32 protein-coding genes and 3 pseudogenes are annotated in these 44,649 nt (G+C 70.3%); 18 read left to right on the top strand and 17 right to left on the bottom strand.

Translation table 11 applies throughout. From position 1 onward, the window contains the following. Positions 1 to 347: 347 nt before the first annotated feature. The 5 genes and pseudogenes from ACWDR4_RS42170 to ACWDR4_RS42150 all read left to right on the top strand — a co-directional run. Positions 348 to 2,591: a glycoside hydrolase family 9 protein gene (locus tag ACWDR4_RS42170; RefSeq protein WP_450416483.1), complete on the top strand. Its 2,244-nt coding sequence runs from the start codon at positions 348 to 350 to the stop codon at positions 2,589 to 2,591. Positions 2,592 to 2,692: 101 nt separating this feature from the next. Then, complete coding sequence (locus ACWDR4_RS42165) at positions 2,693 to 2,938, top strand: hypothetical protein (RefSeq protein WP_369037932.1); 246 nt, start codon at positions 2,693 to 2,695, stop codon at positions 2,936 to 2,938. Positions 2,939 to 2,941: 3 nt separating this feature from the next. Beyond that, positions 2,942 to 3,319 carry a toxin Doc gene (locus tag ACWDR4_RS42160; RefSeq protein ID WP_053745133.1) on the top strand — a complete coding sequence of 126 codons (378 nt, stop codon included), beginning with the start codon at positions 2,942 to 2,944 and terminating at the stop codon, positions 3,317 to 3,319. Between the two features lie 556 nt (positions 3,320 to 3,875). After that, positions 3,876 to 5,525, top strand: a complete 1,650-nt coding sequence (locus ACWDR4_RS42155; protein WP_450416481.1) for an RICIN domain-containing protein — start codon at positions 3,876 to 3,878, stop codon at positions 5,523 to 5,525. A gap of 36 nt (positions 5,526 to 5,561) precedes the next feature. Continuing rightward, a pseudogene (locus ACWDR4_RS42150) lies at positions 5,562 to 6,583 on the top strand (transposase); the annotation flags it as partial. A gap of 46 nt (positions 6,584 to 6,629) precedes the next feature. On the opposite strand, the gene ACWDR4_RS42145 reads toward ACWDR4_RS42150, so the two are convergent. Next, positions 6,630 to 7,388 carry an SDR family NAD(P)-dependent oxidoreductase gene (locus tag ACWDR4_RS42145; RefSeq protein WP_450416479.1) on the bottom strand — a complete coding sequence of 253 codons (759 nt, stop codon included), beginning with the start codon at positions 7,386 to 7,388 and terminating at the stop codon, positions 6,630 to 6,632. Positions 7,389 to 7,536: 148 nt separating this feature from the next. On the opposite strand from ACWDR4_RS42145, the gene ACWDR4_RS42140 reads away from it, so the two are divergent. Together ACWDR4_RS42140 and ACWDR4_RS42135 are read left to right on the top strand one after the other, a co-directional pair. Beyond that, positions 7,537 to 8,190 carry a TetR/AcrR family transcriptional regulator gene (locus ACWDR4_RS42140; RefSeq protein WP_450416478.1) on the top strand — a complete coding sequence of 218 codons (654 nt, stop codon included), beginning with the start codon at positions 7,537 to 7,539 and terminating at the stop codon, positions 8,188 to 8,190. Between the two features lie 206 nt (positions 8,191 to 8,396). Further along, positions 8,397 to 8,801 (top strand): annotated as a pseudogene (locus tag ACWDR4_RS42135) (recombinase family protein); the annotation flags it as partial. A 626-nt stretch (positions 8,802 to 9,427) separates the two neighbouring features. On the opposite strand, the gene ACWDR4_RS42130 reads toward ACWDR4_RS42135, so the two are convergent. Further along, the gene (locus ACWDR4_RS42130) at positions 9,428 to 11,035 is read right to left on the bottom strand and encodes a purine-cytosine permease family protein (protein WP_450416476.1); all 1,608 of its coding nucleotides are present in this window, start codon (positions 11,033 to 11,035) and stop codon (positions 9,428 to 9,430) included. A gap of 529 nt (positions 11,036 to 11,564) precedes the next feature. Here ACWDR4_RS42130 and ACWDR4_RS42125 point away from each other — a divergent pair. Further along, on the top strand, positions 11,565 to 11,999 hold the full coding sequence (locus ACWDR4_RS42125) for a protease inhibitor (protein ID WP_450416474.1): 435 nt from the start codon (positions 11,565 to 11,567) through the stop codon (positions 11,997 to 11,999). 164 nt (positions 12,000 to 12,163) lie between these two features. Here the strand turns inward: ACWDR4_RS42125 and ACWDR4_RS42120 are convergent, their stop codons facing one another. The 3 genes from ACWDR4_RS42120 to ACWDR4_RS42110 all read right to left on the bottom strand — a co-directional run bounded on the left by ACWDR4_RS42120 (position 12,164) and on the right by ACWDR4_RS42110 (position 14,821). Next, positions 12,164 to 12,568 carry an STAS domain-containing protein gene (locus ACWDR4_RS42120; protein WP_450416472.1) on the bottom strand — a complete coding sequence of 135 codons (405 nt, stop codon included), beginning with the start codon at positions 12,566 to 12,568 and terminating at the stop codon, positions 12,164 to 12,166. 149 nt (positions 12,569 to 12,717) lie between these two features. Beyond that, positions 12,718 to 13,212 carry a methyltransferase family protein gene (locus ACWDR4_RS42115; protein ID WP_450416470.1) on the bottom strand — a complete coding sequence of 165 codons (495 nt, stop codon included), beginning with the start codon at positions 13,210 to 13,212 and terminating at the stop codon, positions 12,718 to 12,720. 97 nt (positions 13,213 to 13,309) lie between these two features. After that, positions 13,310 to 14,821 carry an MFS transporter gene (locus ACWDR4_RS42110; protein WP_450416468.1) on the bottom strand — a complete coding sequence of 504 codons (1,512 nt, stop codon included), beginning with the start codon at positions 14,819 to 14,821 and terminating at the stop codon, positions 13,310 to 13,312. Positions 14,822 to 15,036: 215 nt separating this feature from the next. Here ACWDR4_RS42110 and ACWDR4_RS42105 point away from each other — a divergent pair, with 215 nt between their 5' ends. Beyond that, the gene (locus ACWDR4_RS42105; protein ID WP_450416466.1) at positions 15,037 to 15,885 is read left to right on the top strand and encodes an alpha/beta fold hydrolase; all 849 of its coding nucleotides are present in this window, start codon (positions 15,037 to 15,039) and stop codon (positions 15,883 to 15,885) included. A gap of 7 nt (positions 15,886 to 15,892) precedes the next feature. On the opposite strand, the gene ACWDR4_RS42100 is transcribed toward ACWDR4_RS42105, so the two are convergent. From ACWDR4_RS42100 to ACWDR4_RS42085, 4 genes are all read right to left on the bottom strand, one after another. Beyond that, positions 15,893 to 18,709 (bottom strand): NHLP bacteriocin export ABC transporter permease/ATPase subunit, encoded by a 2,817-nt coding sequence (locus tag ACWDR4_RS42100; protein WP_450416464.1) that lies wholly within the window; start codon positions 18,707 to 18,709, stop codon positions 15,893 to 15,895. 1 nt (position 18,710) lies between these two features. Continuing rightward, entirely contained in the window at positions 18,711 to 20,933 is a 2,223-nt protein-coding gene (locus ACWDR4_RS42095) for an NHLP family bacteriocin export ABC transporter peptidase/permease/ATPase subunit (RefSeq protein ID WP_450416462.1), read from the bottom strand. After that, positions 20,930 to 21,736, bottom strand: a complete 807-nt coding sequence (locus ACWDR4_RS42090) for an HlyD family efflux transporter periplasmic adaptor subunit (RefSeq protein WP_450416460.1) — start codon at positions 21,734 to 21,736, stop codon at positions 20,930 to 20,932. The genes ACWDR4_RS42095 and ACWDR4_RS42090 overlap by 4 nt, the downstream gene beginning before the upstream one ends. Positions 21,737 to 21,888: 152 nt before the next feature. Next, positions 21,889 to 22,107 (bottom strand): type A2 lantipeptide, encoded by a 219-nt coding sequence (locus tag ACWDR4_RS42085; protein WP_450416459.1) that lies wholly within the window; start codon positions 22,105 to 22,107, stop codon positions 21,889 to 21,891. A 1,040-nt stretch (positions 22,108 to 23,147) separates the two neighbouring features. Here ACWDR4_RS42085 and ACWDR4_RS42080 point away from each other — a divergent pair. Then, the gene (locus tag ACWDR4_RS42080; RefSeq protein ID WP_450416457.1) at positions 23,148 to 24,521 is read left to right on the top strand and encodes a S1 family peptidase; all 1,374 of its coding nucleotides are present in this window, start codon (positions 23,148 to 23,150) and stop codon (positions 24,519 to 24,521) included. A 92-nt stretch (positions 24,522 to 24,613) separates the two neighbouring features. Here ACWDR4_RS42080 and ACWDR4_RS42075 read toward each other — a convergent pair whose 3' ends face one another. After that, entirely contained in the window at positions 24,614 to 26,773 is a 2,160-nt protein-coding gene (locus ACWDR4_RS42075; RefSeq protein WP_450416455.1) for a SpoIIE family protein phosphatase, read from the bottom strand. Between the two features lie 715 nt (positions 26,774 to 27,488). Here ACWDR4_RS42075 and ACWDR4_RS42070 point away from each other — a divergent pair. The 5 genes from ACWDR4_RS42070 (at position 27,489) to ACWDR4_RS42050 (ending at position 33,768) form a co-directional block, all read left to right on the top strand. Continuing rightward, the gene (locus ACWDR4_RS42070) at positions 27,489 to 29,969 is read left to right on the top strand and encodes a SpoIIE family protein phosphatase (RefSeq protein WP_450416453.1); all 2,481 of its coding nucleotides are present in this window, start codon (positions 27,489 to 27,491) and stop codon (positions 29,967 to 29,969) included. 70 nt (positions 29,970 to 30,039) lie between these two features. Further along, positions 30,040 to 31,107 carry a glucose-1-phosphate thymidylyltransferase gene (locus ACWDR4_RS42065; protein ID WP_450416451.1) on the top strand — a complete coding sequence of 356 codons (1,068 nt, stop codon included), beginning with the start codon at positions 30,040 to 30,042 and terminating at the stop codon, positions 31,105 to 31,107. Continuing rightward, a complete protein-coding gene (gene rfbB / locus ACWDR4_RS42060; RefSeq protein ID WP_450416450.1) occupies positions 31,104 to 32,096 on the top strand; it encodes a dTDP-glucose 4,6-dehydratase in 993 nt (330 codons plus the stop codon). The genes ACWDR4_RS42065 and rfbB overlap by 4 nt, the downstream gene beginning before the upstream one ends. Continuing rightward, positions 32,093 to 32,965 carry a dTDP-4-dehydrorhamnose reductase gene (gene rfbD / locus ACWDR4_RS42055; RefSeq protein WP_450416448.1) on the top strand — a complete coding sequence of 291 codons (873 nt, stop codon included), beginning with the start codon at positions 32,093 to 32,095 and terminating at the stop codon, positions 32,963 to 32,965. Before rfbB ends, rfbD begins: the two co-directional genes overlap by 4 nt. Beyond that, positions 32,965 to 33,768: a class I SAM-dependent methyltransferase gene (locus tag ACWDR4_RS42050; protein ID WP_450416446.1), complete on the top strand. Its 804-nt coding sequence runs from the start codon at positions 32,965 to 32,967 to the stop codon at positions 33,766 to 33,768. The genes rfbD and ACWDR4_RS42050 overlap by 1 nt, the downstream gene beginning before the upstream one ends. Before the next feature lie 68 nt (positions 33,769 to 33,836). Here the strand turns inward: ACWDR4_RS42050 and rfbC are convergent, their stop codons facing one another. After that, complete coding sequence (gene rfbC / locus ACWDR4_RS42045) at positions 33,837 to 34,436, bottom strand: dTDP-4-dehydrorhamnose 3,5-epimerase (RefSeq protein WP_450416444.1); 600 nt, start codon at positions 34,434 to 34,436, stop codon at positions 33,837 to 33,839. A 4-nt stretch (positions 34,437 to 34,440) separates the two neighbouring features. Then, entirely contained in the window at positions 34,441 to 36,399 is a 1,959-nt protein-coding gene (locus tag ACWDR4_RS42040) for a glycosyltransferase family 2 protein (RefSeq protein WP_450416442.1), read from the bottom strand. A 218-nt stretch (positions 36,400 to 36,617) separates the two neighbouring features. On the opposite strand from ACWDR4_RS42040, the gene ACWDR4_RS42035 reads away from it, so the two are divergent. After that, positions 36,618 to 37,127, top strand: coding sequence for a metallophosphoesterase family protein (locus ACWDR4_RS42035; protein WP_450416440.1), 510 nt, complete (start codon positions 36,618 to 36,620; stop codon positions 37,125 to 37,127). On the opposite strand, the gene ACWDR4_RS42030 is transcribed toward ACWDR4_RS42035, so the two are convergent. Continuing rightward, positions 37,124 to 38,230: an XdhC family protein gene (locus ACWDR4_RS42030; protein WP_450416439.1), complete on the bottom strand. Its 1,107-nt coding sequence runs from the start codon at positions 38,228 to 38,230 to the stop codon at positions 37,124 to 37,126. The genes ACWDR4_RS42035 and ACWDR4_RS42030 overlap by 4 nt on opposite strands. 113 nt (positions 38,231 to 38,343) lie before the next feature. Here ACWDR4_RS42030 and ACWDR4_RS42025 point away from each other — a divergent pair, with 113 nt between their 5' ends. Beyond that, a complete protein-coding gene (locus tag ACWDR4_RS42025) occupies positions 38,344 to 40,206 on the top strand; it encodes a cellulase family glycosylhydrolase (protein WP_450416438.1) in 1,863 nt (620 codons plus the stop codon). A gap of 143 nt (positions 40,207 to 40,349) precedes the next feature. Here the strand turns inward: ACWDR4_RS42025 and ACWDR4_RS42020 are convergent, their stop codons facing one another. Further along, positions 40,350 to 41,618, bottom strand: a complete 1,269-nt coding sequence (locus ACWDR4_RS42020; protein WP_450416436.1) for a YncE family protein — start codon at positions 41,616 to 41,618, stop codon at positions 40,350 to 40,352. 179 nt (positions 41,619 to 41,797) lie between these two features. Between ACWDR4_RS42020 and ACWDR4_RS42015 the strand changes: the two genes are divergently transcribed. Continuing rightward, a complete protein-coding gene (locus tag ACWDR4_RS42015; RefSeq protein WP_450416486.1) occupies positions 41,798 to 42,505 on the top strand; it encodes a TetR/AcrR family transcriptional regulator in 708 nt (235 codons plus the stop codon). A 241-nt stretch (positions 42,506 to 42,746) separates the two neighbouring features. Here ACWDR4_RS42015 and ACWDR4_RS42010 read toward each other — a convergent pair whose 3' ends face one another. The 3 genes and pseudogenes from ACWDR4_RS42010 to ACWDR4_RS42000 all read right to left on the bottom strand — a co-directional run. Further along, on the bottom strand, positions 42,747 to 43,976 hold the full coding sequence (locus ACWDR4_RS42010) for a glycosyltransferase (protein WP_450416485.1): 1,230 nt from the start codon (positions 43,974 to 43,976) through the stop codon (positions 42,747 to 42,749). Between the two features lie 138 nt (positions 43,977 to 44,114). Then, entirely contained in the window at positions 44,115 to 44,474 is a 360-nt protein-coding gene (locus ACWDR4_RS42005; RefSeq protein WP_450416434.1) for a hypothetical protein, read from the bottom strand. Continuing rightward, positions 44,471 to 44,649, bottom strand: a pseudogene (locus tag ACWDR4_RS42000) (cytochrome ubiquinol oxidase subunit I); the annotation flags it as partial. The pseudogene ACWDR4_RS42000 and the gene ACWDR4_RS42005, both read right to left, overlap by 4 nt.

The raw sequence follows: 44,649 nt of genomic DNA, 5'->3' as shown, positions 1-44,649 counted from the left end.
CTTCCGATCTCTCGGGGGCTGCCGCCCCCGAACCCCCGCTGTCGGCCCTGAACGGGCCTTGTCCTCAATCGCCGGACGGGCTGGATGGTGCCGGCCAGGGGTTGATCTTTTAGCCCGTCCGGCGTTTGAGGACGAGCGCGTTTTAGCGCGAAAGGGGGGTCTGGGGGCGCAGCCCCCAGGGATGGGACGGGTAGGGGCGGCGGGGGCGAAAAACCCGTTCGGAGCGTTGACGTGCCGTGCAACCTCCCACAGCATGGGCCACGTCCGCCTCTGGGAGCGCTCCCACAGCAAGCGCCGCTCTTCTCGCCCTCCCTCCCGCGCCCCCACCCCACCCGAGGAGCCCAGACGTGAAACGACGCAGAACCACCCTGCTCCCCCTCACCGCTCTCCTCACCGCAGCCCTCACCACCCTCCCGACCACCCCTGCCGACGCCGACGAGATCGAGCAGGTCAAGAACGGCACCTTCGACACCACCACCGCCCCCTGGTGGACGACCAGCAACGTCACCGCGGGCCTCTCCGACGGCGCCCTCTGCGCCGACGTACCCGGCGGCACCACCAACCGCTGGGACGCCGCCGTCGGCCAGAACGACATCACCCTCGTCGAGGGCGAGTCGTACCGGTTCGCCTTCAAGGCGACCGGCACACCCGCAGGACACGTCGTCCGGGCGATCGTCGGGCTGTCCGTCTCCCCGTACGACACCTACTTCGAGGTCAGCCCCCAGCTGAGCGTCTCCGGCGACTCCTACGCCTACACGTTCACCGCGCCCGCCGACACCACCCAGGGCCAGGTCGGCTTCCAGCTCGGCGGCAGCGCCGACCCCTTCCGGTTCTGCATGGACGACGTGTCACTGCTGGGCGGGGTCCCGCCCGAGGTGTACGAACCCGACACGGGACCCCGGGTACGGGTCAACCAGGTCGCCTATCTGCCCGTCGGGCCGAAGAACGCCACGCTCGTCACGGACTCCACCCAGCCCCTGCCCTGGCAGCTGAAGAGGGCCGACGGGACCACGGCCGCCCACGGCCGGACCGTACCGCGCGGCACCGACGCCTCGTCCGGGCAGAACGTCCACTCGATCGACTTCGGCGCCTACCGCAAACGCGGCACCGGCCTCACCCTGGTCGCCGACGGCGAGGCGAGCCGCCCCTTCGACATCGACGCGAGCGCGTACGACCGGCTGCGGCTGGACTCGCTGAAGTACTACTACACGCAGCGCAGCGGCATCGAGATCCGCGACGACCTGCGCCCCGGCTACGCCCGCCCCGCCGGTCATGTCGACGTGGCGCCCAACCAAGGCGACTCCGACGTGCCGTGCCAGCCCGGCGTGTGCGACTACACCCTCGACGTCACCGGCGGCTGGTACGACGCCGGCGACCACGGCAAGTACGTGGTCAACGGCGGTATCTCGACCTGGGAGCTGCTGAGCACGTACGAGCGTTCCCTGTACGCCCGTACGGGGCAGCGGGACGCGCTCGGTGACGGCACGCTCGACATCCCGGAGAGCGGCAACAAGGTGCCGGACGTCCTGGACGAGGCCCGCTGGGAACTGGAGTTCCTGCTGAAGATGCAGGTGCCCGACGGGCAGCCGCTGGCCGGTATGGCGCACCACAAGATGCACGACGAACAGTGGACCGGGCTGCCGCTGCTGCCGAGCGCCGACCCGCAGAAGCGCGAACTCCACCCGCCGACCACCGAGGCCACCCTCAACCTCGCGGCCACGGCGGCCCAGGCGGCCCGGCTGTACCGGCCCTACGACCGTACGTTCGCCGCGCACGCCCTCGCGGTGGCCCGCAACGCATGGACGGCGGCGCTCGCCCACCCCGGCATCCACCCCGACCCGAACGACGGGACCGGCGGCGGCGCCTACCCCGACACCGACGCGCGGGACGAGTTCTACTGGGCGGCGGCCGAGCTGTATCTGACCACCGGGGAAAAGGCGTTCGAGCAGCACATCCTGAACTCGCCCATCCACACGGCCGACATCTTCGTCCCCCTCGGCTTCGACTGGGCCAGGACCGCCGCGGCCGGCCGCCTCGACCTGGCCACCGTCCCGAACCGGCTCCCCGGCCGGGACAAGGTCCGCCAGTCCGTCCTCAAGGGCGCCGACCGCTATCTGACGACCCTGGCGGCACACCCGTACGGCATGCCCTACGCCCCCGACGCCAACGTGTACGACTGGGGCTCCAACGCGCAGATCCTCAACAACGCCGTCGTCATCGCCACCGCGTACGACATCGGTGGCGCCTCCAAGTACCGCGACGGTGCGCTCCAGAGCATGGACTACCTCTTCGGCCGCAACGCGCTGAACATGTCGTACGTGACGGGCTACGGCGAGGTCAACTCCCATCAGCAGCACAGCCGTTGGTACGCCAAACAGCTGGACCCCAGCCTGCCGAGCCCGCCGGACGGCACACTCGCCGGAGGCCCCAACTCCAGCATTCAGGACCCCTACGCACAGAGCAAACTGCAGGGCTGCGTCGGCCAGTTCTGCTACATCGACGACATCCAGTCCTGGTCGACGAACGAGCACACGATCAACTGGAACGCGGCCCTGGCCCGGCTGGCGTCCTTCGTGGCCGACCAGGGATAGCCGATTCGCCCGGTGACCGGTCGCGCCCCCTCGGTACCACCGCCCTACCCGCCTGACCTGGTGGTATTTACGGGTAAGTACCGGCGCGGTACCGTGGGGGCATGCCAGCTCTGAATGTGGAGTTCAGTGACCGCGAGCTAGAGGACCTGCGGCAGATAGCCAAGGAGCGCGGTACGTCGATGAAGGCACTCGTGCGTGAGGCGGCGGCGGCCGACATCGCCCGGCACCGCGCCCTCCAGGAGGGCGCGGAGGAATTCCGGCGGTTCTTCGCGGCCCACGCGGACGAGTTCGCCGCCGCGTTCCCCGAGGACGAACCGGTCGCGCCGGGTCAGGGACGGGTCGCCTGACCGATGGCTCCCGTCATCCATATCGACGTGCCCTGGCTGCTCCAGCGCCACGAAGAGGTTCTGCCGGACCAGCCCACGGTCAACGACTTCTCGGCCCTGGTGGCCGCCGTGGCCCGCCATCGGGTCGACCCGCCGCGCCTCGGCGTGGACTCCGACCCGGCCTGGCGGGCCGCCGCCCTGCTGCACACCCTCGCGCTGCTCAAGCCGCTGCCGTCGGCCAACGCCCGCTTCGCCTGTGCCACCGCCGTGGCGTACATGTTCGTCAGCGATGTCGGCATCGACCCGCCGTACGGCGCCCTCGTCGACCTCGCCCGTGACCTGATCTCGGGGAAGACCGACGTCTACGGCGCGGCCGACCGGCTGCGCTCCTGGCAGATCTGAGCAGGCCTTCTGCGCGTGGGCGTGTGGGGGTGACTTCGGCCCGCCCTCGGGGCCGCCGACCGAGGGCGGGAGGAACGGGGTCGGCGGCCGTTTCGCGCGGGAGAGCCGCCGTCCCGTGCGTGGCCTCCGAGGAAGGGCCGGGTTCCAGTGGACTCCGCCTTCGCGTGCGCCGGGAGCGTGCGTGGTGCACCGGCGCGTGCATCCGGTTCACACGGGGCGCGGGAAAATGCCGAAAGCCGACACGGCCTTCGGGTCGAGTGTCGCGTACAACCGTCGATCAACCGTCGATAGTTTCTGGTGTTGCTGACTCTCCTTCAATGAATGGATGTTGCTCAAGTGCCTTGTTGGCCATGAGTGACTTGTGCAAGGGTGAACTACCTGTGCAGGGGGAATGGCCGGGTTCGATTCACCGGTGGTGATTCGGTGGCGGTCCAGCGCCACAGCCGGGGCCCGGGGGCGGCGGGGGGACACAAAGCCGCCGGTCTTCGTGCGGACTCGTCCGGGCGTTTCCCGGAACTGCTCTGAGTCACCCGCGCGTGGGAAGGAAACCGCTTCAGTGCCCACCCCCCACCCTCCTCGTCCGTCCTACCCCCCGTACTCCGGTGGGGTCCCGGGGGAATCGGACGAGAGTCTCGCCGCCCAGCTCAGAAGCAGGCCGGAGGGCGAGACCGGCCCGTCCGTCGCCCTTCTGACGGCGCGGCACTGGCAGGCGACCCACGAGTACGCGGTCATCTGCCTCGCCACTTCGGCCCAGGCCGCCTCGATGGTCACCGCCGCCGCCTTCCACCAGGTCCTGGAGCGGGTGATGCGGGCCGAGTCCGCCGTCGCACTGCGCCCCCGGTTCCTCGTGGCCGTACGCGACACCGTCAGGCAGTGGGCCGCCGACGACCGCATATCCGATGTGCTGCCGGACCTGAGGAAACCGGCGGGCGGTCGCGGTATGCGCGCGGCGAAGTCCATGACGCCGGAAAACCGTAAGCTCGCGGAGCGTTCGTTCCAGGCCCTTCCCGGACTCGCGCAGTGCCTGTTGTGGCACACCGAGGTGGAAGCCGAGCCGATGAATGTCCCCGCCGTTCTTCTTGGCATGGACACGGATACGGCTGCGGCTTCGCTGGAACAGGCCCGTGAACAATTCCGCGAGGGCTGTGTACGCGCCCACCGGGAACTCGCGCCGTCCAAGGACTGCCGGTTCTACAACCGTCTTCTCGACGTTCCCATCCGGCGCGGCGGCGCCCTGCTGCCCGATGTCCAGCAGCATCTGATGGAGTGCCGCTACTGCCGTTACGCCGCAGAGCAGTTGAGCCATTTCGAGGGCGGTCTGGGCACGCTGCTCGCCGAGGCGGTGCTCGGCTGGGGCGCACGCCGCTATCTCGACTCCCGCCCGGGGCGCGGCCAGACGGGCACGCGGACGCGGGGTCATGCCCGGCACGGCGGCAGAGGCGAGGGCGGTGGCGCCGGCCGGGGGCGTCTGCTGTCACGGATTCCCTCCCCGCGCCGCCCGGTGGCGGGCGTGCCCCGGAACAGGAAGACCCTGTTCACCAGCGTGGGCCTCGCCTCCGCCGTCGTTCTTGCGGTCGTGCTCGGCAGCGGGCTGTGGCCGAAGGACGGCAGCGGCGCCGATCCGGCCGCCTCGTCCAGTGCCACCGGCGGACGCGCCCCGGTGCCCGACGCATCGCCGACCCCGCCCGCGGTGTCCTCGTCGCCGCCCGGAACGGGCGGCAACCCGACCACCGCCCTGCAGACCCGGCTGCGTAATGTCACCGCCGACCTGTGCCTCGACATCCGGGGCGGGAAGGCCACGGCCGGCGCCGTCACCAGGCTCGCGTCCTGCTCGACCGCGTGGACCCAGTTGTGGACGTACGAGGACGACGGGCTGTTGCGCAGTGTCGCCAACCCCGACCTGTGCCTGGACTCGCACGCCGACGCCGGTGTCGTCATCCTCGGCCGCTGTGCCGCCGCGTCCGCCGAGCGCGGCGACGACGTCCGCTACGACCTCACCGTGCGGGGCGAGTTGCTGCCCCGCTGGGAGGAGGGCCTGGCTGTCGCCCCGGCATCTGACGACCCGGACGCGGACGTGGTGGTGAAGGTCCGGGACGGCTCAGCGGAACAACGCTGGCTGACGGACACGGTCACCGCCAGCCCCGAGTCCCTGTCGATAGGGGGCCCAAGGGGACAGGCGGCCCAGGTGAACGCGAACCCGACGTAGCGGCGACGTCGACGAGAACGAGCGTTTCTCCGCCCCGCCGCCCTACCCGTCCCATCCCTGGGGGCTGCGCTACTCGCCTCGGTCGACGGACTGCGGTTCGTCGTCCCCGTGCGCACGATCAGCTCGGCGCCGTCACCGAAGTACTTCGGCTTCAAGCCCGGTATCACCTGGCTCAATGCCGTCAACGACCAGGTCGCGGGCATCGGGCAGATGGTCGTGCCCGGCACCCCGCGCGACTCCCTGCACATCCTGGACGCGCTGCTGGACCTCGACGGCGGAGTCAAGCCCGAGGTGGTGGCGACCGACAACGCCTCCTACTCCGACATGGTGTTCGGCCTGTTCAAGATCTCGGCTACAACTTCGGCCCGCGGTTCCGGGACCTGGACGACCAGCGGTTCTGGCGCGCGACCATGCCCGGGGTGGAGACCGGAGTGTACGGAGTGCTGGAGGACCTGGCCCGTAACCGGGTCAACCTGAACAAGGTGATCACGCACTGGCCGGACATGCTGAAGGTCGCCGGCTCCCTGGTCACCAACCAGGTCAGTGCCTACGACCTGCTGCGGATGTTTGGCCGCGAGGGACGCCCCACCCCGCTGGGGCAGGCGTTCGCCGAATACGGGCGCATCGCCAAGACCGAACACCTGCTCCGCGTGGTCGACCCGGTCGACGACACCTACCGCCGGCAAATGAACCGCCGGCTCACCGTGCAGGAGTCCCGCCACAAGCTCGCCCGCGAGGTGTGCCACGGCAATCGCGGCACCATCCACCAGGCGTACCGCGACGGCATGGAGGACCAGCTCGGCGCGCTCGGCCTGGTCCTCAACGCCATCGTGCTCTGGACGACGCGCTACATCGACGCCGCCGTCGCCCAGCTCCAGGCTGAGGGCCACGAACTCCGCGAGGAGGACATCGCCCTCCTCTCCCCGCTCAAGCACCGCGACCTGAACCTGCTCGGCCGCCACAGCTTCACCGCCTCGACCCCCGCCGCCGGCGTCCTGCGCCCGCTTCGGGACCCTGATGCGCCGGAGCTGGACGAGGACGAGACCGGCTGGGAGTGAGTCGGGGCGTCGCTGCCTGCATCTCTACAGGGCGTCGCCCGGTCGCTCAGAGGAGGGCGCCGCCGGAGACCTCAATGCGCTGGGCGGTGACCCAGCGCAGACCCTCGGAGGCCAGCGTGGCGATGGCGTCGCCGATCTCCTCAGGTTCGCCGACGCGGCCGAGCGCGGTCTGTCCGGCCAGAACCTGGCGCATCCCGGCGTCGTCCCGCATCGCTCCACCGTTGAAATCGGTGGCGGTCGGTCCCGGGGCGATGGAGTTGACCCGGATTCCGCGCGGGCCGAGTTCTGCGGCGAGGGTGCGGCTCAAGGCTTCGACGGCGGCCTTCGAGGCGGAGTAGACCGAGGTGGCGGGGCTGGTGTGTCGGGTCAGTGACGTCGAGACGTTGATGACGCGGCTGCCCTGGGTCAGCAGCGGCACAAGTGACTGGATGAGGAAGAACGTGCCCCGGACGTTGGTGCCCATCACCGTGTCGAAGTCGTCGATCGTGACGTCCTCCAGCGGTCCGAAGATCCCCACTCCCGCGTTGTTGACCAAGATGTCGAGCCGCGAAGAACCCCAGCGCTCCAGCTGCTCGCTCAGTTCGGAGGTGAAGGGCGCGAAAGAGGAGACGTCGCTGATGTCGAGCCGGAGAACAGCGGCAGTACCACCCACCGCCTGCACCTGTTCCACCGTCTTCTCAGCCCCGGCCGCATCACCGCGGTGGGTGACCAGGACCCGCACCCCGCGTGTGGCCAGAGCGATGGCCGCGCCACGTCCGAGGCCGCGATTCGCACCGGTCACCAAAGCGATCTTGTCGATCGTCATGAACTGTTCCTCCACCGCGCGGCTCCCGGAATTAACCCGACGCCACAGATAGGAGGCGAGGCACTCGACTCGCCTTTCTCTCGTACCGTAAGCAGGACCACTGAGGCGAGTCAAGTGACTCGCCTCGGGTCTGCGGCATACTGTCCGCATGGCAGCAGAACTCTCCGCACACCACCGCAGACTCGCTCAGCAGAAACGCGAGGCGATCACCACCGCAGCCACAGAACTGTTCTTGGATCGTGGCTACGACGGCACCTCGCTGGCCCGGATCGCCGAAGCGGCCGGGGTCTCGAAGTCCACCCTGTTCAAGCGGTTCCCCACCAAGGCGGCCCTCTTCGAGGCCATCGTCACCGAGTCCTGGCAGCGTGACGCCGGCGACGCTGCCGCGCGGCCACAGACCGGAGATCTGCGCTCCGGACTGACAACCATCGGCCACCGCTATGCCGACCTGGTCGGCCAGCCCGGCATGACAGCCCTGTTCCGGATCGTCATCGCCGAACTGCCTCGTTTCCCCGAACTGGGACGGATGCAGTTCCAGCTCGGCAAACTGCCCTACTTCACCTCTGTTCAGCACTACTTGGAATCCGAGCACGAGGCAGGCAATGCTGATGTCCCGGACGCGGCGAGCGCCGCGAACCAGTTCCTCGGCATGATCGCCAACTACGTCCTGTGGCCCCGCATGCTGCTGACCGACTGGAACCCCGCAGCCTCCGACATCCACGACGCCGTCGAACAGGCCGTCCAGACCATGCTCGCCAGATACACCCCGACCCGCCGGCCTGACCCGAAGCCGGAACGTTGACGCCGGCGCGCAATGCTCGACATCCGCGACGCCTCCACTCAGCGGCGCATGTCGGTAAACGATCGTTTGCCGACAGGCGGCCGACGCGTCCGATGAACCCGCGCAATCCGGGGGTTCGCGGCGGCTCGAATCCCGTCAGGCCCGATGGCGATTGCTGACAGGGTTCGACGACAGACAGGGTCCGATCCTCCGCACGGAGGGGGCCCTTGGCGGCGAACCTGGTCTACAGACGGGTCTCGACCGACCAGCAGTCGACCGCCCGGCAGAACCTCGTCCTGACCGAGGCCGGGATCGAGGACCCGGTCGTCTTCGAGGAGGACCCGGGCACCTCCAGCCGCCTCCACCCGCTCCAGCGGCCGAAGTTCCGCGAACTGCTCACCTGCGCGAGGCTGGGCGACACCGTGCACATCTCCGAGATGTTCCGCCTCGTACGAGGCACAGGGCACATCCTCGACGTGCTCGACGTCCTTCACCGCGAGCAGGTGGCCCTGCGTATCCACGACGGCGCGTTCTCCGCGATGGACCTCACCGCCCGCCATCCGCGCACCGGCGAGCTGCTGTCCACCGTGAAGTTCATGGTGCAGACTCTCGCCGCCGCCGGCGACCTCCAGCGCGAGCTCCAGCGGGAACGGACCTACGACGGACTGCGCGCCGCCGAGGCCAAGGGCAGCAAGGGCGGACGCCGCCCTGCCGTCCCGGCCGACAAGACCGACGCCGTGCGCACCGCGTACCTGGAGAACCGCTCCATCGCCGCCCTCGCCCGCGACCACGGCGTCAGCCGCGGCGCGATCCGCACGGCCGTCGCCGACCTTCTGCCCGATCACACCGGCATCGAGGAGGACATCCCCGCCCCGGTGTTGCTGGTCACCCTCGACAAGGGGGCGACCGTACGGCGAGGCCAGGGCTACACCCTGCGCGTGACCGCCATCCCCGCCGTGCACCGTCAACTCCTCGACCGCTGCCAGCCGCTCGACGGCGGCCAGGGTGTCCCGGCTGTTCCGGCCCAGCGCAAGGCCGGCGTTCGAGGACATCCGCGCTCAGTCCGCATCTCTTCCCGCCCACCCGCCCCCGCGCTTCCGCAGTACGGGTGGTGCCTCTTCAGCGCCGGCCGCGGCATTTCAGTCCGTCCGGCGATTGAGGACGAGCGCGTTCAGCGCGACAAAGGGGGGTCTGGGGGCGCAGCCCCCAGAAGGATGGGACGGGTAAGGGCGGCGGGGGCGAGAAACCTCCCCCAGACTCAGCCGCGCCCCGCCGCCACCACCGCAGACAACTCCTCCCCACCCGCCCCCGGCCCACTCACCGGCGGCACCGCAACATCCACCGTGCGAGCCAGCCGCGCCCCCTCCGGCCCGTACACCGCCCGGGGTTCCGGGAACACCCGCAGCAGCGTCAGGAACAGGACGGCTGAGACGGCCAGCGACAGCGGCAGGCTGATGTCGATGCCGTTCGCCAGATCCCCCAGTGGGCCGACGAACTGCCCGGGGATGTTGGTGAACAGCACACCGATCACCGCCGAGACCCACCACGCGGTCATGCCCCGCCAGTTCCAGCCGTGCGCGAACCAGTAACGACCACCCCGCTGACGCCGGTTGAAGACCTGGAGCGCGTCCGGGTCGTACCAGCCGCGCCGGGTGTAGAAGCCCAGGATCATCACCACCATCCACGGCGTCGTACACGTGATGATCATCGTGGCGAACGTCGAGATCGACTGGACCAGGTTGAACCCGAACCGGCCGACGAAGATGAACGCGATCGACAGCACACCGACCAGCACGGTGGCCCGGACCCGGGACAGCCGGGGGAACACCGACGAGAAGTCGAGCCCGGTCCCGTACAACGAGGTCGTGCCTGTCGACATGCCGCCGATCAGCGCCAGCAGGCACACCGGCAGGAAGAACCAGCCCGGCGAGATCGCGAGCAGACCGCCCACGAAGTCGGGCGTGGCCGGATCGACGTAGTCCGGGGCCTTCGTCGCGATGATGCTCGCGGTCGCCAGCCCGAACACGAACGGCAGCAGGGTCGCGAGCTGCGACAGGAACGCCGCGCCGATCACCTTGCGGAGCGGGGTGTCCGCCGGGATGTAGCGCGACCAGTCGCCGAGGAACGCACCGAACGACACCGGGTTGGACAGCACGATCAGGGCCGCGCCGATGAAGGACGGCCAGAACAGGTCCTGGGTCGCCGCGTCCGCCGAGTCCGTGAAGACACCGGCGTACGACGGGTCGAAGTCACCGGCGAACGCGACCGCGCCGACCAGGAACAGCAGCGTCGCCGACAGCACCGCGATCTTGTTGACGAACAGCATGAACCGGAACCCGTACACGCACACCGCCAGCACCAGGCCGGCGAAGAGGGCGTAGGCGACGCCGTACGTCACGTCGCCGCGCGGCAGGCCGAACAGCCGGTGGGCGCCGCCGACCAGGGCGTCGCCGGAGGACCACACCGAGATGGAGAAGAAGGCGATCGCGGTGAGGAGGGAGAGGAAGGAGCCCACCACGCGGCCGTGGACGCCCAGGTGGGCGGAGGACGAGACCGCGTTGTTGGTGCCGTTGACCGGGCCGAAGACCGCCATCGGGCAGAGGATCAGCGCGCCCGCGACGACCCCGAGGAGCGTGGCCGCGAGGCCCTGCCAGAAGGAGAGGCCGAACAGGATGGGGAAGGCGCCGAGGACGCAGGTGGAGAAGGTGTTGGCGCCGCCGAAGGCGACCCGGAACAGGTCGAGCGGGGTCGCGGTGCGGTCCGCGTCGGGAATGCGTTCGACGCCGTGAGTCTCGACCTCGGTGAGGGCCGGGGGCGTGGCGGCGGGGGAGAGCGCGGACTGGGGCTGTGAGGACGGCGAGGACAAGGAGGGCTCCAGCGGGGGATCGGCGGTGGAGCGCGTTGTGGCGCGGACAGAGGGAAGGACTGCCGTCGCCGCTGGGGTGTGCGGCGTAGGCGGATGCCGTCCTCGGGTGGTCTGCCGACCGTAGGGGGATCGACGAAGGCCGCACCAGAGGACGTTTCATCCATCTTTCGAGTCCCTCGTGGATGGATGTGCCATGGGGGCGGCAGTCGAATCGACAGTCGAGTCGGAGAGTCGGGAGCCGCACCGGAATGTTTCAGGCCGATTAAAAAGGCTGGTGAATCCGGCCAGTCGGTCGCCCCGGGCGATCAACGGCCGCTCAGTTACGGGCTTCAGGCGTTCGAATCACGTAACTTCACGCCACTGATTCAATACGCAAGGTTACTGAAACGCATGGGGTCGAGATGAGTTTCGGCGCCGGACTCGGCAGACTCACGCTCGCCGATCCGGCCCGACCGGCTGGGATCGAGTACCCATGCGGACCGTTGGACCTTCGATTCGCATCTTCTAACTGAGCGGAAGGATGCACACAATGCCGAACACCGCGCGCTGGGCAGCGACTCTGACCCTGACGGCCACCGCCGTCTGCGGCCCCCTCACCGGGGCCGCCGTCGCCGCCCCGGGCCCCGCCCCCGCCGGGCTCTACGCCCCCTCGGCCCTGGTGCTCACCGTGGGGCACGGTGAGGCCTCGGCCGCCGTCACCCCCGAGCGTGCCGTCACCCTCACCTGTGCGCCCACGGCCTCGGGCACGCACCCGGCCGCGTCCGAAGCCTGTGCCGAACTCCGCGCCGCCGGCGGGGACTTCGACACCCTGACGGCGAGAGACAACGTGCAGTGCACCAAGCAGTACGACCCCGTGGTCGTCACCGTCGAGGGCGTGTGGCGGGGGCAGCGGGTCGCCTATGAGCGGACTTTCGCGAACGAGTGCGTGAAGAGCACCTACGGGACGGCCGTCTTCACGTTCTAGAGACCGGGGTCGCGCGCTCCCGTGAGCCTCGCAGGACGCTCGCGGATGGGGAGGGCGAACCCTGTGTCGCGGGGTGCCGCGCGATCTCGCAGCGGGGCCGGTCGGTGGTGTGGGGCTGCCGACCGGCCCTAGACGCGTTTTGGAGGGACAGCAGAACCATGCACCTACTCCGGGATTCCGGCGAGCGGTGGGAAGCGGCGCAGCAGACCCGAAGCGAGCAGCAGGCGGTGGAGGCGGGGGGTGTCGGAGACCAGGCGCAGCCGTCCGCCGCGTTCGCGGGCCCGGGTGTCCGCCCGGCACAGTTCGCGCAGGCCCGAGCAGTCGAAGAAGTCGACCTGCCGGAGGTCGACCAGGACGTCCGGGCCGGGGCGCGAGGTCGCGGCGTCCAGGTGCTCCGAGAGGAAGCCCGCGGTCGCCAGGTCGATCTCGCCGGTGACCTCGACCACGGTGAACGGCCCGCTCGTGTACGTACGGGCATACTGGCCGACCGTCGGCGGCACGGCTCCGGACGAGTCCGCGGCCGTGCGCTCGGACGGCCCGGGGATACGGTCGTCGGCTTCCGGCGTCATGGCTGCTCCGCCTCGGCAGGGGGCGCATTCGATCTCGGTAGCTACCCCGGCGGAGTCGTAACCATCCCTGATGCGCCGCTCGCAAGATCTTGTTCACTCGACAAGGTGAATTACGGGCGTATTGGTTGACGTTTCTGTGTGGTGTGCACTCACTCGCCCTGCCGGGGGCGCGGTCGTGGCCACCAGCCCGGTACCGACCGCCGGTAACGCTCGTACTCGGCGCCGAACCGGTCGGCCAGCGTCGGCTCCTCGTACCAGCGCGCGAACGCCCACATCAGCAGCCCGGCGCAGGCGCCGTACGTGAACAGGACCGGTCGGGCGAGCAGGAGTGCCTGGCCCGCGACTACGGCGACGACCGCCACGTACATCGGGTTGCGTACGTAGCGGTAGAGGCCGCCCACGACCAGGTGTTCGGTGGGCGCGACCGGGGCCGGGGTGCCGAGGCCCTCGGCGACGAAGCGGACGAAGGCCGAGAGGAGGACGGTCGTGCCCGCTGCGAGGGGGATCAGGCCGGACAGGCGTACCGGCAGCCACCAGTCGCCCGCCCGCCAGCCCGTCAGCCACCACGGCAGGAGGACCGCCACGGTGCCGGGGGCGAGTGCCAGGAAGAGTGAACTGCCCAGGGCCGCCGCCGATCTGCGCATGCCTCCACCTTGGCAGCACGGCGGACGTCACGACAGCAGAGAGGGGCCGCCGTCTCCCTGAAGACGGCGGCCCCTCGGTCCGGACGACCCGCGTGGGTCACATGTGGACGACCGGGGCGGCGCTCTCGTCCTGGGTCGGCACGCCGGGGCGGTACAGGAGGAAGGTGATCAGCGCGCCCGCGGCGAAGAAGCCGGCCGACCACCAGAAGGCGGTGGTGTAGCTCTCGATCGTCGACTGGGCCTGGACCAGCTTGTCGCTCGCGTTGCGGCCGGACAGATAGTTGGTCGCGGCGCTCGCGGCGAGCGTGCTCAGCAGCGCCGTACCGATCGAACCGCCCACCTGCTGCATGGTGTTGACCGTCGCGGAGGCCACTCCCGCGTCCTCGGCGCCGATTCCGCTGGTGGCCAGCTGCATCGCGGGCGGCATGATGACGCCCATGCCCACGCCGATCACCAGCAGCTGCGGGAGGACGGCGGTGCTGAAGTCCGAGCCGACGCCGATACCGGTCAGCCAGGCCATGCCGACCGCGCCGAGGGCGAAGCCCGCCGGGATGATCATCTTGGGGCCGAAGCGGGGCACGAGCTTGGTGGTGGACACCTGGGCCGCGACCATCAGGGCCGCCATCATCGGCATGAAGGCCAGGCCGGTCTTGGTGGGGCTGAAGCCGAGGTTCAGCTGCAGGTAGTAGGTGAGGAAGAGGAAGACGCCGAACATGCCCGCGCCGGAGATGAGCACCGTGAGGAACGACGCCCCCCGGTCGCGGTCGAGCAGGACACGCATCGGCAGCAGCGGGTGCTTGGCGCGGGTCTGCCACTGGGTGAACGCCACCAGGAGCAGTGCGCCGGCGACCAGGAAGCCCCAGGTCTGCGGTGAACTCCAGTCGTGCGTCTCGGCGTTGGAGAAGCCGTAGACCACCGAGAAGAGACCGGCGGAGACCAGCAGGGTGCCCGGGTAGTCGATCTTCGAGTTGGCGGCGTCCCGGTGGTTGCCGAGCAGCATCCAGCCGCCCACGAACGCGACGACGGCGAAGACCAGGTTGACGTACAGCGTCCAGCGCCAGTCGAGCGCGTCGGTCAGCAGACCGCCGAGCAGCAGGCCCACCGCGCCGCCGGCTCCCGCGATCGCGCCGTACACGCTGAACGCGCGGGCCTTCTCGCGGGCGTCGGTGAAGGTCGTGTTGAGGAGGGAGAGGGCGGCGGGCGCGAGCAGTGCGCCGAAGACACCCTGGAGAGCGCGGGCGATGACCAGCATCTCGAAGCCGTTCGCGGCGCCGCCGAGGACGGAGGCCCCGGCGAATCCGGCGACACCGATGAGGAAGGCGGGCTTGCGGCCGAAGAGGTCGGCGATCCGGCCGCCGAGCAGCAGCAGGGAGGCGAAGGCCAGCGCGTACGCCGTGACGATCCACTGCCGGTTGCCGTCGGAGAAGCCGAGGTCGGCCTGGGCGGAGGGGAGCGCGATGTTCACGATGGTGGCGTCGAGGACGACCATCAGCTGCGCGATACCGATGATCGCGAGGATCCACCACCGCTGCGCGTTCGGCGCGGCGGACCCCTTCTCCGTGTTGTTCGCGGCGCCCTTCGGGGCGCCTTCGGTGAGGGACTGGGACATCTGAGCACACTCCAGGGAAGGTCGCTCGTGAAGAGGGGAGACGGGAGGGAACAGTGAGCAGAGGAGTAACAGTGAGCAGAGGAGTAAGGGAGACCGGGGGTTACGAATACGTAAACGAAACGGTTTCGTACTCCCGACGCTTCGAGCCTAGACCACTTTCATCGAAACGGCAAAGTATCGAAACGGCAAAGTATCGATAGGGAGGATGTGCGGACGTGCGCAGCGGCAGGCTGGCGGTCGACGGGGCCGAGCTGTACTACGAGGTGCGCGGGGCCGGTCCGGCTCTGCTGATGATCAGCGGTGCCGGGGGAGACGCCGGCTACTACTCCGGGATCGCCGAGGGCCTCGCCGACGCCTTCACGGTGATCACCTACGACCGGCGCGGCAACTCCCGCAGCACGGGTGGCGGTGACGGCCCGATGGACCTGGCCCGGCAGGCCGCCGACGCCCGCGCGCTCGTCGGTGAACTCGCGTCCGGCCGGGCCCTGGTCTTCGGCAACAGCGGCGGCGCGATCATCGGCCTGACGCTGGCCGCACTCCACCCGGAGTGCATGCTGGGCCTGATCGCTCATGAACCGCCCGCCGTGAACGTCCTCCCCGACGGCGCCCCCGGGCGCGGCTTCTTCGCCGACCTGGCCGACCGGTACGCGACGGGCGGCGCCCCGGCGGCGGGCCGCCGCTTCGCCGAGACGACACGCGGCGAGGGCTCCTACCGCTGGCCCGCCGACCTGTGGAAACGCTTCCTGGGCAACGCCGACCACCTCTTCGGCCGCGAATGGCCCGCCTTCGCCGCCTTCCACCCCGACGAGGAGGCGCTGCGGGCGGCCCCGTTCCCCATCGTCCTGGGCGCAGGCGCGGACGACCGGGGTACGTACTACGCCCGCCCGTCGGTCGAGATCGCCCGCCGGATCGGCGTCCCGTGGGTGGAGTTCCCCGGCATCCACATGGAGTTCCTGCGCCACCCGGCCCGCTTCGCGGCGGCCGTACGGGTCCTGGCGACGCAGATGTACGGTGCCGACGGCCGGGTTCCGGAGCTGTGGCGGGGCGCGCCAGAGGCACCCTGACGGTCTGCTACGCCAGCTGCCGTCGCACCAGCTCGTGCAGTCGGCCGCCCGTGTCCGCCAGCAACTGTGCCGGCGGGCCCTGTTGGGCGACCTTGCCGTCCTCCATCACGATCACCCGGTCCGCGTCCAGCACCGTCGACAGACGGTGGGCGATCACGATCCGGGTGGCGTTGAGGGCGCGGGTGCTCTCGATGACGATGCGCTGGGTCTCGTTGTCCAGGGCGCTGGTCGCCTCGTCGAAGAAGAGGATGCGCGGCCTGCGGATCAGCGCCTGCGCGATCATCAGCCGCTGTCGCTGGCCGCCCGAGATCGCGCCGCTGCCCTGGACGATGGTGTGCAGCCCCATCGGCATCCGCTTGATGTCCTCGGCGAGGCCCGCCATCTCGGCGGCGGCCATCGCCTCCTCCGGCGTGTAGGGCTCCGTACCGCAGATGACGTCCAGGATCGAACCCGTCATCGGCTGGGCGTGCTGGAGAACGACACCGCACTGGCGTCGTACGGCGGACTGGTCGAGCGCGCCCAGGTCCTGGCCGTCGTACAGGACACTGCCCGAGACGGGTTTGTCGAAGCCGATCAGCAGGCGCAGCAGGGTCGACTTGCCGCAGCCGCTGGGGCCGACGATCGCGACGAACTCGCCCGCCTTGACCTGGAAGGACACGTCGTCCAGGACGAGCGGGCCGTCGTCGGCGTAGCGGAAGGCGAGGCGGCGGGCCTCGATCGCGCCGGTCAGCACGCCCGGCCGGGTGCTCGCGACGCGTACCTCCGGGGTCGCCTCAAGCACCGGCTTGATCTCCTCGTACAGCGGGAGCGCGGCCACGCCGGAGACGAAGGCGCCGGTCAGCTGGGTGACCGAGGTCAGGAGCATCGTCACCGAGGTGTTGAAGGTGAGGAAGGCCGCCGCCGACATCTCACCGCGTGCCGGACCCGCCAGCAGCATGAACATCAGCAGCGTGCAGATCGGCAGGTAGACGGCCCCCAACACCGTCGTGAGGTTCTTGATGCGGCCGACCTTCTGCTGCAGCTCGCGGCTGCGCGCGAACTCGCCCGCCCAGGCCGCGTACGCGTAGTTCTCGGCCGCCGCGACGCGCAGCTTGGGCAGGCCGCGCAGGGTCTGGAAGGCCTGGTTGTTCAGCTTGTTGGACAGGACGATCAGACGTCGTTGCCAGCGCACCTGCCACAGACCCAGTCCGAGGAACACGGCGGCGATCACCACGAGCATGCCGACCGCTGCCAGCGCCATCGGGACGCTGTACCAGAGGAGCAGGCCCAGGTTCATCGCCGCGACCGTGACCGACTGGGTGACGACCGGGGCAACTCCCGCCAGCAGCTTGCGAATCGCGCTGATGCCCATCGCCGCACTCGCCAGCTCACCGGTCGAGCGCTCGGTGAAGAACTTCGTCGGCAGCCGCAACAGCCGGTCCCAGACGGCCGGTTGGAGAGTCGCCTCGATCCGGCCCTCCATCCGGAGCAGGGTGAGGTTCTGCAGCAGCATGAAGGCCGCTGCCACCACACTGCTGATCATCACGGCCAGACAGAACTGCACGATCAGCGTGGTCTGCGCCTTCGGTACGAACTCGCCGAGCACTTTGCCGGTGGCGACCGGTACGAGCGCGCCGATCGCGATCGTCACCAGGCTGCTCAGCAGCAGGTTCACCACATCGCTGCGGCTGCCGCCCATGCTGAACCGCAGCAGCCGCAGCGGACTCATCCCGCGTTCGGGCAGCGGCCGGTAGAACATCACCGCCCGCTCCTCGAACTCCGCCGCGTTCGCCTTCTCCACCGGCGTCTCGCGTCCGGACGACGGTTGCACGGCCACATAGCCGCCGCGTCGCCACAGCAGTGCGACCGGTGAGCCCGACAGACTCCGGTGACCGACCAGCGGGCCGACGTTGTCGTGCCACCAGCGGCCGTCGAGCCGGACGGCCCGGGTACGGACGCGGGAGGCGAGCGCGATCCGTTCGACCGGGTCGAGCCGGTCGCTCTCGGTGCCGCTCTGCGCGGGCTCGGCGAGCGTGATCCCGGCCGCCCCGGCGACCAGTTTGCAGGCCGCGTACGTCGCGTCGGTGTCGGCGGCGGTCGTGCGCTTCGCCGACTGCTTGCCGATCGACGCCAGCAGCGTCCGGTCGGCCTGGGCGCGGACGGCCTCGCCCGCCTTGATCCCGGCCGCCGTACGGGTCTCGTGGCGGCGCTCCAGCTGCTCGATCCACCGGTCGAGGGTGGTGAGCAGCCGGTGCTGCTGGTCGACCATGCCCTGCCAGACCCCGGGGTCCATCAGCAGATCGGCGGCGGCCTCGGCGCCGTACAGCGATCCGTACTGCACGCTGCCCGGCGGGACCTGCATCCAGAACACGTCGTCGTCGGTCGGCGCGGCGGCCCGTTCCGAGGCCATCGGTGCCTGGAAGAGGATCGACATGCCGCGTCCGACGCCCAGGGCGAGGGCGTACTCCAGCGGGCTCGTCGCCGGGGGCACGTACTGGGCGTTGCCGTACTCGTCGTACGACCAGGTCTGGGTGTCCGGCGACTGGTACAGCTCGCGCAGGCCGATGCGGTGCACCACGCAGTCGCGCACGGGGCGGGCGACCAGTGTGTGCTCCGGTCCGGTGACCGGGCCGAGCAGCAGCGCGCCCGCCTCCAGACGGCCGATGTGGTGCCACTGGCCCTGCTCGACAGCGTCCACCGCGTACAGGTCGAGCGCGCCGGACGCGACCAGCCACAGCACCTGCGGGCCTTCGAGGTCGAGCCGGGTCTGCCCGGACAGGTCGTAACGCGTCCCCATCTGCCCGAGCGCGGTGAGGACGACATCTTCCTCGTGAACGGCTCTCATCTCATCGCTCCCTGACCAGCTCGGCGTACGCCCCGCCGGCCGCCACCAGGGCGTCGTGCCGCCCGCGTTCCACGATCGTGCCGTGCTGGAGCACGACGATCTCGTCGCTGTCGCGCACCGTGGAAAGCCGGTGGGCGATCACCACACAGGCGCAGCCACGCTTGCGCAGGTTGTCGATGACGGTCTGCTCGGTCTCCGCGTCCAGCGCGCTGGTCACCTCGTCGAGGACGAGAATGCTGGGGTTGCGCACCAACGCCCGTGCGATCTCCAGGCGTTGACGCTGTCCGCCGGAGAAGTTCCGCCCGTCCTGCTCGACCCGGCTGTGGATACCGCCCGGCCTGCGTGTCACCACGTCGTACAGCGCCGCGTCCTCGAGGGCCGCCACCACCGACTCGTCCGGGATCGACGGGTCCCACAGCGCCACGTTGTCGCGGACGCTGCCCTCGAACAGGAACACGTCCTGGTCGACGAAGGAGACGGAGGCCGCGAGCGCGCCGCGCGGAATGTCGTCCAGGCGCTGTCCGTCGATACGGATGACGCCCTCCCAGGGGGCGTACAGGCCCGAAATCAGCCTGGAGACCGTCGACTTGCCGCTGCCCGAGCCGCCGACCAGCGCCACCTGCTGACCTGGACCGACGGTCAGGTCGAAGCCGGAGAGGAGGGGCTTGTCGAGGGGGCTGTAGCCGAAGGTGATGTTCTGCAACTCCACATGGCCGTGCAGTCGGCGCGTCGAGTCGCCGCCGCCCGGCCGGTTGTACAGCGGATCCGCCTGGAAGTTCTCGACGTCCTTGAGCCGGGCCACGTCCGCCGCGAAGTCCTGGATACGGCCCGCCACGCCGTTCAGCCGGGTCAGGGGCGCCGTGAACCGCACGACCAGGGCCTGGAACGCCACCAGCAGACCCACGGACAAGTGCCCCTCGACGGCCCGCATCCCGCCGATCCACAGGATCAGCGCGCTGTTCAGCGTCGCGAGCGTCGGCGCGACGACACCCAGCCAGGCGCTCGGCACCCCGAGCCGCTGCTGCTCCTCCAGGGTGGTCGCGTGCTGCCCGGCCCACTTGCGGAAGTAGCCCTCCTCGCCGCCGGTCGCCTTCATCGTCTCGATCAACTGGAGCCCGGAGTAAGCGGTGTTGGTCAACCGGGCGTTGTCCGCGCGCAGTTTGGCGGTACGGGTCGCCCGCAGCCGGATCACCACCCGCATCGCCACGATGTTGAGCAGCGCGACCCCGATGCCGACGGCCGTCAACTGCGGGTCGTACGTATAGAGGAGCACCGCGTACAGCACGACGACGATCGCGTCGACGCCCGCCGCCGAGAGGTCGCGGGCCAGCGTCTCGGACACCGAGTCGTTCGACTGGAGGCGCTGGACCAGGTCGGCCGGGCTGCGCTGGGAGAAGAAGGTGACCGGGAGGCGGAGGAGATGGCGCAGGAAGCGGGCGCTGCTCAGCGTCGAGGAGATGATGCGGCCGTGCAGCAGGTTCGCCTGCTGCAGCCAGGTCAGTACGAGGCTCAGCGCCACGCACGCGCCCATCGACGCGAACAGCACGTTCAGCATCGAGGTCTGGCCGCCGATGAGGAACGTGTCGATGTAGGTGCGGCTGAGCGCGGGCATCGCCGCGCCCACCGCCACCAGCAGCAGACTCGCCAGGATCGCGGCGGGCATCGTGCCCGAAGTGCCGCGCAGCCGGGCCGGCATGGCACCCAGGACGCCCGGCTTGCGCCCGCCGCGCTCGAAGTCGGGACCCGGCTCCATGACGAGGACGACACCGGTGAAACTGGAGTCGAAGTCCTCCATCGGCACGAACCGGCGGCCCTTGCCGGGGTCGTTGATGTGCACCCCGCGCCGGCCGAAGCGGCGCCCCATGCCGTCGAAGACGACGTAGTGGTTGAACTCCCAGAACAGGATCGCGGGCGCGTTCACCTCGGCGAGCGCGGCCGTGTCCATCTGTATGCCCTTGGCCGTCAGACCGTAACTCCGGGCCGCCTTCAGGAGGTTGCTCGCGCGTGAGCCGTCCCGGGAGACACCGCAGGCGATGCGCAGCTCTTCGAGGGGGATGTGCCGCCCGAAGTGGCCGAGGACCATGGCGAGCGAGGCCGCGCCGCACTCCACGGCCTCCATCTGGAGGACGGTCGGCGTACGCACGGACCTGCCGCTGCCCTTGGGGACCGTGCGCCGGGGCGGGGCCGAGCGGCGCTTGGCCCGGGAGTTCTGTGCGGCACTCACGGCAGCAGCCAATCGACGGGACGCTGGTCGGCCAGCCGGATCGAGCCCGAGGCCAGGGTCATGGAGGTGAGCTTGAACGGCGGCCCGTCGGCCGAGGACCACTTGTAACCACTCTTGGTGGACGCCGACTTGTCCAGCTTCACCAGGACGGCGACCGGCCGCCCCTTCTTGGTGAACTGCTCGCCCAGCTGGCTGTCCCCGAGGAACGCGCCGATCTGCTGCTGCGTCTGGGGAGCCCGGTCCACCGACTTCACATGCCCGCGCAGTACCCCGTACTGCTGGGTGGGTGCCGTCTGGACGGTCAGGTCGACGGCCGCGTTCGCGGGAATCGTGGCGGCGCTCTCGGCCGGGACGTACACCGTCGCGTACAGCGGGTCGCTCGCGCGGGCGACCTTCTCCACGGCCGCGATGTTCGTGCCCGTCCCGATGATCTGGCCGATCGTGGCGGCGAGCGCGGTGAGCCGGCCCGCGGCGACCGAGCGGACGACCGACTCGCCGGAGGCCGTACGGACCTTCAGCACAGGCGAGTTGGCGGGCAGCTGGGCGCCCTCCTCGGCGAGGACCGCGGTGATCTGGCCGGAGACGGGGCTCTGCAGGACGTAACTGCCCTCCCCGTGCGTGAGGATGGCGGGCGCGCTCACCGTGGACGAGACGGATCCCGTGACCGCCCACACGGACGCGGCGGCCATGACGACGACCGTGACGGAGAGGACCAGCCAGCCCTGGGGGCGCGCGAAACGCACCGGAAGGTCCAGCTCTTCGGGTGACTGGAGCTTGGCGAGGGCCTGTTGGCGGAACTGCACGGGCTTTCCTCACCTGCGTCGAGAAGTAGAGAGGACGTGCGGGGGACGACAGAGGACCGGCGTCCGGCACAGTCGCCGGGCCGGTCGTTGATGGCAACCGAGAGTCCCGGAACCGCGAAACGGTTCCGGGACTCAGCGGCACAAGGCGTCGATCAGAGACCGGCGACCAGGTCGGTGACCGCACCGGTGTTCAGGCCGGTGAGGCCCTCGACCGTGCCGACGACCGAGCCGACCAGGGGGAGCGCGGCCGGGGCAACGCTGTCCACCAGGCCCGTGACGGTGCCGACGGCGTTCAGGGACAGACCGCCGGAGACGGCGTCGAGAGCGGCGTCCGACAGCTCGGCGGTCTCAACCTGGGGGGTGGAGTTCATGATGGAACTTCCCTTCGTATGGGTATTTCAAGGGGGAGAGCGGCCCCCTCTGGGGACAGATGACGGCCGCGACCGCAGGGCCGATCAGACTCGTTTCCGGAACCTGTGCGGCCCCTGCGATGCGATGGATCAAAGCACGCCCGCACAGCCGTCTTCCAATCAACCAACCCCCTCACCAGGGCACTTGAGCCCCACGAGGCCCAAACCGTGAGGGCGTGCGCACGCCTTGGGGGCGACTTCTTCACATGCCGCACGGCTTCGGCGCACCCCGGCCCTTGCGGCCGGGCACGCACGTTGGTCACGGGTGCGCGACTGAATCGGACAGTCCGCCATCAAAGGCGTGGCGTGTAACGGGCGGATGTGCGGAACAGGCGTATGCGGTGACCTGACTGAGTATTCGATGTGCAGATTCACTGAAGCCTGGATTCGTCTCGGTTTGACCGACACAAAGCCATGAGGCGATTACGGAAAGTGTTCCGCTGTGTCTTTCCTGTGCGTCGGGAAGATCCAGGAGGGTGGTGCGGGCGAGGGTCGGCGGCTGAGGGGACCGGCTCGATCAGGACATCGGATCCGGTCACCGCGCACGGATATGTGGGGGACCGGCGGGGCGTGGGCAAGGGGACGAAAGCCTTGTGCGCTGTCGGCACCGCGATCACCGGCGAGGCGTCCGCGGCGGCCGGCGGTGCCCGCCCCGGCAGCGCGCCGCCATCCTCGGCCGACCGCTCCGACCAGCGGGTTCGTCGAGTTGTGCGGTGCTCGCCCAACTCCTCTGCCGACAGGCCGGGATCGCGTGCTCAGGGCGTGAAGCCGGTGGAATGGATCTTGTCTGCTTCGGCGGGCGTCATCGGGATATGGGTGGTTGTTCCCGGCGGCTCTTGGTCAGGCCCTGGCAATGGCCGATTCGCTGTTTCGCAAAGGGAGTTGGCAAACGCGTTTGAACGCCCCACGTGAACCGTCCGTACCTACAGCCATCCAGGCGCCCCAGTCGGTCGCCGAGAACGATCGGCGGCTAAGACCCCGCCCCGCAGGAGGTCAAGAAGTTGAGTCACAAGCGAGTTCCGAAGCGTAAGGCCGCGATAGCGGTGGGCAGTGTCGCGGCGATCGGCGCGGCGGCACTGCTGCTGCCCAATGCCATGGCATCCCAGACCGACGCTGCGGACGGCGCGGCTCCGAAGACCCTGAAGGCGACGGCGGCCTCGGATCTCGCCTCGCAGCTGGAGGAACTGCTCGGGGACGCCTTCGCGGGCTCCTATTACGACGCCGACAAGCAGCAGCTCATCATCAACGTCGTCGAGGTCGAGGGTGACAACAACAACGTCATCATCCAGGCCCAGAAGGCCGGCGCCGCAGTTCGCGAGGTCGAGAACAGCATCGCCGAGCTGAAGGCCGGCGCGCAGACGCTCAAGGCCGAGGCGACCATCCCGGGCACCGCCTGGTCCGTCGACCCCCGCACCAACAAGATCCAGGTCACCGCCGACAGCACGGTCACCGGCACCAACTGGGACACCATCGAGTCGACCGTCCAGAGCCTCGGCGCGGGCATGGCGACCATCAAGAAGAGCGCGGGCACCTTCAAGCCGCTCGTGGAGGGTGGCGACGCCATCTTCGGCGGCGGCGCCCGCTGCTCCCTCGGCTTCAACGTGGTGACCGGAGACGGCACGCCCGGCTTCCTGACCGCCGGTCACTGCGGTGTCGCCGCGGCCGAGTGGTCGGAGGAAGAGGGTGGCGCGCCGATCGGCACGGTCGAGGCCGCCACCTTCCCGGGCGACGGTGACTTCGCACTTGTGAAGTACGACGACCCGGCGACCGTGGCCGACAGCACCGTCGACGTCGGAGACGGCCAGATCGTCGACATCCTCCAGGCCGCCGAGGCCGAGGTCGGCCAGCAGGTCTTCCGGATGGGCTCCACGACGGGCCTCAACGACGGCGAGGTCACCGGCCTCGACGCCACCGTGAACTACCCCGAGGGCACGGTCACCGGCCTCATCCAGACCAACGTCTGCGCGGAGCCCGGCGACAGCGGCGGCTCGCTGTTCACCCAGGACGGCGGCGCGATCGGCCTGACCTCCGGCGGCAGCGGCGACTGCACGGTCGGCGGCGAGACCTTCTTCCAGCCGGTCACCACGGCCCTGGAGGCCGTCGGCGCCACCCTCGGCGCGGCCGACGCGGGTGCCGGTGAAGAGGCGGGCGCGGGCGAGGAAGCCGGTGCCGGTGAGGAAGCCGGCGCGGGCGAAGAGGCCGGTGCGGGCGAGGAAGCCGGCGTTGGTGAAGAGGCCGGTGCCGGTGAGGAAGCCGGTGCGGGCGAAGAGGCCGGACTCGGTGAAGAGGTCGGCGGTGACGAACTCGGCGGCGTGGACGACCAGGCCACCGAGGGCGTCGACGACGGCACCGGTCTGGAGACCGAGGACCACTGACCGGCCACACCAGTAGTCCCGGCCGTCAGTGAAACGGTCCGGCCCTCCGGCGGGAGGGCCGGACCGTTCTGTGTTGTTGGACCGGACGGCTGTCAGTCCGCCGTCCGCGCCTTCAGCAGAAGCAGCGCGATGTCGTCCGCCCGTTTCGTCGTCTCCGCGCCGAACTCGACGAGTCCGTCGGCCAGTTCGTCCAGTGGCCGGTCCCCGATCTCCGCGAGCCGTCGCCCGAGGGCGGCCAGGGCCTCGTCGATGTCGACGCCCGGGGACTCGATCAGCCCGTCGGTGTACAGGGCGAGGACACTGCCGGGCTCCAGCTCGACCCCGGTCGTCGGGTACGAGGCCGAGGCGTCGATCCCCAGCAGCGGACCCCCGGCCAGATCGAGCACCCGCACCTCGCCGTCCGGGCGTCTCAGCAGCGGCTGCGGATGCCCCGCACGGGCCATCACTGCCCGGCCGGATCCCGGGTCGAGCCGCAGATACAGACAGCTCGCGAACAGCTCGGTGCCGAGATCGATCAGCAGCCGGTTGGTGCTGCTCATGACCTCCTCCGGCGCCTGACCGACGGTCGTGTACGCCCGTACGGCCGTACGGAGCTGACCCATCAGGCCGGCCGCCGTCACGTTGTGCCCCTGGACGTCCCCGATCACCGCCGAGGCCCGTCCGTGCGAGGCCACCAGGTCGTAGAAGTCGCCGCCGATGTCCATGCCCTGGGTGGCGGGCAGATAGCGCGCCGCGGCCTCGATGCCGGGCAGCGACGGCAGGGAACTGGGCAGCAGGGCGGCCTGGAGGCCGTGCGCGACCCGATTCTTGGCGTCGTACAGCAGAGCCCGCTCCAGAGCCTGAGCGATCAGGCCGCCGAGACTGGTCAGGACGGCACGCTCGTCGGCGGGGAACGGGTGCCGTTCGGCGTACCCCAGCACACACGTGCCCACCGGGCGCCCGGACGCGATCAGTGGGAGATACGCCCAGGCCGCCATCGTCCCGGGCACCTCCCGCACCGCCGGATACAGCCGGTCCAGCTGCCCCCGCGACTCGAAGAAGGCGGGCACACCGGTGGTGAGGACCTGGGTGCCCGGGGTCTGCTCGGTCAGTGGCAGCCCGTCGAACCGCTCCACGAGAAGCGGGTCCTCGAATCCCCGGTGCCCGACCACGTGCATACGTCCGCCCCGCGAGCCCAGCAGCACCAGGGTCTGGCAGTCCACCGCCGGCATGATCTCGTCCGCGACCAGCTGGACGACGTCCTGGACGCCCGCCGCCTCGGTGAGCGCCCCCGCCAGGGACAGCACCTGCGAGATCGTGACCAGGCTGGACGGGCCGCCCGGCCGACGCTCCGCCCGGTCCAGCTCGGCCACCGCCCGCGCCCTGGTGATCCGGACGGTCAGCCCGGTCGTGCTCGGATACAGCCGGAACGACAGCCAGTCGCCGGGCGGGCGCAGCGCCACGAACGAGGTGACGTGCAGGCTGAACAGCGCGGCGCGATAGCGGTCCTCGTACACCGGATCGTTCAGCCACGGCACGGACCCCCACAGCCGGCTGCCGAGCAGCCGGCTCGCGGGGATCCCCAGCAACTCCGTGGCCGCGGCGTTGACGAAGCCGACCCGGCCGTGCAGATCGAGCGAGCACAGCCCGTACGGCAGCCGCGACACCATCCGCGCCGCCTCGACCGTACCGAGGGTGTCGGCCACCGGCGTCCCGGCCCAGGCGGCCAGCAGATCCGCCTCGGGCCGCAGCGTACGGTGCTCGGCGGCGGCACGTTCCAGCCGCAGCGCCAGCCGGTCACAGGCCGCGGTCAGCTGCTCCCGCTCCCGGTCCGACAGCTCCGGCGGATGCGAACCGGGCCAGGTCACGAAGACCGCCCCGTACACCGTCGAGGCGGTCGCCACCGGCAGGGCGGCCAGGGCGAAGGGGTACGGGAGCACGACGGCGACCCGTGGATACCGGCGGGCCATGTCCTCCTCGCCGCCCACCCACACGAACCGCCGCTCGCGCGCCGCCTGGGCCACGGGCACCGGCGAGCCAAGGCCGACCCGCTCCCAGGGCGCCGCGAACGCCCGGGGCAGCCCCGCCATGACGGCCATCTCCAGTACGGACTCACCGGGCGCCAGCAGATACAGGCCGCCGGCGTGGGCCTGGACGTCGTCCATCATCCCGGCCAGTGCCAACGACAGCAGGGGCCTGCCGAACGCCGCCGAACCGCTGCCGCTGCCCGGCCGCCCGGGCCCGGAGGCCTGCGCATCGCCCACCCGGACCACCTCCTCAAGGGACCGGGCCCTCTCGGCTCAAGGCTCCCTCCACTCGCCCCACCGCGCACGGCGAACGCCCTGCCGGGCCTGCCGCCCCGTGCGCCTTCCGGCTCCGAGCGGCGTCAGGGCGAGCCGGGTTTGTTTCGCCCCCGCCGCCCTTACCCGTTCCCATCCCTGGGGGCTGCGCCCCCAGACCCCCCTTTGTCGCGCTGAACGCGCTCGTCCTCAATCGCCGGACGGGCTGAGTGGGGGGTGCGGGCCGGTGGTGAAGTGCGGCGGGGTGGGTGGGGAAGAGCTCGCGCTGGACGCGCTTGTCCTCAAACGCCGGACAGGCTGAAAAACCAGCCCTGGCCGGTGCTGAAGAGATACCGCCCGTACTGCGTAAGCGGCGGGGGAAAAGGGTGGGCTGAGCGCGCTTGTCCTCGGACGCCGACGTCAGGCACCCTCCAGCCTGTCCGGCGTTTGAGGACAAGGCCCGTTCAGGGCCGGCAGCGGGGGTTCGGGGGCGGCAGGCCCCGAGGATGGGTCGGGTAGGGGCGGCGGGGGCGAGAAAACCAGGGCCGCACCACGCGCCGTTTCGAACAGGGCATCGGTACTCACGGCTGCCGCGAGGCCGCCGTGCGGGACGCGTACGGGCGGGCGTGGGCGCGGACCGGAGGGACCCGTGGCGCGTCGGAACGCCGCAGGGGCTGCGCCGGAGCCCCATACGCGCTGTAATGACGACGTGGTCAGTGAGGACGCGAGACGCGGAACGAGAACGCTGCGTGCCGAACTTGCCCTCAAGACCCTCCCCGCCGACCTCGACCCCCGCGAGTACCTGCGCCGCGTCCTCGAACAGGCGCTCGTCTTCGCGGATGTGGTCACCGCCGCCGTGTACACCCCTGGTGATGGTGGTGATCTGCTGTGTCTTGTTGAGTCCGCCGGTGTGCCCCGCACGCTGTACGGCCTGCGGGACAGCTACGCGGTGGCCGGTGGATCGCCCGCCGCCGAGGCTCATCGCACCGGCCAGACGGTATGGCTCGGGCCCGGCGAGCTCGCCGACTGCGCCGAGTCACGGCGGATGCCGACCGGCGACGTCCACCTGGCCGCCCTGCCCGTCCGCGCGGGGGCCGCCGTCGGTGACGGCGGCTGTCTGCTCGCCGTGACGGAGAGTCCCGGCGGCTTCGACGACGACGCCCGGGACTGTCTCGTCCTGCTCGCCGACGCCGTCGCCTGGCCCGCCCCGATCGCCACCGGGGATCAAGGCGAACTTCCCGCCAACGCCTTCAGCCTTGCCATGGACACCGGGCGCGTCGAGGTCGGCGACGAACTCCTCGAACTGTTCGCGCTCGACCGGACCGACTTCGACGGCAAGGTCGAGACGCTGCTCGGTCTGACCGTGCCCGAGGACCTGCCCTCCCTGATGTCCGTCGTCGAGGCCGACCACATGTCCATCGGCGACCGCGAGCTGGAGTTCCGGGTGCTCCAGCCGGCAGGCCCGCCCAGATGGCTCAGGCTGCGCGGACGGCTCGTGACCGGCGGGGAGGGCCGGCCCGCCCGGCTCGTGGGCACGGTCGGTGACGCCTCCACCCTGCGCTCCGGCGTCACCGACGTGGCCCGCGTCCAGCGCCTCGCCGCCGCCCTGGCCACCGCCGGGACCGTCCGTGACGTCAGCCAGGCCGTCGTCACCGCGCTGCGCGAGCCGCTGCGGGCCGACCGCATCGCCCTCGCCGAGCTGGAGAACGACCGGCTCGTCGTCACCGTCCTCGACCCGCCCGAACCTGAGGCCTGGCCCGAGTCGTGGCGCCTGGAATGGCGCTCCGAGTGGCCCGAGTCGCCGGTGCGCTCCATGCCCACACTGGCCGCCGCCCTGCGCGAGGGCCGCGCCGCCATCTGGCCCGCGGGCACCGAGATGGAACCCGCGCTCGACGGCGTCGGCCCCGGCGGTCTCGCCGTACTGCCGCTGCCCGCCGGCGGCCGGATGGCCGGCCTCTGCCTGATCGGCTGGGACAGCCCGCACGAGTTCGGCACCGACGAACGCGCCCTGCTCACCGCCGCCGCGGGCCTCGCCGGCCAGGCCCTGACCCGCGCCCACGCCTTCGACGCCGAACACGAACTCGTCGGCATGCTCCAGCGCTCCCTGCTGCCCCGTCGCCTGCCCAAACTGCCCGGCGGCGTCGCCGAGGCCCGCTACCTGCCGACCACCGAGGGCCTGGAGGTCGGCGGCGACTGGTACGACGTGATCCCGCTCCCCGACAACCACGTCGCTCTCGTCATCGGCGACGTCCAGGGCCACAACGCGAGCGCCGCGACCCTCATGGGTCAGATGCGCACCGCCCTGCGCGCGTACGCCGTCGAGGGCCACCCGCCCGACGTCGTCGTCTCCCACTCCAACCGGCTCCTCGCCGACATGGAGACCGACCTCTTCGCCACCTGCTGCTATGTCGAGGTCGACATGGAGGAGGGCACCGCCTGGTACGTCCGCGCCGGACATCTCCCCCCGGTCGTCCGCCACCCCGACGGCACCACCGAGGTCGTCGAGTCCGACGTAGGACCCCCGCTCGGTGTGCTGCCCCGGGCCGACTTCCCGATGAGCATGCTGCGCCTCCAGCCCGGCACCCTGCTCGCCCTCACCACCGACGGCCTCGTCGAGTCCGCGGAGATCGACGTCGAGGACGGCCTCAACGCCCTCGCGAGCGACCTCGCCGCCGCCGATCCCGCCCACCTCGGCCTGGTCGCCGACGCCCTGCTCGCGGGCGCCAACCGCAACGACGACGTGGCCCTGCTCCTGCTGCGCTACGACGGCATGGAGAAGCGCCCGCTGCGTGAGAGCTGGACCGTGTGGCGGGTGCCCGAGGCGGTCCGGCACGCCCGCCGCTTCTCCCGGCGCACCCTGCGCACCTGGGGCGCGACCGGCGAGGCGGGGATCCAGGAGAACATCCAGGAGAACATGGACACCGTGCTCCTCGTCGTCTCCGAACTGGTCACCAACGCCCTCGTGCACACCGACGGCCAGGTCCGTCTCGACCTCACCCTCTTCAACGGCCGGCTGCGCGTCGCCGTCGCCGACAACTCGCCCCGCACCCCGATCCGGCCGACGAACCTCGGTTGGGAGGCCACCGGCGGCCGGGGCATCCTCCTGGTCGAGGCCATGTCGGCGGCCTGGGGCACCGTCCCCGTCAGCGGCGGCAAACAGGTGTGGAGCGAGATCGCACTGGAGCCCTGACGGGCACCCGTACCGGTCACCCAGAGGCACCGGATATTACGTCCCGGGAAATCGAAGCTAGGGTGAACGGATGAAGGCTCTCGTGCTCTCCGGCGGCGCCGGCACGCGGCTTCGGCCGATCACCCATACCTCGGCGAAGCAGCTCGTGCCCGTGGCCAACAAACCCGTGCTGTTCTACGGCCTGGAATCCCTCGCCGACGCGGGCATCACCGAGGTCGGCATGATCGTCGGTGACACCGCGGCCGAGATCGAGGAAGCGGTCGGCGACGGATCGAAGTTCGGTCTGAAGGTCACCTACATCCCGCAGGAACGGCCCCTGGGCCTCGCCCACGCCGTGCTCATCGCGCGGGACTTCCTCGGTGACGACGACTTCGTCATGTACCTCGGCGACAATTTCATCGTCGGCGGCATCAGCGCCCTCGTCGACGAGTTCCGCGGACTGCGCCCGGACGCCCAGATCCTGCTCACCCAGGTCCCCGACCCGCGCTCCTTCGGCGTCGCCGAACTCGACGCGGACGGCCAGGTCATCGGCCTGGAAGAGAAGCCCGAGCACCCCAAGAGCGACCTCGCGCTCGTCGGCGTGTACCTCTTCACCCCGGCGATCCACGACGCCGTACGCGCCATCCGCCCGTCCTGGCGCGGCGAGTTGGAGATCACCCACGCCATCCAGCACCTCATCGACGCCCGGTCCGACGTACGATCCACCCTCATCAAGGGCTACTGGAAGGACACGGGGAACGTCACCGACATGCTGGAGGTCAACCGCATGGTCCTGGAGGGCCTGGAGCGGCGGATCGACGGCGAGGTGGACGACGCGTCCGAGACCATAGGGCGTGTGGTGATCGAGGAGGGCGCGAGCATCACCCGCTCCCGCATCGTCGGACCCGTCGTCATCGGCGCCGGAACCGTCGTCAGCGACTCCTACGTCGGGCCGTTCACCTCCCTCGCGGAGAACTGCCGGATCACCGACAGCGAGCTGGAGTTCTCCATCGTGCTGCGCGACTCGTCCATCGCCGGGGTGGGCCGTATCGAGTCCTCGCTCATCGGCCGGCATGTCGAGGTGACCCCGGCCCCCAGTGTTCCCAGCGCCCACCGACTCGTCCTCGGAGACCACAGCAAGGTGCAGATCCATTCATGAACCTCCTCGTCACCGGCGCCGCCGGATTCATCGGCTCCATGTACGTCCGCAACCTCCTCGCGTCCGACGCTCCTGACGCGCCCCGGATCACGGTGCTGGACAAGCTCACGTACGCGGGCACCCTGGAGAACCTGCCGACCGGGCACCCCCGGCTGAAGTTCGTCCAGGGCGACATCTGTGACGCCGAACTGGTCGACAAGCTGATGGCCGAGGCCGACCAGGTGGTCCACTTCGCCGCCGAGTCCCACGTGGACCGCTCGATCGACGGCGCCGCCGACTTCGTCCGCACCAACGTGGTGGGCACCCAGGTGCTGCTGGACGCGGCCCTGCGCTACGGCGTCGGCCCCTTCGTGCACGTCTCCACCGACGAGGTGTACGGCTCGATCGAGACCGGCTCCTGGCCCGAGGACCACCCGCTGGCCCCCAACTCGCCCTACTCGGCGTCGAAGGCCTCCTCCGACCTGCTCGCCCTCGCCTACCACCGCACCCACGGCCTGGACGTGCGCGTCACCCGCTGCTCCAACAACTACGGGCCGCACCAGTTCCCCGAGAAGGTCATCCCGCTCTTCGTCACCAACCTGCTCGACGGCAAGAAGGTCCCGCTGTACGGCGAGGGCCTCAACGTCCGCGACTGGCTGCACGTCGACGACCACTGCCAGGGCATCGACCTGGTGCGTACCGGCGGCCGGCCCGGCGAGGTCTACAACATCGGCGGCGGCACGGAACTGAGCAACAAGGACCTCACCGGGCTGCTCCTGGAGGCCTGCGGGGCGGACTGGGACAGCGTGGAGTACGTCGAGGACCGCAAGGGCCACGACCTGCGCTACTCCGTCGACTGGAGCAAGCTCCACGACGAGCTGGGCTACACCCCGCGCCACGACTTCGCCGCCGGCCTCGCCGCCACCGTCGCCTGGTACCGCGACAACCGCGCCTGGTGGGAGCCCCTCAAGCAGCGCGTCGGCACCGCGGAGAAGCAGGTCAAGGGATGAAGTGGCTGGTCACCGGCGCCGCCGGCATGCTGGGCCTCGACACCGTCGAGGAACTCCTCAGGCGCGGTGAGGACGTCGTGGGCCTCGCCCGCGCCGCCCTGGACATCACCGACCCCGACGACGTCCGTCGCGTCTTCACCGAGCACGAGCCCGACCTGGTCGTCAACTGCGCCGCCTACACCGCCGTCGACGACGCCGAGACGGACGAGGACACCGCGCTCCGCATCAACGGCGTCGGCCCGCGCCTGCTCGCCCAGGCCTGCGCCGAGCACGGCGCCCGGCTGATCCACGTCTCCACGGACTACGTCTTCGACGGCGAGGCCCGGGACACCCCGTACCCCGAGGACCACACCCCGGCCCCGCGCACGGCGTACGGCCGTACCAAGCTCGCCGGAGAACAGGCTGTCCTGGCCACGCTCCCGGACACGAGCGTCGTCCTGCGCACGGCTTGGCTGTACGGCGCCCACGGCGGCAACTTCGTGCGTACGATGATCGACCTGGAGGCGCGTCGGGACACCCTCGATGTCGTCGACGACCAACGCGGTCAGCCCACTTGGAGCGCGGACGTCGCCGTACGGATCGCCGACCTCGGGCCCCTGATCGGACCCGGGACGAACGGTGTTCTCCACGCCACCAACTCCGGCGAGGTCACCTGGTTCGAGCTGGCGCGTGAGGTGTTCCGCCTCATCGACGCCGACCCGGAGCGGGTGCGCCCCACCACCAGCGCGGCCTTCACCCGGCCCGCACCCCGGCCCGCATACAGCGCCCTCGGCCACGGCCGCTGGCAGCAGACCGGTCTCGGACCCCTCCGTGACTGGCGTACCGCCCTGCACGAAGCACTGCCACACATCCGCAAGGAGATTTCCTAGTGAAACGCCATGAGTTCCTCCGGGAGCTCCACAAGGTCAGCGCGAACAGGAACTACCTGGAGATCGGCGTCAACGACGGCCGAAGCCTGACCCTGTCCCGGGTACCGAGCATCGCGATCGACCCCGCGTTCAAGGTGGTCTCCGAGATCCGCTGCGATGTCCATCTCGCCAAGGCCACCAGCGACGACTTCTTCGCCCGGCAAAACCCCCTCGCCCACCTCACGGGCGGCCGGCACCCGCTGCGCAACCTGGCCCGCAACCGCAGCCCGTTCGGCTACTGGCAGCGCACCACGCTCGACCTGTCGTTCATCGACGGCATGCACCTGTTCGAGTACGCGCTGCGCGACTTCATTAACGTCGAGAAGCACTCGGACTGGGCCAGCGTCATCGTCCTCGACGACATGCTGCCGCGCAGCATCGACGAGGCCGCCCGCGACCGGCACACCAACGCCTGGACCGGCGACGTCTACAAGCTGATCGAGATCCTCGCCCGGTACCGCCCCGACCTGGTCACGGTCCTCGTCGACACCGCGCCCACCGGACAGCTCATCGTCTTCGGCGCCGACCCCGACAACACCGTGCTCTCGGACAAGTACGACGAGATCATCGCGGAGTTCGAGGTCGCGGACCCGCAGAAGGTCCCCGAGAGCGTCCTGGAGCGCACGCCGGCCGTCAAGCCGGAGACCCTGGTCGAGGCCGCCTTCTGGGCCCCCCTCGTCAAGTCCCGCAACCGCGGCACCAAGCGCGGCAAGGGCTTGGAGCAGCTGCGCCGCAGCCTGGAGCCGCTGAGCACCAGCCGCTGACGCCCGACCGGACAAGGCTTGAGGCCCGGCAGCTGACCAGCTGCCGGGCCTCAAGTTTTGGTTCGGCGTTACCGGTTGTCGCGCAGCCCGGCGTAGTAGGCCGCGCAGTCCGCGTACGACGGCAGCAGCCCGGACCGCTCGGCCTCCGCCAGCGTGGGCGCCTCGGCGTCCTTCTCCGACAGCACCGGCTCGATGCCCTCGGGCCAGGCGATGCCCAGCTCCGGGTCGAGCGGATGCACCCCGTGCTCACGCCCCGGCGCGTACCCGGTCGAGCACAGGTAGACCACGGTGGCGTCGTCGGTGAGCGCCATGAAGGCGTGGCCGAGCCCCTCCGCGAGGAACACGGCGTGCCGGGTGTCGTCGTCGAGCCGTACGGCCTCCCACTGCCCGTAGGTGGGCGAGCCGACCCGGATGTCCACCACGACGTCCAGGACCGCGCCGCGCACGCACGTCACGTACTTGGCCTGGCTCGGCGGTACGTCGGAGAAGTGGACCCCGCGTACGACGCCCCGGCGCGAGACCGAGCAGTTCGCCTGGGCGAGGGAGAGGTCGTAGCCGGTGGCCTCGCGGAACTCCTCGCCCCGGTACCACTCGTGGAAGCTGCCCCGGTCGTCCGGGAAGACCTTCGGCTCCAGTACCCAGGCGCCTTCGATGTCCAGTGCTCGCATGCTGTCAGGCTCCGTTCCCGCGCCGCAGCCCGGCCTTGCGGGCGATCTTCCCGAGGGTGCGCCGCACCTTGCGGACCACCTTCTGACCGGTACTCGGCCCGGCGGGCTTGACGGGCCGTACGACCTGGACGCGCCCGGATTTTGCGGCGAGGCTGACGGACATCGCCAGGAAGCGCGGCTCGTCGGCCTCGGGGGCGAGGCACAGCGCGGGCTTCCAGGTCCCCTCGGCAAGCGCGCTGCCGGGCAGCGTCGCCTCGACGAAGGCACCGGACAGCGTGCCCTCCACGTCCACGGGTTCGGCGGCGGCCGACGAGGTCAGGCGCAGCAGCACCTTGGTGTCGCCGGGCACGTGCAGGGGCACTGCCACACGCAGACGGTCACCCGTGACGGTCACATCGTCGGGCTTGAGGCGGCCGAGACCCACACCCTTCACGGCACGATCGACGTCCAGGGAGAGCGTGGCCTGCTTGGCGGTCCAGTACGGCAGGACCACGCGACCGGCGACCACACCGGCCGGGGGCACCGGACGGGGGTCCAGCTTGACCGGGCCCAGACGGCACTCACGGGTCCAGCCGCCCAGCTTGATCCGGACGAACACGTCGAACAGACCGCCGCCGAGCGCGACGCCGCCCGCAGCAGTGCCGGGGTCGACGGTGGCCGTACCGCGCAGCACCAGCCGTACCTGATCGTCCTCGTCGGCCGGGAGGGTCTCGCGGGTCAGCTCCACCGGCTGGAAGAACTGGGCGGCCGTGGTCCGCTCACGCACCAGGAAGTCGGCCGTCGCGCTGCCGAACCGGGCGACCGTGGAGGCCGCCACGCGGGCGATCGCGTCGTCGGCGTCGGTGGGCGTGCCGTCCAGGTCGGCGCCGTCGCTGTCGTCCTCGGCGGGGAACGTCATCGGCTTGCCGTGGGACGTGAACTCGGCGCTGAAACCGACGTGCAGGACACCGTCCCGCCACTCGACATTCAGGGGAGTGGCCGAAGGGGCGAGCGAGGCCTCCCACTCGGCGAACGCGATCACGTCGTCCAGGCGGTCGGCGGCGATCAGCGCGGCGACGATTCGCTGCGCCTCCTGCATGCCGTTGGCGACACCGGGCCCGAAGCGCTCGACGACGACCCCGCGGATCTCGTCGAACATCTCCTTGCGGTAGTCCTCGGGCAGCTTGAGCAGACGGTTGCTGCGCATCCGCTCGACCATCTCGTTGCGCAGCCAGCGACGGAAGAGCCGGTCGCGCACGGCACCCGGCTCGGTGTACCGCTCGACGACGTCGAGGGCCTCGCGCAGATTCCGGAAGTACCCCACGGGGTCGAAGCGCTGGAATCCCGCGTTCGAGGCGTCGTCGCGCTTGACGTGGTAGTAGCAGACGTAGTCGCTGAGCACGGAGACGTTGTCCGCGCGCAGATACGCCTCAGTCACGAAGACATGGTCTTCGAGCCGCCGCCGACCCTCGGGGAAACGCAGACCGATGCGGTCGAGAAAGGCCCGCCGGAGCATTTTGTGCGGGGTGAGGCTGTCGATCAGCGGGGCGTTCTCGACACTGGCCTTGGGATGGTTGTGCCGGAACAGCTCGACCGGCACGGGCCGACCCTTGCCGGCCATCTTGCCGACGATCACATCGGCGCCGTTGGCCACGCCGTAGTCGTACATCCGCTCAAGGGCTTCGTCACCGAGATAGTCGTCGTTGTCGACGAACATCACGAACTCGCCCTGCGAGGCCTCGATACCGACGTTGCGCGGCTTTCCCGACCAGCCCGAGTTCTCCTGGTGGATGACCTGGATACGCGGTTCCTCGGCGGCGAGCTGGTCCAGTCTGGCCGGGGTCTCGTCGGTGGAACCGTCGTCGACGAAGATCACTTCGTACTCGTCGGCGGGCAGCGACTGCCGCAGCAGCGACGCGACGCAGTCCTCGATGTACGGTCCCGGGTTGTACACCGGAACGATGACGCTGACCTTGACCGGCATGCGGCTGGAAGCCCCCTTTTGGCTTTACTCCCCGTTTCCGCAAAGGCACGGTCCGGGATGCCTGATACTAACCTCGCGCGACCCTGCAGCACCTGTCGGGGCGCGGCGCGAGGGGCGCCCTGAAGGGGCGCGGGGAACTGCGCGACAAGCCACGACGGCGCCGCAGCCGCAAGACGGCAAATCGCGGCACCCCCTGCGCAGCGCCTACGCTCACGAACGTGCGCCTCCTGCTCCTCTCCGACACCCACCTCCCCAAACGCGCCAAGCAACTACCGACGCCACTTCTTACCGAACTCCCGCACACAGACGTCGTGATCCACGCCGGCGACTGGGTCGACACAGTCACCCTCGACCTCCTGGAGACCCGCTCCCGCCGCCTCATCGGCGTCTACGGCAACAACGACGGCCCCGACCTGCGCGCAAGACTCCCCGAGGTGGCCTACGCCGACCTCGGCGGCCTCCGCTTCGGGGTCGTCCACGAGACCGGCCCGGCGCAAGGCCGCGAGGCCCGCTGCACCGCCCGCTTCCCTGACCTCGACGTCCTCGTGTTCGGCCACAGCCACATCCCGTGGGACACCACGACGGACACCGGCCTGCGGCTGCTGAACCCCGGCTCGCCGACCGACCGGCGCCGCCAGCCGCACTGCACGTACATGACGGCGACGGTGACGGACGACGGCCGGCTCACCGACGTGGAGCTGCACCGGCTGCCGCCCCGTCGGCCCTAACCCGCCTTCGGCGGATGAATCGCGCCCGCCGTCGCCGTCAGCGACACCCCGCTGCCTCCCCACCGCAGCGCGACGATCTCGGCGGCCACGGACACCGCGACCTCCTCGGGCGTACGGGCGCCGAGGTCCAGCCCGATGGGGGAGCGCAGCCGGGACAGCTCGGGTCCGGTGAGGCCGGCCTCCGTCAGGCGGGTCCGGCGGTCGTCGTGGGTGCGGCGGCTGCCCATCGCCCCGATGTACGCGGCGGGCCGGCGCAGCGCCTCCTCCAGCAGCGGTACGTCGAACTTCGGGTCGTGGGTCAGGACGCAGATCACCGTGCGTTCGTCGGTGTCCGTGCCGCGCAGATAGCGGTGCGGCCAGTCGACGACCACCTCGACACCCTCCGGGAAGCGCTTCGGGGTCGCGAAGACCGGCCGCGCGTCGCAGACGGTGACCCGGTAGCCGAGGAAGGCGCCGATCCGGGCCACAGCGGCGGCGTAGTCGATGGCGCCGAAGACGAGCATGCGGGGCGGGGGCGCGAAGGAGTGCAGGAACACGGTGACGGCGTCCTCGCGCCGCTCCCCGTGAGGCCCGTAGTGCCGCAACCCCGTTGCCCCCAGGGCGAGTTCACCGCGCGCGTCAGCGGTGACGGCCACGTCGAGGCCGGTCGTGCCGAGCGTGCCTGACACCCGGTCGGGCCAGACGGCGAGCGTGGCGCCGAGTGCTGCCGGACCGTCGGTGACGGTGGCCACGGTCACCGGCCGGCCCGCCGCCACCGCCTCCGCGACCGCCGCGAAGGACGGATCGAGAGCGGGAGTGACGGGCCGCACCAGAACCGTGATCTCACCGCCGCAGGTCAGCCCCACCGCGAAGGCGTCCTCGTCGCTGTAACCGAAGGTCGCGAGTCGAGCCTCGCCGTCCGCCACCACCTCCTGGGCCAGCTCGAACACCTCCCCCTCCACACACCCCCCGGACACACTCCCCACCACCTCGTCACCGGGCCCCACCGCCATCGCGGCCCCGGGATCGCGGGGCGCGCTGCGGCTCACGGAGACGACGGTGGCGAGCCCGAACGGTTCGCCCGCCGCGTACCAGCGCCCGAGCGCCGGGAGGATGTCACGCACGATCCGCTCCTTTTGTCACCCATGTGACTAGATCGTCGCCCATCAGGGTCAAAAGCTGAAGATTACTCAACAGTCACTTGGTATTGACGACCACTGATGCGCGCGGGACTGTAATGGACATGTCGAAGTTGCGCGTGCATCTGCTCGGCGTACTGGTCCTGGTCACTGGTTTCCTGACCACCGTCGGCTCCCAGCCCGCCCGGGCCGACACCCTCTGGTTCGACACCCCTACCTCTACCACCCTCACCGTCCAGAACGGTCGGTTCACCGACGCCCTGGGCCGCGAGGTCGTACTCCGGGGCTACAACGTCTCCGGCGAGACGAAGCTCAAGGAGAACAACGGACTGCCCTTCGCCTCGGTGGCCGACGCGAAGAAGTCCGCGGCCGCGCTACGAGCGCTCGGCGGCGGCAACAGCGTCCGCTTCCTGCTCTCCTGGGCGTACGCAGAGCCCGTACGTGGCACGGTGAGCAGCAGCTATCTGGCCGCCGCCACCGCCCAGATGGGTGCCTTCCTGGACGCGGGCATCCGCGTCTACCCCGACTTCCACCAGGACCTGTACTCCCGCTGGCTCTTCGACTCGGACAGCTGGTACACCGGCGACGGCGCCCCCAAGTGGGCCGTCGACCTCGGCGACTACCCGGACGAGTACTGCGGGATCTGCCCCTTCTGGGGACAGAACATCACCTCGAACGCGGCGGTGACGGAGGCGACGTACGACTTCTGGCACAACACCAACGGCGTCCAGGACTCGTTCCTCCTCACCGCGCAGAAGACGATGGCGTACCTCAAGGCGAACCTCACCAGCGCCCAGTTCACGGGTGTCGTCGGCTTCGACCCGTACAACGAGCCGCACTTCGGGACCCTCGACTCGGGGCAGACCAGCAGGACGTGGGAGAAGGACGTCCTGTGGCCGTTCTTCGTCAAGTTCCGCGCGCGGATGGACGCGGCGGGCTGGCAGGACAAGCCCGCCTTCGTCGAGCCGAACCTCTTCTGGAACGCCAACATCGACTTCCAGAAGCAGGAGGGCGGACTCCTCGACGCGGGGACCATCGGCCCGCGTTACGTGTTCAACACCCACTTCTACGACCAGAAGGCGATCTCCGGCGTCTTCATGTGGGGCAAGGCCGAGGACGGCCAGTACGTCACGGACTTCGGTACGGTCCGTGACCGGGCCGCCGCCACCGGGACGACGGGGATCATCAGCGAGTTCGGCCACCCGCTGGCCGGTTCGGTCTCCGACAAGGCGCCGACGGTCTACAAGGCGATGTACCAGGCCCTCGACTCCCGGGTGAAGGGCGCGAGCTGGTGGTCAGGCGCGAGCGGATCGGGGCCGGTCCTCTCCGGCAGCCAGTGGCAGTGGGACATCTACAACGGCCGCCACAACGAGCTGATGAACGACAACCCCGACAAGGTGCTCACCACCGGTGACGCCTGGAACGACGAGGACCTGTCCGCCGTACGCCTCGACGACTCCGGTACGGCGGTGCTGCGCCAGGACGCCCGGATGCTGGACCGCGTCTATCCGGGCGCCACGGCGGGGACGACGCTCGCCTTCACCTACGAGGACCGCTCCCGGGACGGCTCCACGACCCTCACCTGGAACCCGGTGCCGAGTTCACTGCCGAACGTGTCCACGCTGGTGGGCTCGGGGCAGTACAGCGTGCTGGTGTGGCGCTCGAAGGGCATCTCCGCGCCGACCGAACTCCATCTGCCGGCGTCCTTCCCGACCGCGACTACCACGGTCGTCTCCGACCTCGGCACGGTGTACGGGCCGCCGGCCTACACCAGTACGACCCCGATCGCGGCGGGCACCGACCCCGGTGGCACGGGAAGCCGCCGCCTGTTGCTCACCGCACCGGACTCGGGCGTCCTGCACTACGCGCTGGTGACCAACGGGGCGACGGCTCCCTCGGCGAGTCTGCTCAGTGCCGCGCGGGCTGAGCTGGCTTCTTGGGCTGCGTCGGAGTTCAGCTAGGCGCTGCGCAGGTCGGCGGTTCGTTGGCTGCGGGCCGGTGGGGGCTTGTCGCGCCCACGCGGCGGAGCCGCAAATTGACAGAGCCCCGCGCCCCTGAAAACAGGGGCGCGGGTGTCCGCGTCGCTTCAGCGGAACCGGATACCTCAGTTGGTCGCCGGGGCTGTCCAGTCCGCCTCGACATGGGCGAGGCGGACTCGTTGCGGGTGGTCGCCGACCGGTACGGACACCGTCTTCTGCCCGGTGGCGAAGTCGATGGCCGTGATCTGGTCGGCGCCGCTCTCGGAGATCACGCAGGACTTGCCGTCACCGCTCACCGTGGCCCAGTAGGGCTTCGAGGCGGTGACGAGCGGGCCCTCCTGGAGCGTCGTACGGTCGACGACCGTCGCGTAGTCGTCCATCGTCCCCGCGACGCACAGCTTGGTGCCGTCCGGCTTCATCGAGATGCCGTGGTGGCGTGAGTCGTTGACGAAGGTGGTGCGGTCGTCGCTGGTCGCCGGGTTCTTGGGCAGGGTCTTCGTCCGGGTGATCCTGTCGGTGGCGATGTCGTACTCGAAGAAGCCGTTGAAGAACGAGACCTGGAAGTACAGCTTCGTCTCGTCGGGTGAGAAGGCGGCCGGACGGACCGCGTCCGAGTAGTCCGTGAGGCCGATCGCGTCGAGCCGCGCCCGCATGTCGATCACCTTCACCTGCTGGAAGGTGGCCGCGTCCACGACCGTGATCTTCCGGTCGCCCTTCGTGAAGTCCTGCCACGGGGCGTCCTGCGAGGTGTTGACGTCACCGATGGACATGTTCCAGATGTACTTGCCGTCCTTGGTGAAGATGTTCTCGTGCGGTTTGTCGCCGGTGGTGAACAAACCGATCTGCGCGCCGGTGTTGATGTTGAGCACGTGCACGGTGTTGGAGATCGAGGCCGAGACCGCGACCCGCGTTCCGTCGGGGGAGACCGCCATGTGGTCGGAGCGGTAACCCGACACGGGGAAGCGCCAGTTGATCGCCCCGGTGGCCAGGTCGATCGACACGACGTCGGCGAAGCTCGGCCGGGACACCACCATCGACTTGCCGTCCGGGGTGGAGTACATGTCGTCGACCAGCTGGTCGTGGCCCTCGCCCACGCCGTTGCGGATGGCCATGAAGTAGATCCACTTGATCGGGTCCGCGTTGATCGCGGCCAGCCGTGAATCCTTGTCCGGTACGACGTTGATCCGGCCGATCTTGGCGAAGTCACCGGTGGGCTTGATGACGTCCGCGGTGCCTTCCCAGTTGTTGCCGACGAACATCACTTCGCGCAGGCTCGCGGCGGCGGTGGCGCCCTCGGCGTCGGTCGCCGCTACGGCGGCGGACGCGGGGGCCGTGACGGTCAGGACGAGGGCGGCGGCCATGGCACAGAGGTGCCTGGATCTGGAAACAGACATGCGGGCTCTCCCCTCCGGGAGTGGGCATGGGGCTGTGGCGGGTGCATGACATGGATGCGAGGAAATCTGAACACGGTCACGTTCAGATTGGACTTACTGGAAAGTAAGGAGGGGGTGCCCTTCTCCACAAGAGTGCGTACACGACAAACTTGGCCACCGGACCGACGAAGGAGGGTTCATTGGCGGGCAGGCTCAGGGCGCCGACCGGCCGATACGCGGGCAAGACCGCCGAGGAACGGCAGGTCGCACGGCGTCGGCGATTCCTGGACGCCGCACTCCAGCTGTTCGGTGACACCCCGGGCTACCGCTCGACGACCGTCGCCGCGCTCAGCGAGGCGGCCGGCCTGTCGACCCGCCAGTTCTACGAGGAGTTCCGCACCCTGGAGGACGTCCTGGCCGCCCTCCACCTCCAGGTCAACGACTGGGCCGAGGAGGCGGCGCTCACCGCGCTGGCCGACGCCGAGGGCCTGCCCCTCGCCGAACGCGCCGCCGCGATCTTCCGCGCCTACGCCGCCAACGTCACCGCCGACCCGCGCCGCATCCGGATGACCTTCGTCGAGATCATCGGCGTCAGCGCCCGCCTGGAGGAACAGCGACTGGCCCGCCGCTCCCGCTGGGTGAACCTCATCTGCAGGGAGGCCGAGGCCGCCGTCACCGCGGGAGAGGCTGCGCCACGCGACTACCAGCTCGCCGCGACCGCGTTCATCGGCAGTGTCAACGGCCTGCTGCACGACTGGAGCGCCGGCTGGGTGGACGCCGCCCTGGACGAGGTGGTGGACGAGCTGGTGCGGATGCTGCTGGGCATCCTGCGCCCGGCGGGCTGGGTGCCACCGGGTCCCGGGGGCGCCGACAGTGCCGGAGAGACCGGGGACGTCGGGGGTTCCTGAAGTTCCCGGTCTCCCTGACCCGAGTTCCCGGACGTCTCCGGGCCCCGGGCCCACAGGCTCGGGGCTTCGGGCTCGGGGCCTTCGGGCCCACAGGCTCCTCGGCCTTCGGGCTCCCAGGCCCCCCAGGCCTTCGGACTCCCGGACTCCCGGACTCCCGGACTCCCGGCCTTCGGGTCTCCGGGTCTCCGGGTCTCCGGTCCATTGGCTCCCCGGGCCGGCCGGGATGCGATGGCCAGGGCTCTCAGCCCGCCAGCCGGTCCACCGACTCCAGTACGGGACCGACGCCGTCCTCCGCGCCGATCCGGGCCGAGAGGGCGCGAGCCCGTTCGCCGTACGAGGGGTCAGTGGTCGCCCGTACCAGGGCCGAGGCCAGCGCGGCGGTCGTCAGCCTCCGCAGCGGAACCGGCCGGGGAGCCACGCCCAGGGACACCAGGCGCGCCGCCCAGAAACCCTCGTCGAACTGGATCGGCACGGGCACCGCAGGCACCCCGGCCCGGAGACCGGCGGCGGTCGTTCCCGCGCCGCAGTGGTGGACCACGGCCGCCATACGCGGGAACAGCGCCGAGTGCGCCACCTCGCCGATCGTCAGCATGTCGTCGCCGTCCGCTGCGAGCCCGCCCCACCCCCGCTGGATCACCCCACGCATCCCGGCCTGCCGCAGCGCCGCCACGACGGCCGTGCTCAGCCGCGCGGGATCGGGCACGGTGGCGCTGCCCAGGCCCACGTAGACGGGCGGGGGCCCGGAACCGAGGAACTCCTCCAGCTGGGACGGCAGTTGGGGCCGGGTGTCGTACGGCCACCAGTAGCCGGAGACGTCGAGCCCCGGGCGCCAGTCGCGGGGCCGGGGCACCACCAGCGGGCTGAAGCCGTGATGCACGGGCCAGCCCTGGCGCTCCCGGGCGCGGCGGGCGGCACCCGGGGAGTGGTGGGACAGGCCCAGCCGGGCCCGTACGGCAGGCACGGTCGAGGCGAAGACCCGCTCGACGGCCAGACCCACCCCGTGCCCGGCGAGCCGGTTGCCCGCCGGACCCCAGGAACGGCCCCCGAGGACGGCCGGCCCGAACTCCCCAGTCGTGGCGAGCGGTTGGAGGTACACGCCCATGCTCGGCAGCCGCAGCCCCTCCGCGATCGTGTGCCCCAGGGGGCCCAGCGAACTGGACAGCAGCAGCACATCGCTCGCGTGGGCGGCGGCCAGCAGATCGTCGGCCATCTGTCCGACGAGCCGGCGTGCCATCTCGACCACCCGCAGCAGCTTCCCGGCCCCGGTCGCGCTGTGATGGAGCCCACGCCCACGCACCGACTCCAACTCCGCCCGGGGATCCACGGGCAGCGCATGGAACCCGACCCCGGCCCCCGTCACCAGCGACTCGAAGCAGCCGTGCGTGACGAGGGTGACCTCGTGCCCGGCCTGCGCCAGCCCGTGCCCGAGCCCGGTGTAAGGGGCCACGTCACCTCGGGAGCCTGCCGTCATGATCGCTACACGCACGAGGTCAGTATGGCGGGCCCGCCGTCTGTAGGGCGGGCGTGCCGCGCCCCAAAGGGGCGCGGGGAACTGCGCGACCAGCCCCCACCGGCCCGCGGCGAAGGAACTGTCCGTCCCGCGGAGCGCCTAGCGCCGCAGCAGAGCTAGGAGGAGCAGGGCGAGCGGTACCGCCGTCGCCGCGAGAGCCAGGCAAAGGGCTGTCAACCGCCCCTTCAACCGGAGGTACTTCGCCTCGTACTCGGCCCGCAACTCCACGCTGCGCACAGCGGTGCGCTGCCAGGAGGCGTGGGCAAGGGCGAGATGCTCCACCTCGAACTGCCTCTCCAACTCCGCCTGCTGATGGCTCGTCAGCCAGTCGAACCGGGCCGTGAAGCGGGCAGCCGCCTCGTGTCCCTCCTGGCGGGTGGCGGCGATGAGCAGATGCCCCTGGATCTCGTTGACGAGAGTCGTCACGTCTGCCCGACAGTCGTCGTCTCTTGTGGTCACCGTCGGGTCAACTCCCTCTGCGGGGTGGAGTGATGGAGGTCGAAGGCCGGGGATTCGCTGCGGATGCGGGGGAGGGAGACGAAGTTGTGGCGCGGGGGCGGGCAGGACGTGGCCCACTCCAGGGAGCGGCCGTAGCCCCACGGGTCGTCGACCTCGACCTTCTTGCCGTACTTCG

The organism is Streptomyces sp. NPDC000878 (assembly GCF_053599695.1).
This window is presented reverse-complemented; position numbering and strand designations above follow the sequence as displayed.

Coding starts and splice junctions, on each gene's coding strand:
- ACWDR4_RS42165 (WP_369037932.1), top strand. CDS start 2,693: ATGCCAGCTCTGAATGTGGAGTTCAGTGACCGCGAGCTAGAGGACCTG.
- ACWDR4_RS42160 (WP_053745133.1), top strand. CDS start 2,942: ATGGCTCCCGTCATCCATATCGACGTGCCCTGGCTGCTCCAGCGCCAC.
- ACWDR4_RS42145 (WP_450416479.1), bottom strand. CDS start 7,388: ATGACGATCGACAAGATCGCTTTGGTGACCGGTGCGAATCGCGGCCTC.
- ACWDR4_RS42140 (WP_450416478.1), top strand. CDS start 7,537: ATGGCAGCAGAACTCTCCGCACACCACCGCAGACTCGCTCAGCAGAAA.
- ACWDR4_RS42125 (WP_450416474.1), top strand. CDS start 11,565: ATGCCGAACACCGCGCGCTGGGCAGCGACTCTGACCCTGACGGCCACC.
- ACWDR4_RS42120 (WP_450416472.1), bottom strand. CDS start 12,568: ATGACGCCGGAAGCCGACGACCGTATCCCCGGGCCGTCCGAGCGCACG.
- ACWDR4_RS42115 (WP_450416470.1), bottom strand. CDS start 13,212: ATGCGCAGATCGGCGGCGGCCCTGGGCAGTTCACTCTTCCTGGCACTC.
- ACWDR4_RS42110 (WP_450416468.1), bottom strand. CDS start 14,821: ATGTCCCAGTCCCTCACCGAAGGCGCCCCGAAGGGCGCCGCGAACAAC.
- ACWDR4_RS42100 (WP_450416464.1), bottom strand. CDS start 18,709: ATGAGAGCCGTTCACGAGGAAGATGTCGTCCTCACCGCGCTCGGGCAG.
- ACWDR4_RS42085 (WP_450416459.1), bottom strand. CDS start 22,107: ATGAACTCCACCCCCCAGGTTGAGACCGCCGAGCTGTCGGACGCCGCT.
- ACWDR4_RS42065 (WP_450416451.1), top strand. CDS start 30,040: ATGAAGGCTCTCGTGCTCTCCGGCGGCGCCGGCACGCGGCTTCGGCCG.
- rfbB (WP_450416450.1), top strand. CDS start 31,104: ATGAACCTCCTCGTCACCGGCGCCGCCGGATTCATCGGCTCCATGTAC.
- rfbD (WP_450416448.1), top strand. CDS start 32,093: ATGAAGTGGCTGGTCACCGGCGCCGCCGGCATGCTGGGCCTCGACACC.
- rfbC (WP_450416444.1), bottom strand. CDS start 34,436: ATGCGAGCACTGGACATCGAAGGCGCCTGGGTACTGGAGCCGAAGGTC.
- ACWDR4_RS42040 (WP_450416442.1), bottom strand. CDS start 36,399: ATGCCGGTCAAGGTCAGCGTCATCGTTCCGGTGTACAACCCGGGACCG.
- ACWDR4_RS42025 (WP_450416438.1), top strand. CDS start 38,344: ATGGACATGTCGAAGTTGCGCGTGCATCTGCTCGGCGTACTGGTCCTG.
- ACWDR4_RS42020 (WP_450416436.1), bottom strand. CDS start 41,618: ATGTCTGTTTCCAGATCCAGGCACCTCTGTGCCATGGCCGCCGCCCTC.
- ACWDR4_RS42010 (WP_450416485.1), bottom strand. CDS start 43,976: ATGACGGCAGGCTCCCGAGGTGACGTGGCCCCTTACACCGGGCTCGGG.